The 55673-nt window shown below is 57.2% G+C and carries 56 protein-coding genes (1 of these 56 running past the window's edge); 22 read left to right on the top strand and 34 right to left on the bottom strand.

From position 1 onward, the window contains the following. The 8 genes in view from EKL30_RS09785 to rfbB are tightly spaced (at most 17 nt apart) and all read right to left on the bottom strand, a layout consistent with a single transcriptional unit that may run on beyond the window. Window positions 1-455: the 5' end (the start) of an NAD-dependent epimerase/dehydratase family protein gene (locus EKL30_RS09785; protein WP_126707048.1), read on the bottom strand. Its footprint begins 487 nt before the window's first position; 455 of the gene's 942 nt are visible here — the first part of the coding sequence; it begins with the start codon at window positions 453-455; its stop codon lies beyond the left edge, outside the window. Further along, on the bottom strand, window positions 455-4048 hold the full coding sequence (locus EKL30_RS09780; protein ID WP_126707047.1) for a rhamnan synthesis F family protein: 3594 nt from the start codon (window positions 4046-4048) through the stop codon (window positions 455-457). Before EKL30_RS09780 ends, EKL30_RS09785 begins: the two co-directional genes overlap by 1 nt. A gap of 17 nt (window positions 4049-4065) precedes the next feature. Beyond that, on the bottom strand, window positions 4066-5412 hold the full coding sequence (locus EKL30_RS09775; protein WP_126707046.1) for an ABC transporter ATP-binding protein: 1347 nt from the start codon (window positions 5410-5412) through the stop codon (window positions 4066-4068). Continuing rightward, on the bottom strand, window positions 5402-6220 hold the full coding sequence (locus EKL30_RS09770; RefSeq protein WP_126707045.1) for an ABC transporter permease: 819 nt from the start codon (window positions 6218-6220) through the stop codon (window positions 5402-5404). Before EKL30_RS09770 ends, EKL30_RS09775 begins: the two co-directional genes overlap by 11 nt. Further along, window positions 6220-6765 carry a dTDP-4-dehydrorhamnose 3,5-epimerase gene (gene rfbC / locus EKL30_RS09765; RefSeq protein WP_126707044.1) on the bottom strand — a complete coding sequence of 182 codons (546 nt, stop codon included), beginning with the start codon at window positions 6763-6765 and terminating at the stop codon, window positions 6220-6222. The genes EKL30_RS09770 and rfbC overlap by 1 nt, the downstream gene beginning before the upstream one ends. After that, entirely contained in the window at window positions 6765-7646 is an 882-nt protein-coding gene (gene rfbA, locus EKL30_RS09760) for a glucose-1-phosphate thymidylyltransferase RfbA (RefSeq protein WP_126707043.1), read from the bottom strand. Before rfbA ends, rfbC begins: the two co-directional genes overlap by 1 nt. After that, complete coding sequence (rfbD, locus tag EKL30_RS09755) at window positions 7647-8537, bottom strand: dTDP-4-dehydrorhamnose reductase (RefSeq protein WP_126707042.1); 891 nt, start codon at window positions 8535-8537, stop codon at window positions 7647-7649. After that, window positions 8534-9598: a dTDP-glucose 4,6-dehydratase gene (gene rfbB / locus EKL30_RS09750; protein ID WP_126707041.1), complete on the bottom strand. Its 1065-nt coding sequence runs from the start codon at window positions 9596-9598 to the stop codon at window positions 8534-8536. The genes rfbD and rfbB overlap by 4 nt, the downstream gene beginning before the upstream one ends. A gap of 339 nt (window positions 9599-9937) precedes the next feature. Between rfbB and EKL30_RS09745 the strand changes: the two genes are divergently transcribed. The 5 genes from EKL30_RS09745 to EKL30_RS09725 all read left to right on the top strand — a co-directional run bounded on the left by EKL30_RS09745 (window position 9938) and on the right by EKL30_RS09725 (window position 16214). Beyond that, a complete protein-coding gene (locus EKL30_RS09745) occupies window positions 9938-10771 on the top strand; it encodes a glycosyltransferase family 2 protein (RefSeq protein ID WP_126707040.1) in 834 nt (277 codons plus the stop codon). Window positions 10772-10888: 117 nt separating this feature from the next. After that, on the top strand, window positions 10889-12271 hold the full coding sequence (locus EKL30_RS09740; protein WP_126707039.1) for an undecaprenyl-phosphate glucose phosphotransferase: 1383 nt from the start codon (window positions 10889-10891) through the stop codon (window positions 12269-12271). A 23-nt stretch (window positions 12272-12294) separates the two neighbouring features. Further along, window positions 12295-13236 carry a glycosyltransferase family 2 protein gene (locus EKL30_RS09735; RefSeq protein WP_233582999.1) on the top strand — a complete coding sequence of 314 codons (942 nt, stop codon included), beginning with the start codon at window positions 12295-12297 and terminating at the stop codon, window positions 13234-13236. Next, window positions 13236-13556, top strand: a complete 321-nt coding sequence (locus EKL30_RS09730) for a thioredoxin family protein (RefSeq protein ID WP_126707309.1) — start codon at window positions 13236-13238, stop codon at window positions 13554-13556. The genes EKL30_RS09735 and EKL30_RS09730 overlap by 1 nt, the downstream gene beginning before the upstream one ends. Before the next feature lie 111 nt (window positions 13557-13667). After that, the gene (locus tag EKL30_RS09725; protein WP_126707038.1) at window positions 13668-16214 is read left to right on the top strand and encodes an autotransporter domain-containing protein; all 2547 of its coding nucleotides are present in this window, start codon (window positions 13668-13670) and stop codon (window positions 16212-16214) included. A gap of 19 nt (window positions 16215-16233) precedes the next feature. Here the strand turns inward: EKL30_RS09725 and EKL30_RS09720 are convergent, their stop codons facing one another. After that, window positions 16234-17208 (bottom strand): glycosyltransferase family 2 protein, encoded by a 975-nt coding sequence (locus EKL30_RS09720; protein WP_126707037.1) that lies wholly within the window; start codon window positions 17206-17208, stop codon window positions 16234-16236. Window positions 17209-17439: 231 nt separating this feature from the next. On the opposite strand from EKL30_RS09720, the gene EKL30_RS09715 reads away from it, so the two are divergent. Next, window positions 17440-18549 carry a glycosyltransferase gene (locus tag EKL30_RS09715; protein ID WP_126707036.1) on the top strand — a complete coding sequence of 370 codons (1110 nt, stop codon included), beginning with the start codon at window positions 17440-17442 and terminating at the stop codon, window positions 18547-18549. Window positions 18550-18560: 11 nt separating this feature from the next. Here EKL30_RS09715 and rimO read toward each other — a convergent pair whose 3' ends face one another. Then, window positions 18561-19877 carry a 30S ribosomal protein S12 methylthiotransferase RimO gene (rimO, locus tag EKL30_RS09710; RefSeq protein ID WP_126707035.1) on the bottom strand — a complete coding sequence of 439 codons (1317 nt, stop codon included), beginning with the start codon at window positions 19875-19877 and terminating at the stop codon, window positions 18561-18563. Window positions 19878-20005: 128 nt separating this feature from the next. Between rimO and rsmB the strand changes: the two genes are divergently transcribed. Genes rsmB through EKL30_RS09690 form a run of 4 tightly spaced genes read left to right on the top strand, consistent with a single transcriptional unit; the run spans window position 20006 to window position 25027 of the window. Further along, complete coding sequence (rsmB, locus tag EKL30_RS09705) at window positions 20006-21355, top strand: 16S rRNA (cytosine(967)-C(5))-methyltransferase RsmB (protein WP_370246257.1); 1350 nt, start codon at window positions 20006-20008, stop codon at window positions 21353-21355. 52 nt (window positions 21356-21407) lie between these two features. After that, a complete protein-coding gene (locus EKL30_RS09700) occupies window positions 21408-21983 on the top strand; it encodes a DUF4390 domain-containing protein (RefSeq protein ID WP_126707033.1) in 576 nt (191 codons plus the stop codon). Then, the gene (locus tag EKL30_RS09695; RefSeq protein ID WP_126707032.1) at window positions 21935-24328 is read left to right on the top strand and encodes an ATP-binding protein; all 2394 of its coding nucleotides are present in this window, start codon (window positions 21935-21937) and stop codon (window positions 24326-24328) included. Before EKL30_RS09700 ends, EKL30_RS09695 begins: the two co-directional genes overlap by 49 nt. A gap of 6 nt (window positions 24329-24334) precedes the next feature. After that, complete coding sequence (locus EKL30_RS09690; protein ID WP_126707031.1) at window positions 24335-25027, top strand: response regulator; 693 nt, start codon at window positions 24335-24337, stop codon at window positions 25025-25027. Between the two features lie 54 nt (window positions 25028-25081). On the opposite strand, the gene EKL30_RS09685 is transcribed toward EKL30_RS09690, so the two are convergent. Further along, complete coding sequence (locus EKL30_RS09685; RefSeq protein ID WP_199748531.1) at window positions 25082-26020, bottom strand: UDP-glucuronic acid decarboxylase family protein; 939 nt, start codon at window positions 26018-26020, stop codon at window positions 25082-25084. Window positions 26021-26118: 98 nt separating this feature from the next. Between EKL30_RS09685 and EKL30_RS09680 the strand changes: the two genes are divergently transcribed. Together EKL30_RS09680 and EKL30_RS09675 are read left to right on the top strand one after the other, a co-directional pair. After that, complete coding sequence (locus EKL30_RS09680; protein WP_126707029.1) at window positions 26119-26406, top strand: type II toxin-antitoxin system HigB family toxin; 288 nt, start codon at window positions 26119-26121, stop codon at window positions 26404-26406. Further along, on the top strand, window positions 26394-26816 hold the full coding sequence (locus EKL30_RS09675; RefSeq protein WP_233583036.1) for a type II toxin-antitoxin system HigA family antitoxin: 423 nt from the start codon (window positions 26394-26396) through the stop codon (window positions 26814-26816). Before EKL30_RS09680 ends, EKL30_RS09675 begins: the two co-directional genes overlap by 13 nt. A 110-nt stretch (window positions 26817-26926) precedes the next feature. Here the strand turns inward: EKL30_RS09675 and EKL30_RS09670 are convergent, their stop codons facing one another. Then, entirely contained in the window at window positions 26927-27880 is a 954-nt protein-coding gene (locus EKL30_RS09670) for a methyltransferase domain-containing protein (protein WP_126707028.1), read from the bottom strand. Window positions 27881-27915: 35 nt separating this feature from the next. Between EKL30_RS09670 and EKL30_RS09665 the strand changes: the two genes are divergently transcribed. Together EKL30_RS09665 and EKL30_RS09660 are read left to right on the top strand one after the other, a co-directional pair. Continuing rightward, window positions 27916-28773, top strand: a complete 858-nt coding sequence (locus EKL30_RS09665) for a ComF family protein (RefSeq protein ID WP_126707027.1) — start codon at window positions 27916-27918, stop codon at window positions 28771-28773. A gap of 73 nt (window positions 28774-28846) precedes the next feature. Further along, the gene (locus EKL30_RS09660; RefSeq protein ID WP_126707026.1) at window positions 28847-29317 is read left to right on the top strand and encodes a tRNA (cytidine(34)-2'-O)-methyltransferase; all 471 of its coding nucleotides are present in this window, start codon (window positions 28847-28849) and stop codon (window positions 29315-29317) included. Here the strand turns inward: EKL30_RS09660 and EKL30_RS09655 are convergent. Beyond that, entirely contained in the window at window positions 29294-30274 is a 981-nt protein-coding gene (locus tag EKL30_RS09655) for a LysR substrate-binding domain-containing protein (RefSeq protein WP_126707025.1), read from the bottom strand. The two genes, EKL30_RS09660 and EKL30_RS09655, sit on opposite strands and share 24 nt — an antisense overlap. A gap of 135 nt (window positions 30275-30409) precedes the next feature. On the opposite strand from EKL30_RS09655, the gene EKL30_RS09650 reads away from it, so the two are divergent. Together EKL30_RS09650 and EKL30_RS09645 are read left to right on the top strand one after the other, a co-directional pair. Then, window positions 30410-31411 (top strand): tripartite tricarboxylate transporter substrate binding protein, encoded by a 1002-nt coding sequence (locus EKL30_RS09650; RefSeq protein ID WP_199748529.1) that lies wholly within the window; start codon window positions 30410-30412, stop codon window positions 31409-31411. Window positions 31412-31445: 34 nt separating this feature from the next. Beyond that, on the top strand, window positions 31446-32780 hold the full coding sequence (locus EKL30_RS09645) for an amidase (protein WP_126707024.1): 1335 nt from the start codon (window positions 31446-31448) through the stop codon (window positions 32778-32780). A gap of 75 nt (window positions 32781-32855) precedes the next feature. Here the strand turns inward: EKL30_RS09645 and EKL30_RS09640 are convergent, their stop codons facing one another. The 5 genes from EKL30_RS09640 to EKL30_RS09620 all read right to left on the bottom strand — a co-directional run bounded on the left by EKL30_RS09640 (window position 32856) and on the right by EKL30_RS09620 (window position 36233). Then, window positions 32856-33857 carry a tripartite tricarboxylate transporter substrate binding protein gene (locus EKL30_RS09640; protein WP_126707023.1) on the bottom strand — a complete coding sequence of 334 codons (1002 nt, stop codon included), beginning with the start codon at window positions 33855-33857 and terminating at the stop codon, window positions 32856-32858. Window positions 33858-33891: 34 nt separating this feature from the next. After that, a complete protein-coding gene (locus EKL30_RS09635; RefSeq protein ID WP_126707022.1) occupies window positions 33892-34947 on the bottom strand; it encodes an NAD(P)H-dependent glycerol-3-phosphate dehydrogenase in 1056 nt (351 codons plus the stop codon). Between the two features lie 11 nt (window positions 34948-34958). Further along, entirely contained in the window at window positions 34959-35471 is a 513-nt protein-coding gene (secB, locus tag EKL30_RS09630) for a protein-export chaperone SecB (RefSeq protein ID WP_126707021.1), read from the bottom strand. Between the two features lie 64 nt (window positions 35472-35535). Then, window positions 35536-35793 (bottom strand): glutaredoxin 3, encoded by a 258-nt coding sequence (grxC, locus tag EKL30_RS09625; protein WP_126707020.1) that lies wholly within the window; start codon window positions 35791-35793, stop codon window positions 35536-35538. Between the two features lie 29 nt (window positions 35794-35822). Further along, the gene (locus EKL30_RS09620; RefSeq protein ID WP_126707019.1) at window positions 35823-36233 is read right to left on the bottom strand and encodes a rhodanese-like domain-containing protein; all 411 of its coding nucleotides are present in this window, start codon (window positions 36231-36233) and stop codon (window positions 35823-35825) included. A 90-nt stretch (window positions 36234-36323) separates the two neighbouring features. Between EKL30_RS09620 and gpmA the strand changes: the two genes are divergently transcribed. Genes gpmA through EKL30_RS09600 form a run of 4 tightly spaced genes read left to right on the top strand, consistent with a single transcriptional unit; the run spans window position 36324 to window position 40926 of the window. Next, window positions 36324-37076, top strand: a complete 753-nt coding sequence (gene gpmA, locus EKL30_RS09615) for a 2,3-diphosphoglycerate-dependent phosphoglycerate mutase (protein ID WP_126707018.1) — start codon at window positions 36324-36326, stop codon at window positions 37074-37076. Between the two features lies 1 nt (window position 37077). Then, the gene (locus EKL30_RS09610) at window positions 37078-38550 is read left to right on the top strand and encodes a murein hydrolase activator EnvC (RefSeq protein WP_126707017.1); all 1473 of its coding nucleotides are present in this window, start codon (window positions 37078-37080) and stop codon (window positions 38548-38550) included. Between the two features lie 49 nt (window positions 38551-38599). Beyond that, window positions 38600-40177 carry a S41 family peptidase gene (locus tag EKL30_RS09605; protein WP_126707016.1) on the top strand — a complete coding sequence of 526 codons (1578 nt, stop codon included), beginning with the start codon at window positions 38600-38602 and terminating at the stop codon, window positions 40175-40177. Further along, a complete protein-coding gene (locus EKL30_RS09600) occupies window positions 40177-40926 on the top strand; it encodes a molybdopterin-synthase adenylyltransferase MoeB (protein WP_126707015.1) in 750 nt (249 codons plus the stop codon). Before EKL30_RS09605 ends, EKL30_RS09600 begins: the two co-directional genes overlap by 1 nt. Here the strand turns inward: EKL30_RS09600 and EKL30_RS09595 are convergent. From EKL30_RS09595 to EKL30_RS09570, 6 genes are all read right to left on the bottom strand, one after another. Next, a complete protein-coding gene (locus tag EKL30_RS09595) occupies window positions 40923-41669 on the bottom strand; it encodes a pyrimidine 5'-nucleotidase (RefSeq protein ID WP_126707014.1) in 747 nt (248 codons plus the stop codon). The genes EKL30_RS09600 and EKL30_RS09595 overlap by 4 nt on opposite strands. Window positions 41670-41674: 5 nt before the next feature. Then, the gene (argB, locus tag EKL30_RS09590; protein WP_126707013.1) at window positions 41675-42574 is read right to left on the bottom strand and encodes an acetylglutamate kinase; all 900 of its coding nucleotides are present in this window, start codon (window positions 42572-42574) and stop codon (window positions 41675-41677) included. Between the two features lie 124 nt (window positions 42575-42698). Next, window positions 42699-43190, bottom strand: a complete 492-nt coding sequence (locus tag EKL30_RS09585) for a peroxiredoxin (RefSeq protein WP_126707012.1) — start codon at window positions 43188-43190, stop codon at window positions 42699-42701. 61 nt (window positions 43191-43251) lie between these two features. Further along, window positions 43252-43971 carry a BON domain-containing protein gene (locus tag EKL30_RS09580; protein WP_126707011.1) on the bottom strand — a complete coding sequence of 240 codons (720 nt, stop codon included), beginning with the start codon at window positions 43969-43971 and terminating at the stop codon, window positions 43252-43254. After that, a complete protein-coding gene (locus EKL30_RS09575; RefSeq protein WP_199748528.1) occupies window positions 43971-44564 on the bottom strand; it encodes a phosphoheptose isomerase in 594 nt (197 codons plus the stop codon). The genes EKL30_RS09580 and EKL30_RS09575 overlap by 1 nt, the downstream gene beginning before the upstream one ends. Window positions 44565-44670: 106 nt before the next feature. Further along, window positions 44671-45228, bottom strand: coding sequence for a YraN family protein (locus EKL30_RS09570; RefSeq protein ID WP_126707010.1), 558 nt, complete (start codon window positions 45226-45228; stop codon window positions 44671-44673). A gap of 38 nt (window positions 45229-45266) precedes the next feature. Here EKL30_RS09570 and rsmI point away from each other — a divergent pair, with 38 nt between their 5' ends. Continuing rightward, complete coding sequence (gene rsmI, locus EKL30_RS09565; protein WP_126707009.1) at window positions 45267-46202, top strand: 16S rRNA (cytidine(1402)-2'-O)-methyltransferase; 936 nt, start codon at window positions 45267-45269, stop codon at window positions 46200-46202. Between the two features lie 144 nt (window positions 46203-46346). Here rsmI and EKL30_RS09560 read toward each other — a convergent pair whose 3' ends face one another. The 10 genes from EKL30_RS09560 to EKL30_RS09515 all read right to left on the bottom strand — a co-directional run bounded on the left by EKL30_RS09560 (window position 46347) and on the right by EKL30_RS09515 (window position 54154). Further along, complete coding sequence (locus EKL30_RS09560; protein ID WP_126707008.1) at window positions 46347-47357, bottom strand: septal ring lytic transglycosylase RlpA family protein; 1011 nt, start codon at window positions 47355-47357, stop codon at window positions 46347-46349. Continuing rightward, window positions 47354-48229, bottom strand: a complete 876-nt coding sequence (rapZ, locus tag EKL30_RS09555; RefSeq protein WP_126707007.1) for an RNase adapter RapZ — start codon at window positions 48227-48229, stop codon at window positions 47354-47356. Before rapZ ends, EKL30_RS09560 begins: the two co-directional genes overlap by 4 nt. Window positions 48230-48316: 87 nt before the next feature. Then, window positions 48317-49246, bottom strand: coding sequence for an HPr(Ser) kinase/phosphatase (hprK, locus tag EKL30_RS09550; protein ID WP_126707006.1), 930 nt, complete (start codon window positions 49244-49246; stop codon window positions 48317-48319). Window positions 49247-49256: 10 nt separating this feature from the next. Beyond that, window positions 49257-49712, bottom strand: coding sequence for a PTS sugar transporter subunit IIA (locus EKL30_RS09545; protein WP_199748527.1), 456 nt, complete (start codon window positions 49710-49712; stop codon window positions 49257-49259). Between the two features lie 162 nt (window positions 49713-49874). Then, entirely contained in the window at window positions 49875-50204 is a 330-nt protein-coding gene (gene hpf, locus EKL30_RS09540; protein ID WP_126707004.1) for a ribosome hibernation-promoting factor, HPF/YfiA family, read from the bottom strand. A gap of 250 nt (window positions 50205-50454) precedes the next feature. After that, complete coding sequence (gene lptB, locus EKL30_RS09535) at window positions 50455-51249, bottom strand: LPS export ABC transporter ATP-binding protein (RefSeq protein WP_126707003.1); 795 nt, start codon at window positions 51247-51249, stop codon at window positions 50455-50457. A gap of 41 nt (window positions 51250-51290) precedes the next feature. Further along, window positions 51291-51893, bottom strand: coding sequence for a lipopolysaccharide transport periplasmic protein LptA (lptA, locus tag EKL30_RS09530; protein WP_126707002.1), 603 nt, complete (start codon window positions 51891-51893; stop codon window positions 51291-51293). Beyond that, a complete protein-coding gene (gene lptC, locus EKL30_RS09525) occupies window positions 51890-52513 on the bottom strand; it encodes an LPS export ABC transporter periplasmic protein LptC (RefSeq protein ID WP_126707001.1) in 624 nt (207 codons plus the stop codon). The genes lptA and lptC overlap by 4 nt, the downstream gene beginning before the upstream one ends. A 4-nt stretch (window positions 52514-52517) precedes the next feature. Further along, on the bottom strand, window positions 52518-53117 hold the full coding sequence (locus EKL30_RS09520; protein ID WP_126707000.1) for an HAD family hydrolase: 600 nt from the start codon (window positions 53115-53117) through the stop codon (window positions 52518-52520). A gap of 14 nt (window positions 53118-53131) precedes the next feature. Continuing rightward, complete coding sequence (locus tag EKL30_RS09515; protein ID WP_126706999.1) at window positions 53132-54154, bottom strand: SIS domain-containing protein; 1023 nt, start codon at window positions 54152-54154, stop codon at window positions 53132-53134. Window positions 54155-54326: 172 nt separating this feature from the next. On the opposite strand from EKL30_RS09515, the gene EKL30_RS09510 reads away from it, so the two are divergent. After that, complete coding sequence (locus EKL30_RS09510; protein WP_126706998.1) at window positions 54327-54878, top strand: adenine phosphoribosyltransferase; 552 nt, start codon at window positions 54327-54329, stop codon at window positions 54876-54878. Window positions 54879-55673 lie beyond the last annotated feature (795 nt).

Genomic DNA, 55673 nt, shown 5'->3' with positions numbered 1-55673 from the left:
TACTTTTCTATGGCCAGCTTGGTGATGCCATACGAAACCTGCGGTTCGGTCGGGTGCTTTTCGTCGATGGGAATATATTGCGGCGGGCCATACACGGTGCCACCCGACGAAATAAACACCATGCGGCGCACGCCTTTGGCGGCCATGGCGTTCAAAAGCTGTAGTGTCGCCACCAGATTGCTTTGCACATCGTAAACGGGGTCGTCGTTGGAATTCTTCGGCAGCGTAGTCGATACCAGGTGAAAGACGATATCAATGTCCTGAAGGGCACCGTTGATGTCTTGCACATTCTGCAGGTCGCCGCCTTGCCACTCGACCTGCTCGCCGCTGGTGAATACGCGGTAAGGTTTGACATCGGGGCGCTCGAACACGCGTACCGAATGGCGGTCCAGCAAAAGGCGGTCCACGACCGCGGACCCGATGAATCCGCCACCGCCCAGAACGAGACACCTCATTATCGCGTCACCCCCGGTACGTAGGTCAGCGACAGCTGCTGCGCTGATTTTTGTGCCGCAAAGGGAAATAGTCTTTCGAGCGCATGCAACATGGTGCCATCGATGGGTAGAGGCTCTTCCGGATAGTCGTCCCAAGCCAGGCCCAGATCAAGCACGGGTTTCAGAGTCGATACTTTGGCCCAGAACATGGTGCCCATCGGGAAATTGAAATGCTCCGGTAGCGACTGGACATCAAGCGAGGTGGCGAGGTTGTCGGCATACGGCCGGTTCTTGGACCAGCCCAGGGCGTTGGGGTCGTCGGGGAAGATCATTCCGGTGGCCGGGTCATTTGCCAGACGGCCAAGAATCACGTCGGCCATCCGGGTCTCTTTGTTCCCCAGCAGGTTATCCAGCAGGAAACGGTACCAGATCCGGCCGGCATGTTCGTTATGCTTGGTGCGCTTGGTATGCACGTGGCCGATCAAATCGTATTCGGCTTGTATCTTGCTGCCGAATTCGGTCAGGAAGGGTCCGATATCGCGCCCACGGTTGGGCGCAAGGCGAACGTCAACCGAGCCGCGCGTGTAGTTTTTCAGTTGCTCCTGAACGGCTGCTTTGCCGACCTCGTCGGTAACGCTGATGAGCAAATCGACGTGAGTTTCATTCTGGTTCAGGCGCTGCATGATTTCCGAAAATAAATCGCGGTAAAACACGTGTACATGCAGGGCAATGCGCAAGTTCGGCGGAACCGGTTCAATAGCGTCGGCGGGTGTGATCAGGTTGGCATTCCATGGCCCTTTCGGCTGGCCCGCGCGAATGTAGTCGGCAAAGGGGTCGGCGTGGGGGGCGGCAACGCCGTGCTGTTCCAGATAGATTCCCGGATGAAAGCCCGGCATGGGTTTGCGCAGGTCGACATCGCTGGCCCAGGTACGCACGTAAGTACGTATCGTATCTTCGATAGGGGCAGCATGCTGACCAGAATCCGGCGGTAAATAATAACCGGCGTTGAACAGGCCGGATTGCACGATGGTGTCAACGTCTGCGTGTTCTTGTTTCGAACGCTCGATTTCCTGCTGGGCCAGCTCTTCCAACTGCACGATGTATCGGGCCATATCGAAGCTGGAAGCGCTGATCTCCAGACCTTTTTTGCGGACTGTTTCACGCAGTTCTGCGGATTCAAGCAACGCCACGACTTTGTCCGAAAAATCTTTGGTGTCAAGATAGTCGGCCACGCAATAAGCGCCCAGACCTTCTTCGGTCAGGGTGTCGGCAATGCCGGTGGCCTTGTCGAAACACACTAGCGGCAAGCCTTCGGACAGCGCTTCGATCGCTACGTTAGGCAATGGATCCAGGCGCGAGGTCAACAGGAATAAGTCGGCTTCTTCATAGGCAGCGGCAAGATCGGAGACTTCGTCTACAAAGCTTACGAGCCCTTCCAGGTCGGACCTCGTAACCTGGTCGCCCAGGAACATGGAATAGCCAGAATCGGTGGTCGGCTTGTAGCCGTCGCCGATCCACACAAATCGACAGGCCAGGTCCGGCATGCGCTTGTGCACCTGAGCGGCACATTCCAGGAAAAGGTCCACCCCTTTGCGTAGATGCACCGAGCCGATGCCCACCATCACCAAGCCGTCGGCGGGGAACCCTTCAGGTCGCATGGCGGCTCGAATGCGTCGCGCATCGGCCGCTTTGGTGGCGTCGTCGCCGTCAGCCGGCAAGACGCAGCGCCCTTGGGGGATGATGGGAAATTTGCGGCTGGTAAGGTCGTGCAGTTCGTTGGCGTAGGCATTTTCCAGCGTAATGCGGCTGGAAAATACAGTTTGCCCCGACCACATGGCCGATTCACGTATGCCCCCGAGCGAATTCACGTAGATCGAAAATTCGTGAATCAGCGAAATCGTTGGGATATACAGCTTGGAAAGCGCCGACAGCACGGCGCGCGATTCCACGCTATTGCTGATGGCAAACTTCGGTGTAATCACATCGGTAATCGACTTGATCAAGGCATCGGCGGTGGTGGAATTTACCGCCAGGCGGACTTTTTCTTTTAGGGCCAGCACAGTGGCGCCGGCGTCGTGGCAGGCCTGGACCATAGGGCCTGGCCCCAGGAACAAGACCACAACGTTGTATTTGGCGACAAGCGCAAGCACCAGGTTGTACGTCAGGACGGGAGCGCCCGTGCGGGTGCCCTCATGGCCTACGATCAGCACGGTTTCGCGCGCGGTATTCAGCGGTTTAAGCCTGCCCAGTATTTCCATGTCCGGAAGCTTTCCCAGGCGGCCCTCCTTCTTCCCGTAGGTAATGAAATGAAGGTAGGGGTCGACGCCGAGGGTCGCGATGTCGCGATTATTAGCCAGGTAAAACGCCGCGTTGAAATCCGGGTCTTCGGGTTGGGCTTGCGCAGGTAAAGATTTAGCGCGGCGCGCTCCCCGCGGGGGGGCGACTAAATGCGCGCCGGTGTCCGGGCTTGGGCGTATGGTGGATATCAACAAACGAAGTGGCGCCGTTACTTTCCAGCTGCGCGACTGTTGCATGTTGGCAATATGTTGGCGGCATTCCTCAAGGTTAGCCGTCAAATCCGCGATCGTGTCGTCGCGGTCAGCCAGCTGTTCCTCGTGTAGCAAGACTTCCCTGGACAAGTCCTTGGCCAGTATTGAAACATCTTGTTCCCGGCTCTGAAGAGCGAGCTCTAGATTGGCGATGTGATGGGCAAGGTCGGCGATGTATTGTCCAAGGTCGGCAATTTTGTGGTCCCTGCCGCTGACCTCTGGCGTCAGGTTCTGGATGTGTTGCATCTGCCGCGACATTTCGTCGGTAAGATTGGCAACGTGTTGCTTGTGCTCGGCCAGATCCTTACTAATCGTATCGATCGTGATCTGCTTTTGTTCTGCGTAGTACCGTTCGTTAAGGTTGCGTCCGAGCGCGGCAAAGTACTGCTTCATCTCTTGCTTGATGTCGCTTTCCGGGGCCAGCCAGGGCAGGCATTCCCCGGTGGACTCGTCGGTAATCTGCAATACGCCCAGGCCGTGCGAGTGGTCGAATTCCATATTGCAGGGATATTTCGCCTTCAGTTCGCCCCATAAACGCCACACCCCGAAATCGCGCTCGCGGACGTTGGTGTCGTGGAACATGACCACGGCCCCGGGCGCGAGCTTGGGCAGCCAGGTGTCGAAGTCGTGCTTGACAGCATCGTAGGTGTGCAGGCCGTCGATGTGCAGCAAGTCGACCGAGCCATCGGGGAAATATTCCAGCGCCTCGTCGAACGTCATTCTCATCAGGTTCGAAAACGACGCATAACGCGGTTCGTGATGGTTTCTTAAATCAATGAAGATCTCTTCGCCGTAATGGGATGCGTGGGCGTCACCCTGCCAGGTGTCCACGGCATAACACCGTGTATCCAAACCCGACTCGGTAACGGCCTGGCACATGGCCAGATAGGAATTACCGGTATGGGTACCCAGTTCGACGAACGTCTTGGGCTTGAGCTGTGCCATCAACCACGCAGCAAAAGGGATGTGGCCAGCCCACGCATTGGGCGGCGCAAGGCGGACAGGCCAGAACAGGGCGGCGTTTATTAGTGTTTTTCTTACGTCGTCTAAGCGGGGTGAATTCATGGTGTTCTTCTTACGAATTAGTCGTGATACAGGCGTATATCTGTCATGGGAATGCCTAGTATGCCGGTGGACACGGGGGTGTGGTGCGAGCGGAACACCAGGGCGTCGTGCAGCCAGTGCAGTTGTCGGTGATCAGCCTGCGAACCTTCCGCAATGGCAGCCAGGATGACGTAGTCGCCTTTTGCCAGCCAGGGCATATAAAACTCGAATTCGGCCGTGATAATGTCGCCAGCCTTGGCGGCACACGGCTTTTCTTGATACGACAAGTAGGTATTGTCGCCAAAAAGGGTTTGGCCCAGGTGGTCCCGGATGAAAAACCCGATGATCGGACTGGCCAGGTCTTTGTTGGTTTGCACGTCGACCCGCAGGCTTACTTTTTCGCCGCCAACGATCCAGTTAAGGGCGTTGCCATTCGAGTCCAGCATAAGAACGTTGACGATGCGGGCTTCTTCGCCACCAAAGTCAGGTGAATCGTTGGGTTCGAACTTGAACACTTCGATGTCGTTACGTGCCGTGCTGGCATTGACGAAGTCGGACCGTTGGTCGCGCCATACCAGCTCGTCGCGGCCCAACCGTTTGGCACGCAAGGCGTCGCTGTCTTCGCTAAGGGCGTCGGTGCTGGCGTCCTGGGCTTCGAACAAGCTATTCAGGTAGGCGTCGCATACCTTCTTCGATGGCCCGATTTGCTTGATGAGGCCCTGGTTCAGCCAAATGGCGCGATCGCACAGGCTGATGACTGACGCCGTGTCGTGACTGACGAACAATAAGGAATGTTCCTCGCGAAATTTTCGAATGAAGCGCATGCATTTTTGGGTGAACAAGGCATCGCCAACGGCCAGGGCCTCGTCCACCACCAGGATATCGGCATCGACGTGTGCTATCAAGGCAAAGGCCAGGCGCACATACATACCGCTGGAATACACTTTTACGGGCTGGTCGATGAAGTCGCCGATGTCGGCAAACGCCGCGATATTATCGAAACGTTCGTCGACCTGCTGGCTCGATAGCCCATATAGAGATGCCGCCATATAAACGTTTTCGCGGCCGGTGAATTCGGGGTTGAAGCCGGCGCCCAGTTCCAGCAAAGCGGCGACCCGGCCGTTGACCTGGATATTTCCAACGGTGGGGTTCAAGGTGCCGCAGATAAGCTGTAGCAAGGTCGACTTGCCGCTTCCGTTGCGGCCGATAATGCCTACAGCCTCGCCGGGCTTGATTTCAAACGCCACATCGCGCAGCGCCCAGAATTCGCGGAAGAACTGCTTGCGGCCGCGGGCCAGCATTTGCAACAGGCGATCACGCGGCTTGTCGTAGATGTGGTAGCACTTGCTAAGGTTGTCTACATGTATGGCCAGATCAGACGACATCGGCAAACCCTTTGCGTGTTTTTTGAAACCACGCGAATCCTAGCCAGCCGATCAATGCCGAACCTAGCAAATAAAGCAGCAAAACGGGCCAGTTGGGAAGCTGTCCAAAGAAAAGCACCTCGCGAGCCTGCTCGATGGCAGGGGCTAGCGGGTTCATCTGGATGATGGGGCGATATTTTTCGGGTATGGCAGAGGCCGGGTAAAAAATGGGCGACAGGAACATCAGTACCGTTGTCAAAATGGAGGTGAACTGCGACACGTCACGCAGGTAAACGCCTAGCGAGGCCAAGGCCCACGTTGCCCCGACGGTAAAAAGGGCCAGGGGCACGACGACCAGCGGGAACAGCAACACCGTTGCGTGGGGTATGCCAAAGAAGATGACGTAGGCGATAAGCCATACGCACAAGCTGACCAGGGCGTGAAACAGTACGGCGCCTAGGGTCACCCAGGGCAGTATTTCCAGCGGAAAGACAACCTTCTTTACATAGTTGACGTTGGACAAAATCAAGGTGGGAGCGCGGTTCACGCATTCCGCAAAGACATTGAATACGATCAGCCCGGCGAAAAGGATAAGCGCGAATTCGGTCTTCGAGCCGCTACCGGTACCCCAGCGGGCCTGAAACACAATGCTGAACACGAAGGTGTAGACCGCCAGCATGAAGACCGGGTTGAAAAACGACCACAAGATCCCCATGAACGAGCCGCGGTAACGACCGATGACGTCGCGCTTGACCATGGCATTGATAAGGCTGCGGTTGCGCCACAGGCTCGCAACCATTTCTTTCGGCGATACGGAGAACTGTTGCATCAGGGGAAGAGTTCGGTGTGTTGGAACGTTCCGGCGTTGGCGTCTTTGCTTGAAAGTACAGGCTCGGCTTCAGTGGGCCACTGAATTGCCAGCGTAGGATCATTCCACAAGATGGATCGTTCGTGCTCGGGGGCGTAGTAGTCCGTGGTCTTGTACAGGAATTCTGCGTAGTCGGATAGTACGACGAAACCGTGCGCAAAGCCTTCAGGTACCCATAGTTGCTTTTTGTTGTCGGCCGATAGCCTTTCGCCGACCCACTTACCGAAGGTTGGCGAGCTTTTGCGAATATCAACGGCGACATCAAAGACTTCGCCCACCACGACGCGTACCAGTTTGCCCTGGGCCTGTTTGATCTGGAAGTGCAGGCCACGCAACACGTTTTTGGCCGACCGGGAATGGTTATCTTGTACGAAATTGACCTGTCGGCCGATCGCGGATTCAAATTGACCGTGATTGAAGCTTTCGAAAAAGAAGCCCCGATCATCGCCAAAAACTTTGGGTTCGAATACTACGACCTCGGGTATCGCAAGTGGCGTGGCTTTCATTAGTAGACTGTTTCCTTAAGGATTTGTAGCAAGTACTGTCCATACCCATTCTTGTTCAGAGGCTGCGCCAATTTCTCCAGCTGAGCGGCATCTATCCATTTTTGCCTGAAGGCAATTTCTTCGGGACAGGACACTTTCAGGCCCTGGCGATTTTCCAAGGTGGCAATGAACTGGCTGGCTTCAAGCAAGGATTCGTGTGTGCCGGTGTCTAGCCAGGCGTAACCGCGACCCATGATTTCAACGTTAAGCCGTCCTTGTTCCAGGTACAGACGGTTCAAGTCCGTAATTTCAAGCTCGCCACGTGGAGAAGGCTTCAGGGCCTTGGCCATGCCAATGACTTCTTTGTCGTAGAAGTATAGGCCCGTTACGGCATAGTTCGACTTGGGCTTAAGCGGCTTTTCTTCCAGCGACAGCACCTTGCCGTCTTCATTGAATTCGGCCACGCCGTAGCGTTCCGGGTCGTGCACATGGTAGGCAAATACGCTGGCGCCTTCACTGCGCTGCATAGCGCTGGCCAGGGGCTTTTGAAAGTCGTGGCCATAATAAATATTATCGCCAAGCACCAAAGCCGAAAGGTCATTGCCGATGAAGTCTTCGCCGATGATAAAGGCTTGCGCCAGGCCATCGGGGCTGGCTTGTACCGCATATTGCAGGTTCAGGCCCCACTGGCTTCCGTCGCCCAGCAATTGCTCAAACCGGGGGGTGTCTTGTGGGGTCGAGATAATAAGAATATCGCGTATGCCGGCCAGCATCAGTGTACCCAGTGGGTAATACACCATAGGCTTGTCGTAAACCGGCAAAAGTTGCTTGCTGATTGCCAGGGTAGCAGGGTGCAGGCGGGTGCCCGAACCGCCAGCCAGAATAATGCCTTTGCGCTTCATCTAGAGTTCCGTTTTTGTAAGCTGTTCGATAGTACGATCGACGTAAATCGACCAGTGGGGTATTTGCAAACCTAGCGCCTCGCTAAGTTTGCCGGTGTCCAGCCGTGAATTCTTCGGCCGTTTGGCGGGCAGCGGATAGTCTTCCGTGGCGATCGCCCGTATTTGATCCGCGCTGATTTTTAGTGGTACGCCTTTGGCGTGCAGTTTGGCCACTACGTGGGTGGCAAGGCCGTGCCAACTGGTGTCGCCCGCCGCCGTCAGGTGATACACGCCGGGAGGAATAGCGCTTCTTTTGTAGGCGGCGATGGCCAAGGCCGTAACGTCGGAAATTAGCTCAGCCGATGTCGGCGCGCCGATCTGGTCCGCCACGATGCCCAGATTGTCGCGTTCCTTAGCCAACCGTAAGATCGTCTTGATAAAGTTGCCGCCGTGCGCGGAAAAAACCCAGCTAGTACGGAATACCAATGCCTGGCAGCCGCTATCGATAATGGCGGTTTCGCCGGCACATTTTGTTCGACCGTATGCGCTCTGCGGGCAAGTGCTGTCGGATTCTACGTACGGGCCCTGCTTTTCGCCGTCATAGACGTAATCGGTCGAATAGTGAACCAATAAGGCGTTCGTTTTTTTAGCATACTCGGCCATCAACTTGACGGCTTTAGTATTGACCTGGGCGGCGGTCGCTTCGTCGCTTTCTGCTTTGTCGACGGCGGTGTAAGCCGCTGCGTTAACGATCACGTCTGGCCCATGGGTATGTAGCGCTAGTTGCAAGGCCTTGTCATCTTCAAGGTTGCCCTCGTTGCGGTCCAAGGCGATAAGCTGCCCTAAGGGCAAAAGGGTACGCTGAAGTTCATGGCCAACCTGGCCGTTTTTTCCGAGTAAGAGTATTTTCATACGGCGTACTGCTTGTTTACCCAATCTTTATAGGCGCCGCTGCTGATGTTATCGACCCAAGGCTGGTTGTCCAGATACCATTGCACGGTTTTTCGTATGCCGGTTTCGAACGTTTCAGCAGGCTTCCAGCCGAGCTCTTTCTCGAGCTTGCTGGCGTCGATGGCGTAACGGCGATCGTGGCCGGCGCGGTCTTTGACGAAGCTGATTTGTGTGCTGTACGAGTTGCCGTCAGCCCGGGGCTGCAATTCATCGAGTATCGAGCACAGGTCGTTCACGACATCCAGATTGGCTTTTTCGTTCCAGCCACCGACGTTATAGACTTCGCCCAGCCTGCCGCCTTCCAGTACGCGCCGAATGGCGCTGCAGTGGTCTTTTACATACAGCCAATCGCGAATTTGCTGGCCGTCGCCGTAAATGGGCAGGTCTTTTCCCTGCAGTGCGTTCAAGATACACAGCGGGATCAGTTTTTCGGGGAAGTGGTACGGCCCGTAATTGTTCGAACAGTTTGTGGTTAAAACAGGCAAACCGTAAGTGTGGTGATATGCGCGCACCAAATGGTCGGACGCCGCCTTGCTGGCAGAATAAGGGCTGTTCGGCTCGTAGCGATTGGTTTCACTAAAGGCAGGGTCGGTTCTGCTTAACGAGCCATATACCTCGTCGGTGGACACATGCAGGAAACGGAAGTCGTTTCTTTCCGTATCGCTTGAAAAGGCGTTCCAGTACGCTCGAACCGATTCCAACAGGTGGAAGGTGCCCACTATATTGGTTTGGATAAAATCTTCCGGCCCGTGTATGGATCGGTCGACATGGCTTTCAGCGGCAAAGTTCAGCACGGCGCGCGGCTTATGTTCGACAAGCAAGCGCGAAATAAGGGCCGCATCGCCAATGTCGCCATGCACGAATATGTGGCGTTGATCGCCCTCGAGGCTGGCCAGGTTTTCCTTGTTGCCGGCATAGGTCAACTTATCCAGATTCACGACTGGCTCGTCGCTGCCTGCCAGCCAATCCAGCACAAAGTTCGAACCGATGAAACCGGCGCCGCCGGTAACGAGAATAGTCATGCTTTTAAATCCCTGTCCATTGCAATTGAAGGCTTGTCTACAATAACGACCGAACACTATCGGAATTTTTTCTCGAATGACGTTTCGGCCCCGGACCCTATCGAAGCGATAAGCGGTACGGACGCACCCTGCGCGACGGACGTCACCTTACCTGCTTTCTTTACCCGGAAAGCCCAATATTGTAACATTGCGCGTGATTTTGCTATCGGCCAAACTGATTGGTCCACTGATCTCACGACGACGTGGAACCTATCGTTACGCGGTGTCGCGATCACCTTGTAACGTCGTATAACGCGGGAGCATAAGTTGGGATCGCTTAGGCCTGAAAGAGAATACGGAATGAACGATCCGCTCGTCGAAATATTGATGGCCACGTATAACGGCGAGGCGCATATTGCGGAACAACTTGATTCTTTGATCGCGCAGTCGTATGCCAACTGGAAGGTGTTGGTCCATGACGATGGCTCGACTGACGCTACGGTTCGCATTGTGGCCGCTTATGCAAGCCGGTATCCAGAAAGAATAATCGTGCTGGATGATGGCCACCGCTGTGGTGGGGCAAAAAGCAATTTTGCGCATTTGATGGCGATGTCATCAGCAGACTACATTTTTTTCTGTGACCAGGATGACGTCTGGTTAAGCAGCAAAGTCGCAGACAGCGTCAAAACCATTTTGGCTGCCGAAGCTGTACACCGGCGCGAAACCCCGCTGGCCGTATTCACAGACTTAACCGTGGTCGACGCAAAACTGAACGTTCTTGCCGATTCAATGTGGGAATTTCAACGAATAAAGCCTGAACTTGCTGATTCGGTGAATACGCTGGCGGTGCGCAATTGCATGACGGGCTGCACCATGTTGATGAACCGCGCCGCGGTGGGTGCTTGCCTGCCGATTCCCGCTTACGCCGTCATGCATGATTGGTGGTGCGGGCTGAAAATACTTCAAGCTCGCGGTCGCCTCATTGCGATGAAAAGCCCCTTGGTGTTGTACCGGCAGCACGGCAGCAACGTTGTGGGGGCCCGGCGCTGGGGACCGGCCCTGATTGCACGCAAGCTGCTAAATTTCGGTTCGTACTGGGGCGACTTGCGTCGCAATTTCGTTATGGCGAAGCACTTTTTACCCGAACTGACCTTTTATTCCTTTGCTCTTAAAAAGCTGCACGCCTTGCGATGAGAACTACGCTGCTGACACTTCTATGTGTAGTTGGGGCTGCTTTGGGGCCATCCCGCTTCACAGCGTCTTATTGCCCGACAGCTACAATCCAACGGTCTGTCAACAATACGGCGCTGCATGAAGCCTAGTTCCCCTTTTCCGCCCACCCTAGCTGAACGCTATCCGATAGCGCTTCTGGCTGGCGTAGTTGATTTGCTGTTGATCATTTCCGGAAGCTACATCGCGCATTTTTTGCGATTTGGCGACTGGTACATGCTTGACCACTATCTGGTGGCCACCTTGGTCATAGCGCTTATGGTGGCAATTTGCCAGGTAATGCTGGGCACGTATTTATCGTGGCGCGGCCGGCATTTTTTTCGTCAATTGGCTCGTATGTACGGGGGCTGGTTATTGGCGCTGGCTATCATGGCGGCGCTTGCGGTATTTTTGAAGGTTGCCGATAACTACTCACGAATCTGGCTGGCAACGACCCTGGCCGTCGCCGTAGGGCTGGTCACGATTTTCCGCATGGTGGTATTTTTGGCCTTGCGTCGCATGCGCAGCAGAGGGCTTAACCTTAAACGCGTGATTGTGGTGGAAGCGGGCAGTTCGGCAGCCAACTTGCGCGACCGCGAGGCAGAACTGCCCGAGCATGGCTACCGAGTCGTGAAGAATTTACAGTTGGTCCACAGCCAGGACTGGCTGAATCAGTTGGTGTCCGACGTTATCGTGCAGCGGGTCCACGAATTATGGCTTTGCCTGCCTTTGCACGAGGGCGAGGCCATCAAAATCATTATGCATGCGCTGCGTCATCAAACGGTAGACATTCGATACTTGCCGGATCTGGGCGATTTGCCGCTACTGAATCATCGCGTTAGCGATATTGCCGGCCTCTATGCGCTTGATATCAGCCGCAGCCCGATGGAAGGTCCGGCCCGTTTGATAAAGCGCAGCGAAGACTTGCTACTGGGCTCCGCGATTTCGATTGTCGTGCTGCCCATTTGCATACTGATCGCACTGGCGATTAAATGCACATCGCGCGGCCCGGTCATTTTCAAGCAGTACCGAACCGGTATCAGCGGCCGACGATTCAAGGTATACAAGTTTCGTTCCATGGAAGTTCACGAAGAGGGTTCCAACCAATTGACGCAGGCCCACTTCGGAGACCCGCGCATTACGAAACTGGGCGCATTCTTGCGTCGCAGCAGTCTTGATGAACTTCCCCAGTTCTACAATGTGCTGCAAGGCCGTATGTCGATTGTGGGGCCACGCCCCCATGCCTTGGCGCACAATGAACACTATAAAGAGATAGTCGAATCGTATATGCAGCGGCATAAGGTCAAGCCAGGCGTTACCGGCTGGGCTCAGGTTAATGGATACCGGGGCGAAACCGACACGCTCGAAAAAATGGAAAAGCGGGTCGAGCACGACTTGTGGTACATCGACAATTGGTCTCTGGGCCTGGATCTGAAAATTATCTTCCAGACGATTTACAAAGGCTTTTTTAATGGCCAACCATGACTCGCCGAGATCGGGCATGAATCATGGCTGAAACCAAGCCCTTGCTCGCCACCGTCATCATTCCCACCTATAACGGCGGGACAATCTGGAAGGCATGCGCGGCGGCGCTCGTCAACGCCCGTGCCGCCTGCAACCAGATTTCAAATGTGCTGGTGATTGATTCGTCTTCAAGCGACGACACGGTCGCGGTTGCTCATGACTGCGGCTTTTCCGTGCACGTGATCGAGTCTCGTCGCTTCGACCATGGTGGCACGCGCAACCTGGCCTGCACGCTGGGTACGGACAGTGCTGACATTGTCGTATTCCTTACTCAGGATGCTATTTTGGCGAGCGACAGTTCCCTTATCAGGCTGATCAATGTTTTTCAGGACCCACAGGTGGCCGTCGCCTATGGACGCCAGTTGCCGCATGTCGATGCCAACCCTATTGCCGCGCACGCCCGACGATTCAACTACCGCGACCGCAGCTATGTGGCAAGTCGCGAAGCGAAAGAAAGGACAGGATTGAAAACCGTCTTTACGTCTAATTCTTTTGCGGCCTACCGCTTATCGGCATTCAAGGAATTAGGCGGCTTTCCGGAAAAATCCATTGTAAGCGAAGACATGTATTTTGCGGCCAAAGCAGCGATGGGCGGTTATAAGATCGCGTATGTGGCCGATGCTACCGTTTTGCATTCACACAACTACACGCCCCTGGAAGAGTTCCGGCGCTACTTTGATATTGGAGTTTTTCACCGTACCGAGGCATGGATAGCGCAGGAATTTGGTGGAGCGGGCGGCGAAGGAACGCGGTTTTTGATGTCCGAATTCCGCTATTTGCTAAAGGTAGCGCCAAGTTGGATACCTCGTGCGTGTATCCATAATTTTTTCAAGATTGCAGGGTACAAACTGGGAAAGAACTACCACCGCCTGCCCGCCAGCTTGCGGCGCAGTTTCAGCATGCATAAGAAATACTGGAGCACATGATGAGCAATACATATATGGTCAGCGGCCCTTCACGCGCCGAAGTCGATGCGCTTACCGGCCCGGTCGTCCTGGAGTTCGGTACTGACTGGTGCGGCTATTGCAGCGCGGCGCAGCCCGCCATTGCGTCGGCCTTTTCCGCCCATCCTGATGTACAACACATTAAGGTGGAAGACGGCAGTGGCCGACCGTTAGGGCGCTCGTTCAAAATCAAATTGTGGCCCACATTAGTGTTTATGCGCGATGGCACCGAAGTCGCGCGCCTGGTCAGGCCCACCGAAGCGAAGCCCATTGCCGACGCCTTGGCGCAGATTAATCGTTAAACAACGCTGGCGCCACTCGAAGCGTTTCTTCAGTAGATATATCAAAACGCGTCAAAATGTATCATAATCCCACCGTCACAATGTTGACATATTTATCTACGGGAGAACACTATGACGATTCAGGATTTATCGCTATGGCCGCTGAAAGTATGTTGTAAAAGGCGTGTTTGCGAGAGCAGGGCGGCACATGTTGGAAGTGGCATAAAGAAGATTTTGTTGGCCGCGGTGGCTGTGGGGATGGCCGGCTTCGTACTGACTGAAGTGGCTTTGGCCAGCGCAAGTGCGGCCGTGGTGGGCAAAAGAGCCGATAACCAGTTGTCGGCAGTGCTGTGGTCACCGCCACCCACCGATACCGAATGGATAGTGAACGAGGCGCAATTGGGTTTACCCGATGCGCCTTTTGTTTTTTCTGGCGATACCTTATATACCGCTGGCACGTTTGAATCGCGCCGCGCTTTCCTGATACGCAGCCTTGCCGGCATACATGTGCAAGACGATTCGGCTCTGCACTTGAGCGGCGTCATCTCCAACCCAGTCGGAATTAGAGCGGGTCTGGAAAAATTTGGCGCGGGCACCTTGAGCTTATCGGGCCACAATTTGTACAACGGCAATACCACCCTGCACGAGGGGACGCTGCGAATCAGCGGCGAACAGGCATTGGGAAATACGGCCAATCTACTGACCGTGAACCAAGGCACCGTGGTGGATTATGCCCCAGGCGCTACCCTGTTTAACCAGATGCGCGTCAGTGGAGACAACTCGGTCGACGAGTCGCCCAACGGCCCGACACCCGAACCCGCTTCATGGGCGCTTGCCGACAGTGTTCAATGGCGTGTAAACGAGGGCACGGCCACGATAATCGGACCGGTGTTTGGAACAGTGCCTATCGTAAAACAGGGGCCGGGCATGCTGCAGTTGAACGGCGTAATCGGCTACCCATCGTTTCTTACCGTCAATGAAGGCGTGGCGACGGTCGACGGGCATATGGCGGGATCGGTGCGCGTGAACCAGGGCGCGCGTCTGGAAGGATCCGGCTTCGCGCGCACGGTAACGGTCAATGACGGCGCTGTTTTTTCACCAGGTAGCGGGGTGGGTGACCCGGCAAACTTCGTCGTATTGGAAAAACTCGAATTCAAGCCGGGCGCCATATTCGAGGTCGACGCGACGGCCGCGGGCAGGTCAGATCAGATCCAAGTGGCCGGCAAAGCGTTGCTGGACGGCACGGTCATGACCCGCGCCACTGCAGGCGATTGGCAGCCCACCACTCAATATACGTTGGTGCACGCGCTAGACGGCTTCGACGGCACGCAGTTCGCCTCGGCCAATACAGACTTGGCGTTCCTGACACCCTCGTTGAGCTACGACAATGAGTTCGTTTACTTGAATTTGAAGCGCAACAACACACCCTTGGACGATGTGGCGGATACGCCAACCGAAGACGACGTGGCTGATGTGATCGATGAAGACGTGCCATCGCCGCCGGAAGTGCCGACCCCGCCCGTAACGCCGCCGCCTCCTGAAGTGATCGAGCCCCCGCCCACGCCTGAAGGGCCGCTACCGCCGGTGACCGAGGCCCCGGTTCCCGACGCCGACGTGGTGCTGCAGGAAGAACCCCCCGTGACCGAGGTGGCGCAGGTCGAGGAAGAGGTTGCCACTCCTCCGAAAGACAACCAGGAATTGCATGACAAGATCGTGGTGATGGACAGGCCACAAGCCAAGGAAGCCCTGAATCAACTGTCCGGAAGCTGGGCTGCATCAGTTCGTTCGGCCATGCTGGAAGATAGCCGCTTCGTGCGCGAGGCCGTATTGCGCAATGCCGGGTCGGGTTCGTGGTCTGAAGCGTTTTATTCGTCTGGCGAGCGCGCTTCGCAAGGCGGCACGCCCGCCGATCAGCGCTACATTGGCGGGCTGGTGCTGGGCTTCGATAAGCCAGTGCATTCGAATGGGAAAGCGGGCGGCTTTCTTGCCACCCAACACAGCGAGATGTCGCGGCGTCATGGAATGGCCAGCGCCAACATCGACACGATATATGCTGGGCTTAATCTTGCCGCCAATCTGCGTTACGTCGATGTCGCACTGGGGTTGGCGCAGGGTTGGCACAAGGTTAAAAGCCAGCGCAAAATCGCCGTGGGCGCGATGTACGACGCCTTGACCGGCGGCTATAGCGGCCGCAGCATGCAGCTGTTTGGCGAAATCGCTGCGCCTTTGCAATGGCTGGCGTCCAACGCCCACGCTATTACCCCGTTCGCCCGCTTGGCTTGGGTAAAAGCACAGGCCGATGGCTTCGTCGAAAAAGGCGGCGCGGCGGCGACCAAGGTCCTGCCGTCAGACCAATCTGTGTTGTTTTCCTCGCTGGGGTTGCGGGCCAGTCACGTTTTCGAAACGCCAAAAGGGGAAGCGATCGTCCAAAGCCAATTGGCGTGGCATCATGCCAGCGGTGACGTGAGCGCGATAAGCCGGCAGAGCTTTCGCGAAAGTAGACGCCAAACCTTGTTCAAATCTGAAGGATTGCCCGTAGCGCGGCAGGCGTGGTCGCTGCAGTTGGGCGTGCAAGCCAGTCTGGCCAAGAACGTAAGCTTGGGTATGGCTTATGGCGGGCAATATTCCCGTGGACGGCCCGACCACGGCGCAAGGGCGAACCTGGTCTGGCGCTTCTAATCCGTTAGCGCCGGCATCATTACAATTTATTAAAGACTGCAGCGACAATCAAGCCAAGGTTGCCCAACGCAGTCTGCCGGTAAATACCGGTCCACAATAACTGCACCAGGCGAGGCAGCATCCACGTCTGCCGCGCTTGTACGAACTGATCCAGAGTTTGCTGATTTCGGGGGGTAAGTTTGTCCCGAATCTGCTGCAAGGCCGCGATATTCTTTTCACACCACTCCTTGAACTCGCCCTGGAGCAGCATGCGCACACGGATCATGCGTGCCGACATGGAAGAGTTCATGCCGATCAAATTGCCGCTGTGCTGGCGGTATCGCAATGATGGGTAGCGGTCATAACAAACCGTACCGCCGCATCCCGTGACAACGATATACACCCACCAATCGTGGATTACGATGGGCGTCGTTTTTTCTACGCACAGCAACAGTTGGCGGGCGCTGTCGTTAAATACCATGGTGTTGCCACCCGCTATGTTCTGCATCAGGGCATTGCCGAAGCTGGGCGGTCGCTTGAATAGTTGCGACAGCCCCAATTCATGGTTGTGTGCATCCACATACCGTGTGCGTGAACAATAAAGAGCTGGGGTGTCTTGGTAGTCGGGTTCCAGATTCCTGTCCAGCATGCACATTGCCCGACGTAGTTTGTCGGCTTCCCAGATGTCGTCCTGGTCGGAAAACGCGTAGTAGTCGGCCTGGATATCGGTGTTATAGACCAGCGACATAAAGTTGTCGGTTGCCCCGGTGACGGGGCCGTGCAGAATGGTCAGTTTCGCCTCGCCCCACACTTGCTGATAATTGTTAAGTATGGCCAGGGTATCGTCGGTTGACCCGGCATCGGAAGCCCACACCTTCCAGTTGGAGTGCGTCTGCAACAAAAAAGAATCCAGCTGTTCGGCAAGAAATTTGTCGCCTTGATACGTACAAAGCAATATGGCCACGCTGGGGGAGGGCGGGTCCAATGCGCATAAATACGACGTGTCGTCCGGCATGGTTGAAGACTCCTCGTGCTGCCTATGAAGCAAACGCTATGCCGCCTGGTTCTGCTAGCCGGACGCCCTATTGATGGCGTTGCGACTTGTTGTCATGCTTCATCATGTAAAACTTTGTGATGGCGTGGCCTGTTTTTTGCTGCCCAGTTAGTGGGACGAGGATGCACAGACAAAATTCTACTCGGGCATTCAGCGGAACCGAACAGAAAATAGAATAGGATAGCCTGCCTCATGGTGTACTTGCTAACCGCCTTCATGGTTTCCTTGATGCTGAATGTCATACTAGTGCGCTACAAGAATTTGCATAGCCGCTATACCGCTGACAGCGATTTGGCCGGGATTCAAAAATACCACGTCAGACCCGTGCCCCGTGTGGGCGGACTGGCACTGGTCTTGGCGATGTTGGCGGTGTATGTGCCGCTGGCACTTCGCGAGCCCGGCCTGATTAGTCAAATTGGCATGGTCTGGCTCTGTTCGCTGCCTGCCTTTCTGGGCGGTCTGGCCGAAGATATCAGTAAGCGCGCTTCAGTCAGATTACGTTTTTTACTGATCGCCATATCGGGTGTGCTGGTTTTTTATGTGCTTGACGCCCACATTACCCGCCTGAACGTAATGGGCATAGACTGGCTCTTGCAGTTTACGGTGGTGTCCTTCGTTGCCACGATTGTCGCCGTTACGGGTGCCGCCAATGCCATCAATATTATCGATGGCTACCATGGCCTGGCCGCCGTGGTGTCGGCATTGATCTTCGCCGGCTTCGCCTACGTCGCTTATTATCTGGGCGACCGGCTTCTGCTGGTGATGTCAGTCAGCATGATAGGGGCGATTTGCGGCTTTCTGATCTGGAACTACCCTGGTGGCCTGATCTTTCTGGGCGATGGCGGCGCCTATTTTATTGGCTACATGATGGGCGTGGTATCCATTATGCTATTGGCGCGACATCCCAATGTTTCAGCGTGGTTTCCTTTGCTGCTGTGCTTCTACCCAGTGTTTGAAACCTTGTTTTCCATCTATCGCAAGGCGTTTCTGCGGGGAAGTTCGCCCACCGTTCCCGACCGCGTGCACTTGCACATGTTGATCTACCGCCGCGTTGTCCGCTGGGCTCAGGTAGGCCCGGGCGAGCGGCGCAGCAAAACGCAGCGCAATGCCATGACCTCGCCGTTTCTGTGGGTGTTTTCCTCGTTGGCGGGTGTGCCAGCCATCTTGTTTTGGCAGAACGAGCCGATATTAATCGGCTTCACCGCCTTGTTTGTCGTGATTTATATGCTGCTGTATCGGGCATTGGTGCGCTTTCACGTACCCAAGTGGCTGATCGTGAAACGGCATCATGACGACGACTAGGCCGGCCGCCCCTAAATGGTTTCCGCGTACAAATCGTATTCGTCGGAATCGGTTACGCGCACACGCACCATATCGCCCGCTTTCAACGTTTGCTCGCTGCTGACAAACACGCTGCCGTCGATTTCGGGGGCGTCGGCACTAGACCTTCCGATGGCGCCATCTTCGTCGATTTCATCGATGAGGACATCGATTTCACGGCCCACTTTCTGTGCCAGGCGGGACGTTGAGATGGCTTGCTGATGGGCCATGAAGCGATCCCAGCGTTCTTGTTTGACGTCGTCGGGGACATGATCGGCTAGATCATTGGCCCGGGCGCCTTGCACCGGCGAATATTGGAAGCAGCCTACGCGGTCGAGCTGGGCGTCGGTCATCCAGTCGAGCAGGTACTGGAAATCTTCTTCGGTTTCGCCCGGGAAGCCTACGATAAAGGTTGAACGCAGGGTCAAATCGGGACAGATTTCGCGCCAACGCTTGATCCGAGCCATGGTGCGGTCTTCGAATGCCGGGCGCTTCATGGCTTTCAGGATTTTTGGACTGGCGTGCTGGAAGGGGATATCCAGGTACGGCAGGATTTTCCCATCGGCCATTAGGGGAATGACTTCGTCCACGTGCGGGTAGGGGTAGACATAATGCAGTCGCGTCCACACGCCGAATTCAGCCAGCGCTTCGCTAAGCTGCGTCATGTGGGTCTTGATGGGGCGGCCGTTCCAGAAGCCGCTGCGGAATTTCACATCGACGCCGTAGGCGCTGGTGTCTTGCGAAATGACCAGCAATTCTTTTACGCCCGCCTTGACCAGGCGCTCGGCCTCGCCCATGACGTCGCCTATGGGTCGGCTGACCAGGTCGCCACGCATCGACGGAATAATACAGAAGCTGCAGCGGTGGTTACAGCCTTCCGAGATCTTCAGGTAGGCGTAGTGGCGCGGCGTAAGCTTGATGCCTTGCGGCGGCACCAGGTCGATGTAGGGGTCGTGGTCGAGCTTGGGGGGCGCCGCTTCGTGTACGGCGCGTACGACTTGCTCGTACTGCTGCGGGCCGGTGACGGCCAGGACGGCAGGGTGCATGTCGCGGATCAGGGCTTCTTCTACGCCCATGCAACCCGTAACGATGACTTTGCCATTTTCGGCAATGGCTTCGCCAATGGCGTCCAGCGATTCGGCCTTGGCGCTGTCGATAAAGCCACAGGTATTGACGACCACCACGTCGGCGTTGTCGTAATCAGGCGTGATGATATAGCCTTCAGTACGCAATTGCGTCAGGATGCGCTCGGAATCCACCAACGCTTTAGGGCATCCCAGACTGACAAAGCCGACTTTTGGGGAACTCATGTATAACCTCGTTGAGCCTAAGGCTCGATAAAGAAAAAGAATTTTAGCGGCTACCGGGCCAGGTCGCCATTTGATGATAAAGTCGAGAACAGATCCTATCTTGGCAGGCCTTCGTTCTCGTGCCCGAAATTTCTTCTATACCCACCCGTAATACGACATCCTTGTCGGACACTATCTTGGCCAGCGCGCAAAACGTGCAGGCCGTGCTGGCTGGCGCGTCGCTGACCGACAGCCTTGCTGCCACGCCGGCGGCGCTGCGCGCTTCCACGCAGGCCGTTGCGTTTCATGTAATGCGACGCCTGGGCCTGGTGTTCGAGATAAAGCAGATGCTGGTGCAACGTGCGCCGCCCAATCCGCTGTTCGACGCCGTGCTGTTGGTGTCGCTGGCCTTGCTGGATACGGCGGTCGAATTTTCGGACGAAACCTCGTCCGACCACGTTGCGCGCCGCGACTTGCCGGTATATGCCGTACATACGGTGGTGGACCAGGCCGTAAACGCGGTGGCCGGCCAACGCAAGCTGCAGACCTATAAAGGCTTGTTAAATGCAACGCTAAGGGGCTTTATTCGGGAAAGACCTGCTATTTTAGCGCAGGCACGCCAATATCCGGAAGCAGTATTCAATCATCCCAACTGGTGGATCGCTAAAGTACGCCGCGCCTACCCCGATCAATGGCAGGCATTGCTGGTGGCGGCCAACCGTCCTGGCCCTATGGCACTGCGCGTCAATGCCCGGCGTTCCTCAGTCGAAAAGATGATGGCCGAGCTTGCGGCCGCCGGCCTGGAAGCCACTTCACCGGCCCCCGGGGCCATTGTCTTATCTACACCACGCCCAGTACAGGCTGTGCCGGGTTTTGAAGAGGGCTGGTGGTCGGTACAAGACCTTGCGGCCCAGCAAGCTGCACAGATATTGCCGCTGCAGTCCGGCATGCGCGTGCTTGACGCTTGCTCGGCGCCTGGCGGCAAGACGGCTCATTTGCTCGAGCGAGCCGATATCGACTTGCTGGCGCTTGATTCTGATCCGATACGGCTGGAACGGGTCGCCCAAAACTTGCATCGCCTGGGGCTCGACGGCGCCAATGTCGAGTTGCGCGCCGCCGATGCGATCGACCTGCCTTCCTGGTGGGATGGCCGCCATTTCGATGCGGTGCTGGCCGATGTGCCCTGCACGGCATCGGGCATTGTGCGCCGTCACCCCGACATACGTTGGCTGCGCCGCGAAACCGATATTCCGAAAACCGCCAGCGTGCAGCGCAAGATCATGGATGCGCTCTGGCAAACCGTGAAACCCGGCGGACACTTGCTGTATTCCACATGCTCGATCTTTCCGCAGGAAGGTGAACAACAGGCGGTTCAATTCGAAAAACGGCATGCCGATGCGGTCCGCCAGCCGGCGCCCGGTCAGTTGTTGCCCCTTGCGGATGAACAATCGGCATCTTGCGATGGCTTTTTCTATGCCTTGTTTGCCAAGAAGGCGTGAGTCGTCAAAAATGGTGCACGTTTTGTCTTTTTTTGGATCCCGGTGAGCGGTAATGCTACGACTCTTGTTTCCTTTATTGTTGTGTTTGTCGCTGACGGCGCATGCCCAGGTCAGCGTGCAGCACGAGGCCGAGCGTGTCACGCGGGTCGAGCCCGTTATCGAAGACGGCAAGCTGTATATCGATGCTGACATCGATTTTTCAGTCAATGGCGACCTGCGCAATGCCGCCGAAAAAGGGGTGCCTATCTACTTTACGGCCGATCTGGAAGTGGTATCCAAACGCTGGTGGTGGTTCGACAACGAGGTCGTCAAAGAACGGCGCACCTGGCGGATTGTCTACAACGCCCTGACACGGCAATGGCGTGTGGGCAGCAGCGAACTGACTCTGCCTGAATCGTCGCTGGACGATGCCTTGTCGCTGGTGCGCAATATTCGTGGTTGGGCTGTGGCCAACATTGAAGATCTTGAAGTGGACAAACTCTACGAAGGCCGGATCCGGCTGCGTCTTGATACCTCATTACTAGCGCGCCCCTTTCAGGTGGATGCCTTTAACAGCAGCGCTTGGTCCTTAGCGACTCCATGGAAAAACTTCACTTTTTCGATCTCACGCGACGCGCTCCAACCCTAGTACGCTGGGGTCTGCGTGTTGCACTTTTCGTGGCGGCAATAAGCTCGCTGGCCTTGCTGACCCTGCTGGCCTGGTCAACCGGTAATGCTTCGCGCTATGCCCAGCAGTACGATACCTTGCTGGTGCTCAATGGCATTCTTGCCGTGGCGCTGGTATTTTGGGTGGTACTGCTGGCTGCGCGTTTATTGCGCCAGATTCGCAGGCGCCAGTTCGGCGCGCGCCTGACGGCCCGCTTTGCTTTGTACTTCACCCTGATCGGGGTGGTGCCCGGCGCCTTGATTTATGTGTTGTCGGTGCAGTTCATGTCCCGCTCCATTGAATCCTGGTTCAATGTGCGCGTCGATAACGCGCTTGAAGCCGGTTTGAATCTGGGGCGTGCAGCACTTGATTCACAACTGGCCGACCTGAACGCCCGTGCCAAAGAGCTCTCTGTCCGGCTGGGCAGTGGCAGCGATGCCGACATGGCGCAGGCCATTACACGCCTGCGCGAAACCAGCGGAGCGACCGAAGCCATGGTCTTTACCGGAAACGGCCGGCTGATCGCTTTTTCATCATCGGCCTATGGGCAGTTGTTGCCCGACATGCCGCCAACAGGCGTCATGAATCAGCTTAGGGTATCGCGCGGATACTCCGCCGCCGAAACCGACGAGCGCATGGTGTCGGGCGGCACCGATGCACCAGACAGCACGGGTTTGCGCCTGCGCGTTGTGATTCCCGTAAGCACCCCCGATCGCCTGACCACCGTCTTCGGGATTGCGCCGGACACGCGCTGGCTGCAGGTCATTCAGCCAGTACCCGATCAAATCGCGCGCAATGCCAACCAGGTACAGCAGGGCTTTCGAGACTACCAGGAATTGGCCCTGTCGCGTCTGGGCTTGCGCAAGTTGTATGGCATTACGCTTACCCTGGCCCTGATCCTGGCGGTTTTCGCCGCCGTCGCGGTGGCCCTGGCGGTATCGCGTCGGCTGGTGCGGCCTTTGCTAACCCTGGCTTCGGGAACGCAGGCGGTGGGGGTGGGCGATTACCGGCCGCTGCCCGAAGCTCCTGCCAAGGATGAAATCGGTCAGCTCACACGTTCGTTCAATGCCATGACGCGCCAGCTCGATGAAGCACGCCAGATGGTCGAGAACAACCGCCAGCAATTAGAGCGATCCAATGTTTACCTGGAATCGGTGCTTAGCAATTTGTCGTCCGGTGTGTTGGTGTTCGACGAGATGTTTCGCGTAACCATGTTCAACCAGGGCGCGCAAAGTATCTTGCGAGTCGATTTACGGTCAGTAAAAGGCCGGCCGCTGGAAACCGCTGACGGCGCGTTTGCCTTGTCGCAACTGATACGCCAGGCCTTTGCCGCACATACCGCGGTGGGGTCCGAACGCCTGTATTGGCAACAGCAGTTCGAACTGGAACTGGAAGACGCGACCGATAATGAAACCAAGAAGCACATCGTGACCCTGCTGGCACGCGGTACGCATTTGAGCGTTGACAGCCGCGGCAACGGTTACTTGGTCGTGTTCGATGACATCAGCGAGGTCATTTCCGCTAACCGCACTGTGGCTTGGGGTGAAGTGGCCCGCCGGCTGGCGCACGAAATCAAGAATCCGCTGACACCCATACAATTGTCCGCCGAGCGGCTTGCCATGAAGCTGGACGGGCGCCTGAATGAAGCCGATGCCGCCATGCTGACACGATCTACGAATACAATCGTGAACCAGGTGGCGTCGTTAAAGAAGATGGTCGACGACTTTCGCGAGTACGCCCGCACGCCGCCCGCACAGATGCAAGACATAAACATCAACGGTCTAGTGGGCGAGGTGCTTAGCCTGTATGGTTGGGACCCGGTGGGGGGCCACGTACGTGACGATGGCCGTAGCGCTAGAATCGAGGTCGAATTCGACCCGGAGATTCCAAAGATTGAAGGGGATCCGACGCAGTTGCGTCAGGTAATCCATAATTTGCTGGCAAATGCCCGCGACGCGGCTAGCCAGGAACAGCCGCTTGCTCAGGCCTGTATTTGGGTGCAGACCAAGCTGACCAGGTCATCGCCCAATAACGGACCCGAGCAACTTGCGGTACGCCTGACCGTGTCTGATAATGGCCCCGGCTTTGCGCCGCAAGTATTGACGCGGGTTTTCGAGCCCTACGTCACGACCAAGGCAACGGGGACGGGCCTGGGGCTTGCTATAGTAAAAAAGATTATCGAGGAACACGGTGGCCGAATTGATGTTTCGAACCGCCGGGAAGGGGGGGCACGCATTTCCATCCTCTTGACACGCCTTGCCGTTTCTACGACTAAGATGGACGTAGATACGCAAGAGAACGATAATGCGGAAAAAATAGGTAGGTGACGCTTTATGGCCAGAATCCTGGTTGTTGACGATGAAATTGGTATTCGCGAGCTTTTGTCTGAAATTCTTTACGACGAAGGGCATACGATCGAGCTCGCAGAAAACGCCGCGCAGGCGCGCGCAGCGCGCCTGCGCGCCCGGCCGGACTTGGTCTTGCTTGATATCTGGATGCCAGACACGGATGGCGTAAGCCTGTTGAAAGAGTGGGCGTCGCAAGGTCTGCTGGATATGCCGGTGATCATGATGAGCGGCCACGCAACGGTAGATACCGCCGTCGAGGCTACCAAAATTGGCGCGATCGATTTCCTGGAAAAGCCGATTACCTTGCAAAAGCTGCTTAAAACGGTCGCAGCCGGTCTGGCTCGCCCGGTGCTCACGCCGGCCGTGGCCGCAGCGGCCCGGATGCCGCTTGAGCGCAGGGTAGATAACGTTCAGCCGCTGACCACCAGCCAGATTGCCGATGCCGTTGCACCCGTGCCTGATGCCAACCATTCGCTACTGGGCGGCATTTCCTTAGACCAGCCCCTGCGGGATGCCCGCGACGAATTCGAACGGATTTATTTCGAATATCACTTGGGTCGTGAAAATCACAGCATGACGCGCGTGTCCGAACGCACCGGTCTGGAGCGCACTCACTTGTATCGCAAGCTGAAGCAACTGGGCATCGACGCTTCGCGCAAAAAGAACGTCGCAAGCTAAAGGCGTCGAAGCGGCGACGCGCTTGCTGCGCCTTGCCCGCTTTGGGTTCTGGCCTTACTTGCTCAAGACCTTCCGGAAATACGCGATTGTCCTTTGCAGCCCATCGTCGAGTTCGACGGTCGGCGTCCATTGCAATACGGAATTCGCCTTCGAAATATCGGGTCGACGCTGCAAGGGATCGTCTTGCGGTAAGGTGAGAAAGACGATCTTGCTTTTCGAGCCGGTCAAACGCAGAACCATTTCGGCAAGTTCACGAATCGTGAATTCGGCAGGATTGCCCAAGTTGATGGGGCCGATCTCGTCGTCCTGACTCATCATGCGCAGCATGCCTTCGATAAGGTCATCGACATAGCAGAACGATCGAGTCTGCAGTCCATCCCCATACAGCGTTAGCGGTTCACCCTGCAGTGCCTGAACAATAAAATTACTGACTACCCGGCCATCGTTGGGGTGCATGCGCGGGCCATAGGTATTGAAGATTCGGATCACCCTTATATCGACCTTGTTTTGCCTGTGGTAGTCAAAGAATAAGGTTTCCGCGCAGCGCTTGCCCTCGTCATAGCAGGCTCGCGGGCCGGCCGTATTCACATGGCCCCAATAGTCTTCCGCTTGGGGGTGAACTTGCGGGTCGCCGTAGACCTCGCTGGTCGAGGCCTGCAAAATGCGCGCCTTGCGGCGCTTGGCCAGACCTAGCATATTGATCGAACCCAGCACCGATGTCTTGATGGTGGCCACCGGGTCGTTCTGATAATGAACCGGGCTGGCGGGGCATGCCAGGTTGTAGATGCGGTCGACCTCTACATGCAAGGGCAGCCAGATATTGTGCCGTAGCAGTTCAAAGTGCTTATGGTCCAGCAGATGGCGAATATTGTCTTTGCTACCGGTATAAAGATTATCGACGCACAGCACTTCATTTCCGTCGGCGATTAATCGATCACAAAGGTGCGAACCCAGAAAGCCCGCGCCGCCAGTCACCAATGTGGTCATCGTCATTGCACGGTTTCCTGTGTTTGCATTCGGCATCTAGTGCCGCATGCAATACCCGTGCCTATAGGGGCCGCATATATCTCAAATTGAGATATACTGGCTGGATGAAGATCATTAGCAACAGTGCCTTAAGGGCTTTCGCTGCGGAGCATCCCCAAGCCGACGATCCCTTACAGGGCTGGCGGCGAGTGATTGAGAAGAACCGATTTGCCAACTGGGCCGAACTCAAAGCCGCGTTCAATGCGGTGGATAAAGTCGGTGAGTTAGTGGTGTTCAACGTCGGTGGCAATAAATACCGCTTGGTTACCTACATTCGGTTTGAAAAGCAGATCGTGTACGTCAAGGCGGTGCTTACCCACCGAGATTACGATAAAGGAGCATGGAAACCATGAACGCGCCCATCGATGTGACACAGCTGCTTCCGGCTTGGGAACATTTCCGCCGCGCTACCGACATCGCCCCCATCCGTGACGAGGCTCATTACGTTTGCATGACCCAGATTCTCGAAGCCCTGCTCGATGAAATCGGTGGCAACGAAAATCATTCGGCCATGGGGCTGGTCGATATCGTCGGCGACCTGATTGAAGACTATGAGATCAAGCGCCACCCCTTGCCTGATGCCACCGGCATACAAGCTCTGAGTTTCCTGATGGAACAACACGGCCTGAGGCAAGGTGATCTGCCGGAAATCGGTAGTCAGGGCGTTGTTTCGGAGATTCTGACTGGCAAGCGCGAGCTTAATATCCGGCAAGTTCGGGCCCTTAGCGAGCGCTTTGGTGTTTCGGCGGCAACCTTTGTTTGAACAAGAAGCATCTGACTCCCAGCAGTGGATGCGCCAATTTGTGCAGTACCTACCCGAGGCCTTTCCCTGCCCATTGCTAGCCTGGGCATGGCACACACTTGGTGAACGAATCACGTATCCGTCTTGCGCGGCTTGATCGTCGGGAGTGGAGGCTTTGGGTCTTTGCTGGCGTGGCCAATCGAACCGACCGATATGCGGGTCTCGCCGAACATGTTGCGCATGCTGGCGGAACGCCATGCATGGCCGTAGGCCACTTCGAGGGTCAGATGTATGGTGCCGTCGATATGCCGCTGGCGTTCAAGGGCGTCCAGCAAGCGCTGCCGCCACTGCCTGCCGACCAAGCCCCGGCGACGATCCAGGCTGGGATTGCCACCCAGCGTGCGCATGTCTTCCAGAAGTTTTTCCGGTGTGCGATAGGTAAGGGTGATGATTTCCTGATCCATGACCGGGTCGGAAAAACCGCGCTCGATAAGCAGGTCCCCAAAATCGTGCATGTCGACATACTGTGGCGTGTTGGTCTGAAGATTGGCGTCGACAATGGCTTTGCGCAGTTCGGCCAGCGAGCCAGGGCCCAAACACGAGAACATAACCAAGGCACCAGGCTTTAGCACGCGGCGCCATTCGCTTAGTACCTGATGGGGTTCGGGGTGCCAGTGCAAGGCCATATTCGACCAGACCAGGTCCATGCTTTCAGGCGCCAGACCGGATTCGGCCATATCGGCCAGGATGAATTCGGCGGGCGGCGTGGGCTTGTTGCGCAGTTTTTGCCAGAATCCGGGTTTGGCCAGGTAGCGTTGACGCGCGGCCTCGAGCAAAGGGGCGCAGTTATCCAGGCCTTTGTAGTCCAGTTCTGCATAGCGCGCCCGCAAGGGTTCCAGCGCATGGGCCGCGCCGCAGCCCGCGTCCAGCACCGCCACTGGCGCAACGCGTATATAACTTAATCGCTGCAACATCCGCTGGGCGATTTCGCCGTACAGAAACTGCGCTGAATCCAGAGGGCTGCGCCGGGCAAATTGCAGACTGACATGGGCCGGACTGACGCGCAGTGAAGGTGGCTGTGACATTTTTGGCTAAAGGATCTGGTGTGTGGAAATAGGCTGTGTTTACATACGTTCATGGCCCCGGTCGTGGGCGCCTGCGATACGTTGTATACGCCATCGAGACTACCATTATGGCCGATATGCCCCCCATGCGCGAATATGCACGACACAGCGGCGTGGGTTTGCGCCGCCGCCTTTACCTGGCGTGCCGAGCCGGTATTGCCCTGGTTCCGACGGCTTGCGTTTTATGCCAAGGAAGCGCTAAAGGCGGCGGGCTGTGCGCCAATTGCGCCGCCGCGGTCTTGCATTCCATGCAACATAACGGCTTGCGTTGCCCGGCCTGTTGTCTGGCGCTGGGTCGCCATAATGCCTGCCCCGATTGCTGCTTGCGGCAACCCGCGTTCGATCGCGTCATTGCGGCCTTCGATTACGCCGAACCGGGCGACCTGCTGATTCACTATTTTAAAGTCGGCAGGCGCTTTACCAGCGCTGGCATGCTGGCCGGCTTGCTTGCGCGAACCGTGCGTGACGCGACACCCGCTTTGCCAGCGAATACAATCCTGGTTCCAGTCCCGGCCAGCCGAAGTTCGATTATCGAGCGGGGTTTTAATCCCGCCGCTGAAGTCGCTCGCAGTCTGGCGCGCCAGCTCGATTTGTCGTGCCGCCCGGAATTGCTGCTGCGCGTTCAGGAAGGCAGCCGCCAGACCAGGCTGAACCGCACGGACAGACTCCATAGCGTGCAGTCGTTATACGCTTGCCCCCAACGGGTGGCCGGTGCAGCGATTGCGGTCGTGGACGACGTCCTTACCACGGGCAGCACGCTGCACAGCATTGCGCAGCAGTTCAAGGCGGCGGGTGCCGCGTCGGTGCTGGGCTTGGTGCTGGCGCGCACCCCTTATATCGCTGAGGCCCTGTAGCGCGTCTGGAAAGCCGCTGTGCCTTCATGGGCTTGCTGCTTTTAGCGACCTATCGTTCTAACGGAATACATCCATGTTTCACATCGTTTTAGTGTCGCCCGAAATACCGCCCAATACGGGAAACGTCATTCGCCTGGCCGCCAATACGGGCGCCGGACTGCACCTGGTACGCCCGCTGGGCTTCGAATTGGATGACAAAAGACTGAAGCGCGCCGGCCTGGATTACCACGAATGGGCCAATATGCAGGTGCACGACAGCCTGGCTCTCGCGTTCGAAAAGATAGGCGGTGATCCCGCGCGCCGCTTCGCCTTGACGACCAAAGGCACACAGCTGATTGGCTTGACGCCTTTTGCGCCCGGCGATGTCTTCGTGTTTGGCCGCGAGACCGCTGGCCTGACAGCGGAACAAATGGCGTTTTTTCCGCCGGATCAACGCCTGCGCCTGCCCATGTTGCCCGACCAGCGTAGCCTGAACCTGTCTAACGCCGTGGCCGTCACGGTGTACGAAGCGTGGCGGCAGTCAGGGTACGCGGGCAGCGTGTGATGATGTTGCGCCACGCCGGGTCGTTCGACGCGACTCTCGGCTGGCGGCTTTCGGGGCAGCGCTGTGTTGCAAGGTCAGAATAAGTTTCTCGATGGCCGGCGTGACCGAATCCGATAGTGCGGCAGCCACGAGTTTCGCCACCGGAGTCGATTGGCCGGCTATCGGTAAGAAAACCAGTGAATCGCCGCGCGTGCGTGACAGGGAAGACGGAACAATGGCAATGCCTGCGCCGGCTTCGACCAGCGTCAGTATCGTGGGGATAACGCTTTCTTGCACGATGTTCGGAACGAGTTTGCTGCGTACGAACATGGTTTGCACGATTTCCCTGAAGTAAGGCGAGATATCTTGTTGCAGACCGATTAGCGGGTACAGAACGATATCTTGCAGTTTGACGCGGTGGTAATTGGCCAGCTTGTGGTCTTTTCTGACCACGAGCATCATGGGCTCGCTATGTATTTCGATCGTCTGAATATCGGCGGACATCACTGTAGGCCGCATTAATGCGATATCCAGGGTACGCAAGCGCAAGGCGCTTTCCATAACGGTTGAGGTCATCTCACGCAGGTCCAAATCAATCTCGGGATGTTCAACCCGGAATTGATAGAGCCCGCCGGCCAAGGTAGAGCTGGCTGCGCTTGGCGTCAGGCCGATCACCAACGATCCGGCTTCGCCGCGTGCGGCTTGCCGCACTGCACGCAGCATAGACACGGTATCGCCGGAAATCTGTTGAGCACGGTCATACAGTATCTGACCCGCAGGGGTAAGACGCACGGATCGGGTCGTTCTCAAGAAAAGCGGCGCGCCGATAAGCTCTTCAAGGCGTTTGATATGCTGACTGAGCGGTGGCTGAGTCATGAATAACCGTGCGGCAGCGCGACCGAAATGGAGCTCTTCAGCGACCACGCAGAATACCGACAGCAGCTTGCCATCCAAGAACATTAAGTTTGACACCGACATAATGAGCGTCCTATTTAGAATTGGACGAATAATAATCGACTGGCTACCATGCTGACTCTTTGCAAACTAAATCAGTGTCGTGCCCCAGGGTATTTTTTCAGGTCGCGACATAAAAAAATCAACGGGGAAGGCATTATGTCGAATGCAATGCAAAAGTTGCTGGTAAAGGGCGCGCTGATACTGTCAGCGTCAGTGGGAATGATCGCGGGCGCGAATGCAGTGCATGCGGCTGATTACCCCCAAGGAGCCATCACGTTTATCGTTCCCTATGCGGCGGGTGGCAGTTCCGATACGCGATCGCGTCAGCTGGCGCAGAAACTTTCCGAGTATCTTGGGCAAACGGTCGTAGTCGATAACCGGCCCGGGGCAAGCGGCAATATTGGCACGGCAGCGATTGCTCGTGCGAAACCGGACGGGTACACAATAGGCCTGGGCAATTTTGCTCCGTTGGCAACGAATCAGGCGCTTTACGAAAAACTGCCCTTCGATCCTCAGAAAGACGTGCAGCCTATCGCACTGCTAGAGAAAGGCCCTTTGGTATTGGCGGTGTCGGCAAAATCATCCTACACCACGATTGCTGGCTTGATAGCACACGGCAAGCAAAACCCGGACAACCTGAACTACGGATCGACGGGTGCCGGTGGAGCCTCGAATCTTGTCGCAGAGTTGTTGAAGAATACGGCCGGTTTTGAAGCCGCCCACATTCCCTACCGTGGCGGCGCGCCTGCAGTAAATGACCTGATCGCCGGAAACGTCGATTTCGTTATGGATCTTGCCAGTTTGTTCATTCCGCACGCCACCGGCGCAAACCCGCGGGTACGGATTTTGGCCGTGACATCGGCACAAAGGCTGTCGGCCTTGCCCGCTGTCCCCACCTTTACGGAACTGGGCTTGCCAGCGATGAACGCGTCGAACTGGTTTGGCGTTATTGCACCGAAAGGTGTCCCCGCAGCCGTCATTCAGCGGCTGAACGAGGGGGTGAATCGCGCCGTGCAGGATGCCGAGTACGCTCGCATCGTTGATGCGCAGGGCGCCGAAGTCGGTGGCGGCACTCCTGATGACTTTACGCAGTTTGTAAGGTCGGAAAATGCTCGCTGGACCAAATTGATTAAAGAAAAAGGCATGCGGGCTCAGTAAGAGATAGCGACGCATCGCTGGAACAAAGGTTGATATGGAATTAGAAATGGCGCAGCTGTCGGTCAAAGAGATCGCTCAGCGTGTACGGCAGGGGCTCGACGCACCCGAAAGGGCCGCCCAGCGCGCCTTGGATCAAATCCGCAAGCACGACGGCGTTCTAAGGGCCTGGGCATTTGTCATGGACGCTGGCGACGTTGGCTCGCTTGTCGGGCCAACAACGCTGAATGGGCCTCTTGCCGGCATTCCAGTGGGCGTTAAAGACGTCATCGACGTTGCAGACATGCCCACCCGCAGTGGCTCGCTGGCGTGCCGCGATTTGTCCGTGCAATTCGACGCCGCCAGCGTGGGGCTATTGCGGGCAGCTGGGGCGATACCGATAGGCAAGACCGTGACGGCTGAATTTGCCTTCAAATCGCCTGGCGCCACTCGTAATCCCGTCAATATTGACCATACCCCCGGTGGCTCTTCCAGCGGGTCGGCGGCGGCCGTCGCGGCCGGCATGGTTCCGGTGGCTCTGGGCACACAGACCGGAGGATCGATGATTCGGCCGGCGGCCTTTTGCGGCGTTATCGGGTTCAAGCCGACGTTTGGCAGCCTGCATCGCGACGGATTGAAACTCACCTGTGATTCCCTGGATACCATAGGCTGGTATGGCCGTACGGTGTCCGACGTTGCAACGGTTGGTCAGGTACTGTTGCCGCAATATTGGGCAGGAGGGGCCCAGGCCGCGAAGGCAGCGGTGCCCGCCCAGAATAATAAAGATCTGACCCTCGTCCGCGACTTGAAGATTACTCACCTGTCTGCAAGCTGGTCGGGCACTCTTCTGGAAACTGAAGCGGAAAACTCCTTGGACGTGGCCGCGATGGACTTGCGTAAGGCCGGGGCGCAGGTTGCGGCAAGCGGAGGGCCTGTGGCAGCGCTACACCAAATGATCGAAGCGCATTCGGTGATCATGCATTACGAATTTGCGCAAAGCCTTGCCCCCGTGCTGCGTGTGCAGCGCGACCAGCTTAGTACTGTGCTGGTCAACGCTGTAATCCAGGGTGGCAGAATCTGTCCACGCCAATACCTGGACATGAAAAGCATTCAGGCCGACTTTCGCGATAAATGGACCGAGCTCTTCCATGACGCTGACCTCATTCTGACGCCCAGTGCTCCAGGGCCTGCGCCCACCGGAATAGAAGGCACGGGATCGTCGATTTTCAATGTGGTGTGGAGCTTATTGGGATGGCCCTGTATTCATCTGCCCACCTCATTCGCGAAGAATGGCTTACCGCTTGGCGTTCAGCTTGTAGCAAGGCCGGGCGCCGACGCCAGTTTGTTATCGTGGGCAGAATCCATTCATCGGGTCATCGACCGGCGCGCATGAACGTCCAGTGAAGGGCGCTGGACCTGACAACTTTTCGGCTCCTCGAATCAGCAACATCAACGCGCTGGGTGTCATTCAATCCAGCGACAAATTCAGGCGATTGATCACTTCGTCCCAACGCAGCTTTTCGTCCTCGACCAGCTTGGTAAGCTCGGCGGGTGATGACGGGGCGGGCGTGAAATACAGGGCCGCCATCTTTTGCTTTATTTCGGGCAATGCAAGAATTCGGGTAATAGACGCGTTCATCTTTTCGACAATATCAGCCGGCGTTCCCGCGGGCACGAAAATCGCGTCCCAGGAAATCGATTCGAAGCCCGGATAGCCTTGCGACGCTACCGTAGGCAGGCCGGGCAGTATCTCGCTGCTTTCAAGGCTGGTAATGGCCAGGGCGCGCACCTTGCCGGCGTTGACTTGCGGCATGGCGACACCGGGCACCATGAATCCCGCCTGGATGTCGCCGGCAATAATCGAGGTAATAATTTGCGGGAAACCGGTATAGGGAATCTGCAGCAGTTTGATGCCGGCCTGGTGTTCCAGCATGGCCATGCCCAGGTGCGAAGAACTTCCCGGGCCGACGGAGCCATAATTCAATGCGCCCGGCTTTTCTTTGGCAAGGCGAACAAATTCCTGCAATGTGGTGGCGGGCGAATCAGCTGGCACCACCAGTACATTGGGGCTGGTTCCGACCAGGCTGATGGGGTCAAGGTCGTTGAGCGGATCGTAGCCCAGCGTCTTTTTGTACAGGGTAGGCGCGGTCACCATCGGCCCGTTGATCGTAAGCAGCATGGTGTAGCCGTCTGGCTTGGCACGGCTGGCGTAGCGCGTGCCTATATTGCCCCCAGCGCCCGCCTTGTTTTCCACCACGATCGCTTGGCCCAATTCTTTAGCCAGCGGCTCGGCAATGGCTCGAGCCAGGGTGTCGGGCGATGAGCCGGGCGGAAAGGGCACAACCAGTTGGATTGGGCGGTCGGGCCATTCGGCGGCCTGCGTCGCCGCGGCCATTAGCATTGATCCGGCAGCGGCCAGGCCGAGCATGGACAGATGAAGTTTGCGGCGTAGCGGTGAAAAGCCGATCATGGTGATCCTTGGTAAGTATTGGGGGGCGTCGGCGCTACACAGAGGGGGCTTCTTCCCGTGCTTCGCGCGACAACAGGCTTGATACGGCGTCTCGTGGTGCAAGGCCATCAAACAGTACATTACAAACCGCTTCGGTAATGGGCAGGTCGACGTTATGCTGAATGCCCAAAGCCAGGGCGGCGCGCGCGCAGCGCACGCCTTCGGCCGTTATGCCGCCTGCCAAAATCTGGCCGGGTGGCTGTCCCTGACCTATGGCCAGCCCTACCTGGCGATTGCGCGATAGCGCCCCGGTGGACGTTAGCACCAGGTCGCCCAGGCCCGCGAGACCGGCAAAGGTTTCTGAGCGCCCGCCCAGTGCCAGTCCCAGGCGCTGCATCTCGGCGAGGCCTCGGGTGATCAGTGCTGCGCGGGCGTTGGTGCCCAGGCCCAGGCCGTCTGAAATGCCGCAGGCAATTGCCATTATGTTTTTCAACGCACCGCCCACTTCTACGCCGATGACATCGGTGCTGGTGTAGATGCGTGCGTTTGTGCCGTGAAGTGCCGCCAGGACGGCGTCGGCAGTCGATGCCTGCGTGGTGCCCAAGGTAAGCGCCACAGGCAAGCCCTGCGCCACTTCGTGGGCAAAGGAAGGCCCTGACAACACGCCTAGCCCTATGCCGGGCCAATCGGCCAAGGCGGCTTGCGCGATCTGATGAGGCAATAGACCGGTTTCATGCTGGAAACCCTTGCACGTCCAGACGACGCTTATCTGCGAACTGCAGCCGGGTTTCACGCTGCGGGACAGTGCCGTGCACGTGTCTGCCAAGCCGGCGACGGGTACGCCCAGGATGATCAAGCTATGTTGTGCGCCTTCGGCACACACGTGATCGATGGCTTGCTGAAAACTGTCGGTGGCACGCAAAGCCGAGGGTAAGCGAATATCGGGCAAATACCGGGAATTGCGGTGTTCCTGGTCGATCTGGTGAGCGACTTTGGGGTCGCGCGCCCAGAGCAGGGTATCGGCCTGCGAACAGGCCAGTGCCGCCAGAGCGGTCCCCCAGCTTCCGGCGCCAAGAACGGCTACGCGCGTACGCTGGGTGGAAGCGCTCATAGTGCCACCGTTTACTGACGTGTCACGCCAGGAGGCAGGATCAAACCGGAGTCTTCTTTGCCTTGTTGTTCTTCGGCCAGTTGGGCGATGCGTTGCTCGTACAGGCCCTGGAAGTTGACTTCGGCTAGATGCAGCGGAGGCAGCGATGTGCGGGTAATAGCGTCGGCCACGTTGGCGCGCAGGTAGGGATAAAGCATGGTGGGGCAAACAATTCCGATAAGCGGATCGAGCTGCTCGTCGGGAATGTTGGCGGCTTCGAAGATGCCAGCCTGAGTCGCTTCGACCAGGTACAGAACCTTGTCGCCAATGCGGGTGGTGACCGTGGCGGTGACCGTCGCTTCGTACACCGTTTCGGCCAGGCGCTGACCACCGACGTTGATCGAGACTTCTACCGTAGGACCTTCCTGTTCAAGAAAGATCTGTGGGGCATTGGGCATTTCGAGCGACAAGTCTTTAACGTAAGTGCGCTGCAGGCTGAAGCTGGGGTCCTGACTATCTTGGGCGGTGGGTTGCTGATCTGCCATAGTGGTTCCTGAAAGTAGGGTTAAGCGATTAAGGGGCGAGGCCCGGTTCGGGGCATCGTTGTGATCAGGTATTAAGCAGCGGCGTCAGGCCATTGGCACGGTCGAGGGCTGCCAGGTCGTCGTAGCCCCCCACGTGGGTATCGCCAATATAAATCTGCGGTACGGTGCGACGCCCGGTACGCTGCATCATGATATCTCGCTGCTCGGGGTTGACGTCTATGCGGATTTTTTCAATCTCGGTCACGCCGCGCTGCTTAAGCAGCATTTCGGCGCGAACACAATAGGGGCACACGGCGGTGGTGTACATCGTTACGGTTGCCATGGATTTCCTCAGTGAAAAAGATTAGTTGATCAGGCCTTCTTCGAAACGGGCATGCCATCTTTGAGCCAGGCCTGAAGGCCGCCCGCCAGACTGACCGCTTCGTTGTAGCCCTGCTTGCGCAACGAGCCTGCTACCCGGGCTGAATCGCGGCCGCTATCGCATACTACGATAATAGGCTTGCTTTTGGGCAGGCTGGCCAGTTTGGACGTAAGGTCGGCTACCGGCACATTGCGCGCCTGAGGTATGCTTGCGGTCTTGAAGGATTCATGACTGCGCACGTCAAGGAAAAGGCCTTGCTTCTGGTTTACCAGTTGTACGGCTTCTTGCACGCTCACTGTCTTGCCGCCACCTTTCAGTATAGTGGGCAATAGAAGCATCACGCCCGATGCAATGGCGACGAATATGACAATGAGGTTGTTCTGATCTAGAAAAAAGTCCACGATATATCCCGAATATGCCCTTGGAAAAAGAGCAGAATCATACGATTATAAAATGGACAGCGAATTTCAACTTTTAGGCGTTTTTTTATCATGCATAAACTTGTTTTGATGCGCCACGGCGAAAGCCAGTGGAACCTTGAAAATCGTTTCACAGGGTGGACCGATGTCGATTTAACCGATACCGGGCGCGAGCAGGCAAGGCTTGCTGGTGAACTGTTAAAAGAAAAGGGCTTCGAGTTTGATCTGGCCTATTCGTCGGTGCTAAAGCGCGCCATCCGAACCTTATGGATCGCGCTCGACGCCATGGACGCCATGTACACCCCAACCGGGCTTAGCTGGCGCCTGAACGAGCGCCACTACGGCGCCCTGCAAGGTCTGAATAAATCGGAAACCGCTCAGAAGTTCGGCGAGGAACAAGTATTGATCTGGCGCCGCGCCTACGCCATTGCACCGAACCCGCTCGAAATCGACGACGCGCGCCACCCGCGATTCGATCGCCGCTACGCAAAAATCGCTGCCGACAAGCTGCCGGCAACCGAGTGCCTGGCCGATACGGTGGAACGTGTATTGCCTTTCTGGAACGAATCGATCGCACCGGCTATCCGCGCCGGACGCCGCGTTCTAGTTTCGGCACACGGCAATAGCCTGCGTGCGCTCATCAAGCATCTTGATGGCATTTCTGATGACGACATCGTGCACCTGAATATTCCCACCGGTCAGCCGCTGGTCTATGAACTCGACGAAGACCTGCGTCCGATACGCAATTACTATCTGGGCGACCCCGCTCAAATCGAAGCGGCCATGGCCGCGGTGGCTAACCAGGGCAAAGCCCAGAAGGCATAGTATGCAGCGTGCGCTCGGCTCCCTTGTGCTGGTCCTATGGACCGGCTTGGCATGGGCGGCCGAGCCATCGCTTGCACAACGGCAGGCTGATGCCAAAAAGCAGCAAGCGCAGCTTCGCGAACGCATTCAGTCCGTGCAGAAGGAAATCGATAGCCAGGAGTCCACGCGCCGCGACGCGGCCAACGACCTTAAAGACTCTGAATCGGCCATCTCGTCGATCAATCACCAGTTAGCGGATCTGTCGGCGCACCAGCGCAGGGTCGAGGTCGAGCTAAAACAGCTCGACCTCGAGATCGCCGATCAGAAAAGCCAGTTGGCCGAACGCCAGCGGGAACTCAGCGACCAGTTGCGTGCCCAGTATTCCAGCGGCCTGTCGCCCTGGACCGCACTGCTGTCGGGCGACGACCCGCAGCTGATAGGGCGTGAACTAAGTTATCTGGGTTATATTTCGAAGGCACAGGCCGAGGCGGTAAGGGCGGTGCGCCGCGCCATCGACACCCTTGCTGCGCTACAGGCGCGTTCCGAAGCCAGCCAGAAAGAACTGATCCGCCTCGCGCAAGCGACTTCCGAACAGAAAGAGTCCCTCCAAGAGCAAAAAGCCGAACGTCAGAAAGTACTTGAACGAATCGAAACGCTGCTAGCCGAGCAGCGCAGTCAGGCCGAGCGCCTGGAGCGCAACGACAAACGTTTGGGCACGTTGGTTACAGGGCTTGAAGCGGCCATTGCCAAGCAGGCCGAGGAAGCACGCCTGGCCGAAGAAAAACGCAAGGCCGAGGCCGCCCGCAAAGCCGAAGAAGCCAGGCTGGCCGCGATCGAACGCCGCCGCGCGCTGGAACGCGAACGTGAAGCGGCACGCAAGGCGGAACAGGCGGCCCGGGCAGCCCAACAACGTGCTCAACGCCAGCAAGACGCCCAAGAGGCCGAGAAGGCCAGGCTGCAGGTCGAGGCTGCCCGTGCCCAGGCCCGCGCCGCCGAAGAGGCGGCAGCTCGTCCCGCACCCAAGCCCACGCCTGCTCCCGAGGCAGAATCGATCAAGGGAACGGTTCCTGGCGCTGCACAGCCGCGGTTGGCGCCGTCCGGCGGCTTTACGGGGTTAAAGAAGGGGGCGCCATATCCCGTGCGTGGCGAGGTGCTGGGCCGTTTCGGCGCGGAACGCCCGGAGGGCGGCTTATGGCGCGGAATCGTATTGCGCTCGCCAGAGGGCGCCAAGGTCCAGACGATTGCGTCGGGCCGCGTGGTGTATTCCAACTGGCTTAGCGGTTTTGGCAATATTATTATTGTCGATCACGGGGCCAAATTCCTTAGTGTCTATGCCTACAACCAAAGCCTATTGAAACGGGTGGGCGATATCGTGGATACTGGCGATACGATCGCCACCGTAGGGGCGACCGGCGGTCAGGTGGACTCGGGTCTATACTTCGAGATCCGGCACCAGGGTACCCCGGTGAATCCTCTGCTATGGTTAAGGCAGTAAATTCGGTACTATTTGTTTGTCCAGCAGTTTATTTAATTCGGGAATGTGCATGAGCACTCGCAGGTTTAGCGGTTTAGGTTTGGTAGTTGTGGGCGCCGTCGGCGGCGTATTGGTCAGTTTGGGCATTACGGCGGCAGCGCAGCGCGGCGAGCCCTTACCCTTGAAAGAACTGCAACAGTTCGCCAATGTGTTTGCCGCGATAAAAAGCAGCTACGTCGAGCCCGTCACCGACCATAAACTGATTAACGATGCCATCAAAGGCATGTTCAGCGACCTTGATCCGCATTCCACGTATCTGGATGCCGAGGCTTTCAAGGAAATGGAAGCCATTACGCAAGGCGGTTTCGGCGGCCTGGGTATCGAAATTGGCAGCGAAGACGGCATGCCCAAGGTTATTGCGCCCATCGAAGACACGCCTGCAGCGCGTGCCGGCATCCTGGCTGGCGACATCATCACGCATATCGACGGCAAGCGCACCAAGGGCATGACCCTGAACGATGCGATCAAACTGATGCGCGGCGAACCAAAAACGCGTATCGAGCTGACCATTGTGCGTCAGGGCCGCGATAAGCCGCTGGTCATCAATATTGTCCGCGACCTGATCAAGGTCCGTAGCGTGCGCAGCAAAATGCTGGACAACCATATTGCCTATGTGCGTATTGCCCAATTCCAGGAGCGCACTGCGGCCGACCTGGTCGCGCAGTTGAATACACTGGGGGCCAAGGCGCCTCCGAAAGCGCTGGTGCTCGATTTGCGCAACGACCCGGGTGGCCTGCTAGACAGCGCCATCGGCGTGTCTTCGGCATTCCTGAAGCCCGACGTTTTAGTGGTATCGACCAAGGGCCGTGTGCCGTCGTCCAACCGTGAATATTTCGCCAAGCCCGGCGACTATATGCGCAGCTACATCGGTAGCAATGGTTCGGCCGACTACTTGTCCAAAATTGCCCCCTGGAGCAAAACGGTGCCTATGGTGGTGCTGGTCAACGTTGGGTCGGCGTCCGCATCCGAGATCGTTGCGGGGGCGTTGCAAGATCACAAGCGTGCCAAAATCATTGGTAATCGTACCTTCGGCAAGGGCTCGGTGCAAAGCGTATTGCCGCTTACCGACGACACCGGCATCAAGCTGACTACCGCTCGTTACTACACACCTTCGGGCAAGTCGATCCAGGTAACGGGTGTCGATCCCGACATCGCGGTTGACGACACGGCGCAGGGCAATTTGTTCCGCCTGCCGCGCGAAGTCGATCTGCAGCGCCACCTGGTTAACGGTGAAACTGCTGAAGAAGCCGCCGCTGCCGATACCAAAGAGGACAAGACCGAACCCAAGATGTTCGAGTTCGGCGGTGCCGACGATTACCAGTTGCTCCAGGCCGTTAACTTCCTGGAAGGCCGGCCCGTCAAGAAAATGGATCCCGCGCTAGTGGTCAAGGCTGATAAAGCCGAGCCCGCGGGTGCGAAGGGCAAACCCGCCGCCAACGCAAAGGCGGGGGAAGCGGTGGTTCCCAAAGAGGTTCAGCCCGCCGACAAGACCGCACCCGCTGCTGAAAAAAAAAGTCCAGTGACCCCGATTGAACCCATAATCGAGCGTTACAGGCTGACTCCGGGAGGCTTGATCAAGACGCCGTGATGGACGACCAGCAGCTGCTGCGGTATGCGCGGCATATTCTGTTAGACGAATTCGGGATCGAAGCGCAGGAACGTTTGTTGAAGGCCCGGGTCCTGATTGTGGGGGCCGGGGGGCTGGGTTCTCCGGCCGCGTTTTACCTGGCATCGTCTGGGGTGGGGCACATTGTGCTGGCCGACGACGACCTGGTCGAACTCGGCAACCTGCAGCGCCAAATCCTTCACACCACCGATCGTATCGGCTGGGCCAAGGCCCAGTCGGGCAAGCATATGCTGGCGCAATTGAATCCCGAGACCCACGTCGAAGCGCTGGTGCAGCGCCTGGACGACAAGGCGCTCGCCGAACAGGTGGCGCTGGCCGACGTGGTGCTTGATTGCTGTGATAATTTCGCCACTCGGCACGCGGTCAATCGCGCCTGTGTTGCCTATCGCAAGCCCCTGGTGTCGGGCGCCGCCATCCGTTTTGCCGGGCAAATCAGTGTCTTCGATATGCGGCGCGACGACGCACCGTGCTACCACTGCCTGTTCCCCGAAGCCGATGACGTCGAAGAGCTGCGCTGCGCGACCACCGGGGTGCTGGCGCCGCTGGTAGGGATTGTGGGCAGCACACAGGCGGCTGAAGCGATCAAAGTGTTGACGGGCATGGGTGAGCCCCTGGTGGGGCGCATGCTGTGCCTGGACGCCCTGAGCATGCAATGGAACACGGTGCGCTTTAAGCGCGATCCCGATTGCCCGGTGTGTCGCACGCGTTAGCGCGGGCCACCCAGGCCGTGGCGGCCTACCAACAGCTTTCCTACCGAATTCACACGCACATCGACGTAATGGCATCGGCCATTGTTCAGCGATGAAAAAGGCGTGCCCGGGTGAAACACATGCACGGTTCGCATACCGACCTGCCGCGCGCTTTTGAGATTGCGCAGTGTATCTTCGACCAGGACCACTTGGCTTGCCGGCACCCGCAGGCGTGCCAGTACCTGCTTCATCAGTGCGGCAGACGGTTTGGGGCGAATCTGCCCCTGTAGCCGCATATGATCGATGGCCCACAGGCATTCGAACTGCTGCAGAATACCGAGGGTTTTTAGGACGTCGCGCGCGTATTTGAAGGGGGCGTTGGTCAAAAGAATTTTGCGCCCCTTCAATTGCTGCAGCTTGTGTGCCAACCCGTTTTCGCAGTGCACCATCGACGCGACGTCAAAGCTGTGGCTCAGTTCCAGGAAGGTATGGGGGTCGACGCCATGATGGCGCACCATGCCGATTACTGTGGCGCCGTAGCGCTTCCAGTAAAGCTTGCGCAACACGTTGGCCTCGTCCATGCCAATGTTCAGGCTGGTGGCCACGGCATTGGCCATGCCGCTATCGATGGCCTGGAAGATGGCTTTGGAGCAATCGTGCAGGGTGTTGTCCAGGTCGAACAGCCACACGGTTTCGCGTTCGCCCGCGGGCCCCGAAGAGCGGCGCGGACGATGGGATGCGACGATACTGCGCAAGGCCCGCATGATGATCAGCGCGAGCTGATCATGGTGCCCACGCCACGGTCAGTCAGTATTTCCAGCAACAGGCAATGCGGCACGCGGCCGTCCACCACATGTACCGAGGTGACACCATTGCGTGCGGCTTCCAGGGCCGAAGAAATCTTGGGCAGCATGCCGCCGGAAATCGTGCCGTCTTCGAACAGTTCGTCGATGGTCTGGGCGGAGAGCTGGCGCAGCAGTTCGCCGGACTTATCCAGTACGCCGGGGGTGTTGGTCATCATGACCAGTTTTTCAGCGCCGAGCACTTCGGCCATCTTGCCCGCAACCACGTCGGCATTGATGTTGTAGGCAGTGCCGTCTTCGCCGTAGCCGATAGACGAAATGACTGGGATGAACTGGTCGTCTTGCAGGGCCTTGACGACTGCTGGTTCGATATGGGTGATTTCACCCACGTAGCCGATGTCCAGCCACTGGCCGGGATGGTCTTTGTCTTCCAGCAGTTTCTTTCTGGCCTGGATCAGGCAGCCGTCCTTGCCGGTAAGGCCCACGGCTTTACCGCCAGCTTCGTTGATCATCATGACGATGTCTTGCTGTACCTGACCGCCCAATACCCATTCCACCACTTCCATGGTGTCGGCATCCGTAACACGCATACCCTGTATGAAGGTGCCTTCCTTGCCTATGCGCTTGAGCGCGGCATTGATTTGCGGGCCGCCGCCATGCACCACGATAGGATTAAGGCCGACCAACTTGAGCAGAACCACATCGTGCGCAAAACTGCGTTGCAATGCCTCCTCGGTCATGGCGTTGCCGCCGTATTTGATGACTACCGTCTTGCCGTGGAAACGTCGGATATACGGCAAGGCTTCCGACAATACGTCTGCCTTGACAGTAGAAGAATGGCTAGAAGAGTCGCTGGATAGGGTCATGTCCGCTTTTAAAGGTTTAGGCTTTTCGGCCGTTTCAGATGTAAAAAACCCGGGATCAGCACGACATTCCCGGGCGGTGAAACATTCTTGTTGATGCTTTGCCATGGCACTACTGCCATGGGTTCTAGCCTAGCGCCTTGTTGACGGTGGCCAGGAAGGCGGCCTTGTCATAATTGCCCAGGTAGCGCTTGATGATGTGACCTTCTTTGTCGATAAGGAAGGTGGTGGGCGTAAGCTTGACGTCGCCAAACGCTTTGGCAATGTCGCCCATGGAATCAATGGCGACCGGAAACGGCAGCTGGCGCGTTTCGGCGTAGTTCTTTACGTAATTAGCGGGGTCGTACTGCATGGCCACCGCGATGGTCTCAAATCCCTTGGGCGAGAGATCTTTATAATTTTGGATGGTGTCGGGCATTTGCGCGATACAGGTTACGCAACTGGTGGCCCAAAACTTGACCAGCACCACTTTGCCGCGCAGATCTTGGGTGGTGATCTTGTCGCCGGTCAGGGTGGTAAACGTGACGTCGGGCGCTGTTTTGGCCGACCCGGCAAATTGCCAAATGCCAGCCCCCGCAAGGGCCAGCACAACAACAATTCCGATGAAAAGCTTTTTCATTATGATCCGTTTCCGCTGCCCGGGGTCGCAGGACGGTGGCGCCGCCGGTTACAGACATTTCTCATTTAACAGGTATGGTTTCTGCACCGCCGCTAGAGTCAACAGGTGTCGTGCCAGTCGAGCCGGAATCCTGGATGGGAGCGGGCGCGGTTTTGGCGGGCGCGGTCAAGGGCGCCATAACCGTTTCCGCCGCGACGATTTCGAATGATTTTACTACTTTGTTGATGCCAGTAACACTGGATGCTGCTGTGCCGGCCATCTGGCTTTCCTGGGCGGTGACCTTGCCCAGCAAGTACACAACGCCGCGCTCGGTGGTGACCACAATGGTGCGAGACGGTACATTCTTGGTATTGATAAGGGTGGATTTAACTTTGGAGGTGAGCCAGGTGTCGTTGCTGCGTACGCTGACCGGCGTAATGTCGCCCACCCGCAGTTCGTTGATGACTTTTTTGACTTTCTCGACCTTCCTGGCGGACTCGGCAGCGCGTTGTTTGCCTTGTTCATTCGGTACGTCGCCGGTAAGCAGGACGATGCCGGCGTACGAGGTGGCATTGACGCGGGCGACGTCCTCGCTGAAAAGCTTGCGCATTTCGGCACCGACTTTCATTTCAATGGTCTGGTCTTCGACTTGTTCACCAGCGGTGCGGCGGTCGCTTGCGACCGTGGCGGTGGTGGCGGCAGCACCGCCCACCACCAATAGCCCGCATCCCGAAAGGGCCATCAGGCTGCTTAAAGCAAGGCCTGCGAGCAAAAAGCGTCGAGCGCGTCGGTGTGTAGCCATTACAGCGTGTCTCCCAGTAAGAGTGCATCGATACCGTCGCACAAGGCGTGCAGCAGCACGATATGCACTTCTTGAATCCGCATGGTGCGGTCGTGTGGCACGCACAAATGTATGTCGGTTTCGTACAGTATTTCGTTGATTTTGCCGCCGCCTTTGCCGGTGAAGGCGATGACCGGCATTTCGCGGTCGTGGGCGGCTTCGATAGCGCGGATGATATTCGTGGAATTGCCGCTGGTGGAAATGGCCACCAGCACATCGCCCGGCTGGCCTAAGGCGGCCACTTGCCGTTCGAAGATCGCATCGAACCCGTAGTCGTTGCCGACTGCCGTAAGGATGGATGTGTCGGTATTAAGCGCCACGCCGCCTAAAGGTAGGCGGTCGCGCTCGAACCGGCCGACGAGTTCAGCGATGAAATGCTGTGCGTCGGCAGCCGAACCACCATTGCCGCAGGCGAGGATCTTTCCGTTGTTGGCAAGAGACCCGAAAACGAGGTCTACCGCCACCGACAGGGGCTCGGACAGTTCGCGCGAACTGGCTTTTAAGGCATCGATTGCATCGTTGAAATGCGATGTCATGTGAGATGTCATGTCCATAGCGGTGATTATCTCATGTTCGAATGAAAATAATGTCAACGGACGTAACCTTTCCGGCCATTCGGCGTAGCGCGGCGCCGGTTGCGGTCATGGCGCTTGCGGATTTTTATTCTTCGAATGCATTTTTTATCCAGCTCAGCCCATCAGCTTGGTCGGTGATCACGTCGAACCGGCAGGCTGGGGTGGTGCCCAGGAAATAACGCCGGCTTAGCCGCGGCAGGAAAAATTGCGCCGTCCTGACGAGCCGTGCTTGCTTGTTGCGGTTTACACTGGCGGCGGCTCCGCCGTATTGATGTGAGCCACGACGATGGCGAACTTCAATGAAGACCAGCGTGTCGCGATCGATGGCGACCAGATCGATTTCACCGGTTTTGCTGCGCAGATTCTGAACGATTATGATCAAACCGCTAGCTTGCAATAGCTGGCGTGCCCGATCTTCTGCCCGATCGCCCGCTTGTTGTGTTGGGGAACGCGTGCCTTGTTCGGGGGCCGATTCCATCGGGCAGGCTTCAGCGTCGTCGGTCAGGCGGCCGCCCCCTGGCAGGCATGTGGCGGCTTGATGCGCTCGTTTTCTGGCCTGGGCATTTGCCCTGCGCCGCAGCGTTTTTGCGGCTTTCTGTTGTGCCAGCCGGGCCAGTTCGTATAGTCGTTGGTCGTCGGCCATGATTCTTACCCTTTTTATTTAAGGCATTGCTTCGTAGTATGAGTGAAACGCCCGATTTTCCCGATACCCCAACGACATGGAAACGTCTCACCGAGCGTGTGGATGCCCAGCACTGGCCGACATCGACCTTGTATGTGGTGGCGACCCCTATCGGCAATTTGGGGGATTTGAGCTTGCGCGCCTGGCAAACATTGGCGCGCTGCGATGTGATTGCCGCTGAAGACACACGTGCCAGCCGCCCTTTGCTCGACGCATGGGGAGTCAGCACGCCGCTGATCGCCGCCCACAGGCATAACGAGGCCGAGGCGGCTCAGGCCATAGTCGAGCGCCTTTCGCGCGGCGAACGGGTCGCCCTGGTGTCCGATGCCGGCGCGCCGGCTGTCAGCGACCCGGGAGCGCGAATCGTCCGCGCGGCGCGTGAGGCAGGTTATGGCGTTGTTGCCATCCCGGGCGCAAGCGCCGTGATCGCCGCATTAATGGCCTGCGGCGTTACGACGGATGAGAATCCGGCCTTCGTATTTGCTGGGTTTGCGCCGCCCAAGGCGGCTGCGCGACAAAAGTGGCTGCAGCGCTGGTGCGCGGTGCCGGCACCTATCGTGATGTTCGAGTCGCCCCACCGGCTGGCGGCGTCGATGCGCGACATGCTCGCGGTTTGCGGGCCGCTGCGCAAGTTGACGGTCGCCCGCGAACTGACCAAACGCTTCGAACAGGTTGTGACCATGCCGCTTGCCGAGGCCGCCGGCTGGCTGGACCAGGACGCGCATCGCAGTCAAGGTGAGTTCGTCTTGATTGTGCACCAAGCCGATGAAGCGCAGAACGATGATGCGCTGGATCCGTCCAGCTCGGTGTTGCTGGACGCCTTGCTGGAAACGCTGTCGGTGCGCGATGCGGCCAGGGTCGCGGCCAAGGTGACGGGATTGCCGCGCGATACCTTGTATGCCTTGGCACTGGCACGCCAGAAGACCGACGAGTAATTCCCTCCCCAGATCCATCGTGCACGGTGTCGGCATCGCCTGCCTTACCTTAGTAATGTCTGCGCTTCGCCTTCACGTTTGGTCTGAAACGGAATGAGCCATTGACGACGCCGCAGCGTGGCACGGACCAGCGGTGTATCGGGCTTAGTGTAGTGCGATGGTGGGCTGCATGCCGGTGGCTTGGCGGATATTCACCGCGGCATTGACCGCTGCGGTACGCGACGGATAGGGGCCTATCTGTACGCGATACAGATTGTTGGCGTTGTCTACCAATGCGACCCGGCTTTCCACCAGGTTGATCTGCCGATTAAGTTTTGATGCCAGGCTTTCCGCCGTTTCGGCCATGCTGAAAGCGCCAAACTGCAGATAAACGTGTGCCGCATTGCCGACCATGAGTTGCTTGGCCGGCAGTTTTGGTTCCGGGTTTAATTCGCTGTCTTGCAGAACTTGCAATGCATCGGGCGTCACCTGCGGTGCGCGGGACGCGAGCTGCAATGCATTGGGCTTTACCGGTAAGGCTTGCACAACTTGTGGCGCCGGATTTCTTGGCGGCGCGGCGGGAGCGATTGGTGTGGCGTTAGGCGCGACATGCCGATTGTTGCGGATGTCGTCATTGGTGATGGCTTCGACGATCACTTGGCCGCTACCGGGGCCCACGATTCCCAGCTTGGCGGCGGCGACGTACGACAAGTCGATGATGCGCGCGCTGTGAAAAGGGCCGCGATCATTGATTCGAACAACCACCGACTTGCCGCTGCTTGCGCGGGTGACGCGGGCGTAACTGGGAATCGGCAATGTGGGATGGGCCGCCGACATGGCATACATGTCGTAGGTTTCACCGTTGGCGGTTTTATTGCCGTGAAACTTGCGGCCATACCACGAGGCGGTCCCTTCCTGGCGAAAGGGCTTCTGGTCGCTGACCGGAAAATACCGTTTGCCAAAAACCGTGTATGGCCTGAAATTGGCTTTGGCATGGACTTCGATGCGAGGCTGGGCGTCGGGAATGGCCTCGATATTCGCCGGTATGTTGGAACCCGGGCCATCATCAAGATAGTATCCGCCGCCCCGACTACTGCTGGACTTTTTTGTGCCGGAGCAGCCCGCCAAAATGGCCAGGCTTAAAAAAGAGATAATCAGTAATCGGTATCGGCTCATGGGATATCGGGTGGCGGGGGCTGGTTGCGGTGCCTTATCAGTAGTGGTGAGTGGTCGGCAAAGCGCTGCGCAAGCTGCTCGGTGACATACACCGAACGGTGCTTGCCGCCCGTGCAACCAACGGCGACCGTCAGATAAGCACGGGTATCTTGCATATAAAGCGGCAGCCAGCGCCGGATGAACCCGGCAATGTCTTCGATCATGGTTTCAACGCTGCCAAATTGCGCCAGCCATTTTGCTACTGGCTCGTCGCGGCCAGTAAGCGGACGCAGGTTCCGGTCGTAATGCGGGTTTGGCAAACACCGCACATCGAAGACCAGATCGGCATCGCCCGGAACGCCACGTTTGTAGGCAAAGGACTCGAATGTCAGCACGACAGGTGCCCGGTCGGCCTGCACCAGATCGCGGACCCACGCGCGTAACTGGCCCGGCGTCAGGTCGGAGGTATCGATTACGTGTTCTTGTTCGCGCAGGGGCGCCAGAAGTTCGCGCTCGGTGTCGATGCATTCTTGCAACGACGGCGATTTGCCGCCCTGTTGCAATCGGTCGGTAAGGGGATGGCGGCGGCGCGACTCGGAATACCGCTGCTGCAAGGTGTGATCGTTGGAATCAAGAAATATGACTCGAAACGCCGTTCCTATGGCACGCAGGCTGGTGATGACACCGGGCAGGTCAGCCAGTTCGCCCGGCGAGCGCACATCGATCGCGACAGCCACGCGTTCAAGACCGCTTTCGCGTGTGCTGGCAATGAAGTCGTGCAGGAAACGCACCGGCAGATTATCGACGCAGGTGTATCCCGCATCTTCCAGTAGGCGCAAAGCCACCGACTTGCCTGAGCCGGAGATGCCCGTGATAAGAACAATATTCAACATGAGGGTGGGGGTTCCATGTTTCGAAGAGGCAAACGCATTCTTGCCTCCTGATTCTATAGGATGCCTGGATTTGCTGCAGCGGCGGCATTATTCGCGCCGGCTGCTTTCCATAATGGCCAGCGCTTGACGTTCGATGAATTCGCCCATGGTGTCGATGCCGCGCAAGGCGAGAATGGTGTTGCGCACGGCGGCTTCGACCAGTACGGCCAGGTTGCGTCCCGCTGCGACCTGCAGCATGACGCGGCGTATCGGCAAGCCGAGAATGTCTTCGGTTTGATCCTGTACCGGCAGGCGTTCGAAGGCGTCGGGTGTAGAGCGGATGAGGTGCACCAGCAGCTTTAGCTTCATTTTGCGCCGCACCGAGGTCTCACCGAATATAGTACGAATATCAAGCAATCCGAGGCCGCGCACTTCGAGCAAATTTTGCAACAAGGCAGGGCAGTGGCCTTCTATCATGTTGGGCGCGGTACGCGACAGTTCGACGGCGTCATCAGCCACCAGGCCGTGGCCACGCGAAATCAGTTCCAGCGCGAGCTCGCTTTTTCCCAGTCCGGACTCGCCGGTAATCAGTACGCCCACACCCAGTACGTCCATAAAGACGCCATGCACAATCGTTTTGGGCGCCAGCCGCCGGCCAAGGTAGATGCGCAGCAAATCAATCAGCTGAGCGGCGTCGATCGGGGTGCAAATCAATGGGATTTTTTGCTGATCGCAGAATTCGCGGAGATCGTCGGGGGCTTGCATGCCTTCGGCCACGAGTATGGCGGGCACGCCGCCCGCGACCAGGTCTTCAAGGTGATGAATCCGGCGCTTGGCGTCGAAGCGGGTGAAGTAAGAAAGCTCTGCAGCGCCGAACACCTGTATGCGCGATGGGTGGATGAGGTTCAGGTGCCCGACCAGATCGGCGCCCGACATGCCTACATCGGGAATAATGCGGTTGGCCGAGTCGGTGCCAGCAATCCAGGTGAAGGGAATCTGCTCGGCGTTGTCGTCGACGAGTTCGTGAATGGTAAGCATGGCATTCGCCTTATGCTGGTTCGCTGGTCAGGAGTCGGTGTACGGCAGTGGGGTCCGTTTCGGTGGATAGCGCCTGTCGCAGTCCGGAGTCGGACATCAGCTTTGCGATTTCGGCCAGCAAGTCCAGATGGATCTGGGTTGCGGTTTCGGGTACCAACAAGATAAACAGCAGGCTGGCCATGCGGCCATCGGTTGCGTCAAAGCGAACAGGGTCGGCCAGGCGGATAAAAGCCGCGCAGGGCTCCTTCAGGTCTTTGATACGACCGTGCGGAACGGCGACTTGATGCCCGAGCGCCGTGGAACCGAGCCGTTCGCGCGCAATAAGACTTTGAAAGACGGCCGTGCGGGCGATCCCGTGATGGTTCTCGAAAAGCAGGCCGGCTTGTTCGAAGGCCCGCTTCTTGCTAGTGACAGCCAGATCAAGCACCACATTCGATAGCGGCAAGATACGCGACATTAAGTTCATGGTGTTCATTATATGGGGTTTGGGCCCTGCCTTACAAAGCAACATAACTAAGGCCCCAATCACTAAGGGCGATTGAGGCCAGTTTGCCAGATTTTGCGCTACGCTTTTATCGTGAACGAGCCCTGTTGGCGTCGTTGGCGCGGCAAAAGCTGGGGGCGAGTGTTACTCGATAGCAGGAACTTCCTGCCGTTTAACAGGCTCGTGGGCGTGGTCTTGGATTTTCGATTTGTATTTGAGTACCTGCCTGTCGATCTTGTCAGCCAGCAAGTCAATTGCCGCATACAGGTTTTCGTCAGCGGCTTCGCAGTGGATGTCTTTGCCGCGCAAGCGCATGGTGATGTCGGCAGTGTGTTTTAGCGGCTCGATCGAGAGTATGACCTGGGTGTCGATGACATTATCGAAATGTCGCGCGACTCGCGCCAGTTTCTCGGTTACGTATTGGCGTATAGCGGGAGTGATATCTAAATGACGACCAGTAATGCTCAGGTTCATAAGGGCTCTCCTTGTAAAGAATGGGGTGCGCAGTATTGCGCTGTAAGGGTGGCGGCGGTCTCCTTGTAATGGTCAGTCAATGATTTCAGTGTATAGATTATGTACAGTAAATCAAGTGTGTCAGGTCAAACATTCTGGGGTTTGCCTGCCTCGTACTGAAGGAGTAAGCTTGAAAATTGTTGTGCATAAAAAAACGCCCGAATAGGCGTTTGTTTTTTGCGTTGAGGCGGCGTAACGACTGCTAGGGGCTTTACATCTTGAAGTTCTTGCCCAAGTAAACTTTGCGGACGGCTTCGTTGTCGATGATGTCGTTCGGGTGGCCGTTAGTAAGGACTTTGCCTTCACTGATGATGTAGGCGCGATCGCAAATGCCTAGCGTTTCACGCACGTTGTGGTCGGTGATCAGCACGCCGATATTGCGGCCCTTCAAAAAATGCACAATGCGCTGAATTTCAATAACGGCGATGGGATCCACACCGGCAAACGGTTCATCCAGCAATATAAAGCGCGGATGGGTCGCCAAAGCACGCGCGATTTCCACGCGCCGGCGCTCGCCGCCTGACAGCGAGATGGCGGTATTGCGGCGAATATGCCCGATCTGGAGTTCGTCAATCAACGATTCCAGGTACTCGCCCATTTTGGCCGATGACAAGGGCTGACCATCGTCATCCAGTTGCAATTCCAGAACCGCGCGTATGTTCTCTTCGACCGTAAGGCGGCGGAAAACCGATGCGTCCTGTGGTAAATACGACAAGCCCATGCGTGCCCGCTTATGCATCGGCATGCTGGTAATGGGGGTTCCGTCGATTTCGATGCGGCCTGCGTCGGTGGGGACGATGCCGACAATCATGTAGAAGCTGGTTGTCTTGCCAGCGCCATTGGGCCCCAGCAAACCCACCACTTCACCGCTGTCGACCGACAGGGATACGTCGTGTACGACCGTGCGTTTGCCATAGGTTTTGCGCAAGCCGGTGGCGCTGAGGCTGCCGTGAGTAGCACTTGGCGAGCGGGTGCTACCGGATTTCGGCTTGTCGGAAGAAAACATAAATAGTCGCTACTTTTGTAAAACAGGTGATGCGATGGGCATTACTTTCGCGGAGCCGATTTGGCCTTGCACTCGGCAATGGCGGCATCCGCCCTGGCTTGTGGGCGAGCCAAAGAGCGGACGCGTCCGCCGGGAGCGGCCGAATCAGGCCCGCCGTAAGCTTCGTAGGTGGCGGTCTTCTGGTGATAGATGACGCGCTGGCCCTTGACGTTGTCGAAGGGTTTGCCGCAAATGAAGCGGGTGACGATGGCCTTGCCTATCATGTCGATTTTTTCAGCTTTGCCGTCGTATTCTGCCCGAACGCCGCGGGCCTCAAGGACTTCAAACTTTTCCGGGTTTTCCTGCCGGATGAAAACCAGCTTGCCCGGCTCGACCGTTGCGGTGCCATACTGGAACCCCTGCGCGTCCTCGCGCATGGTCAGTGTGTCGGAGTTCAACGTCATGGCGCCGCGCGTCATGATGACGTTGCCGGTGAAAATACTTTCTTTTTTCAGGTCGTCGTAGTTAAGGGTATCGGACAGAATCAGGGTGTCGGGCTCTTCGGCGGCGGGGGCGGCATTCTGGGCATGGGCGGATCCGGCAACACAGACCAGTGCCGAAGCCGTCAGCCACGCTGCAAAAGAGGTAAGTCGCGGTAGATTCATGGTTTATTTTTTTGTTGTGTCGGTTTAGCGGATTTGCCTGGCTTGGAGTCCTGGCCGGAAATTTTCACATCGGTCGCCGAGAAGACTTGTAATTGGCGGGTATTGTTGTCGTAACGCATGCCTTTACCGTCCATGGTGGATTTGCCATTGACCACATGTGCCGGTTTATCGGTAAACAGCACATTCTCGTCAGGCATGATGGTAAGTTCATGGCTGGTCACATCGAGCGGCGGGCGATCTTCTTCGGCCTGACGGTGGACATGGGCATTACCCGTCATTACGACCCGTTCGCCATCCTGATCCATCACTGCCGTGTCCGACGTGCCTATCGTAATCGGTGAGCCCGGCTGCTGACCTATGGCTTTTGCCTTAGTGATTTCGTAGGAATCGTTGTCAGGAAAGTGCTTCATGTACGCGCCTTCGAGCCGATTGATGGCAACCCCGGCGGCGTCGGTGCGCAACATAACGAAGTCGCTGGCCCATGAGTCGGGCTCGTGGGTAATGCGCCGTGGCGGGTCGATAGGAATGGCGCGTTGCGCATAGCCCGCCGCCCACCACGTCCCGAGCACTAATGACAGCAGCAAGAAGATGGCAATAAGAGCGGGGGCACGTTCTTTCATGGGCTTATTGAATGACGCCGCTCATTAACTTGGCGCTTTGGGTAAAGAAAACACTAAGCCGCCCCTGCGCCGCCAGGATCACATCGCAGCATTCGCGCACGGCGCCGGATCCCCCCGGCTTGGATGAGGTCCAGTGCGCCACTTGGGAAATGTACGCCGGTGCATTGGGTACGCTGGCGGCGAACCCGACGCGTTGCAGCGCGGAAAGGTCGATGATGTCGTCGCCCATATAACCGACTTCGCTTAACGAGCACCCATGTTCCTGCGCGAGGGCGCTAATGGCCTGAGACTTGTCGCGTATGCCTTGGTGCACGATCGCGATACCTAATTCAGCGGCGCGGCGCGCCAGAATTGGACCTTCGCGCCCCGTGATCAATGCCACCGTAATGCCGCTTTCGCTCATCAGGCGCAGCCCGTGGCCATCCAGTGAATTGAAGCATTTCATCAGTTCGCCGTTTTCGCCATACCAAAGCTTTCCGTCGGTCAGCACGCCATCGACGTCAAACGCCATGATGCGCACCTGGCGTGCGCGTTCGATGACGGAAGGCGAAAGTTTGGCCAATATGAGGGCTTCGACGGGGTGAGCAATAGTCGGCAGATTCATTTTGTTATAGGATTTCAGATCACTTTGGCGGCAAGCAGATCGTGCATATGTAAAGCCCCTAATAATAGCCCGGTATCGTCCACCACGAGCATTTGGTTCAAACGACCGGCATCCATCAGCGTAGCAGCTTCGACCGCCAGCGCGCCCGGGGCGACGGTCTTGGGGTGGCGGCTCATGCCGTCGGCCACGGTCAGCTGACGAATGTCACCATGCCTGGCAATCAGCCGGCGCAGGTCGCCGTCGGTAAAGATGCCGATGGGAAGGCGTTTGTCGTCTACTACGATTGTCATGCCCATACCTTTGGCGGACATTTCTACCAGCGCCTGGGGGATTTTCGTGTCGATCGTCACAATAGGAAGGGCATCGCCCTTGCGCATGACGTCGCGCACAAACGTCAGCAGACGCCGTCCCAGCGCCCCACCCGGATGGGACCGGGCGAAATCTTCACGGCTGAATCCGCGCGCTTCCAGGCAGGCGACTGCCAAGGCATCGCCCAAGACCAAGGCCGCTGTGGTGCTGGCGGTCGGGGCAAGGTTCAATGGGCAGGCTTCCTGATCGACATGCGCATTCAAGTGCAGGTCGGCATTTCGGGCGAGCTCTGAAAGGGGATTGCCGGTCATGGAAATAAGGCGAGCACCCATACGTTTTGCGACCGACAATACGGTTAATAGTTCATGCGCCGCACCAGAGTACGAGATGGCCAGTACGATATCTTGCCGCGTCAACATGCCCAGGTCGCCATGTATGGCTTCCCCGCCATGCATGAAGAATGCCGGTGTGCCGGTAGAGGCCAGGGTGGCGGCGATTTTTCGGGCAATATGGCCCGATTTGCCGATGCCCGTTACGACGACCCGGCCTTCGCAGGCGAGCAGCATCGAAACGGCTTCTTCGAAGCTGCGGTCGAGGCTGGCTGCCACGGTCTTCAAGCCGGCTATTTCGGTCTGGAAGGTGCGGTGGGCGGACGCCAACATTTCTTCCGCGATCAGGGTAGGTGACGGTGGCGTTTCGGCAGGCACGGCGTTCAGTATTTTTTCCATCTGGTGATTTTAAACGCACATTGTCGATGTGGTTTATTTGTAACTGAAGCGATTGTGTAAGCCGGGGTAAGGACTGGCCGCGTATAGTTATGCCTAGGCCGATCAAGCGCAATAGGTATGATGGTTGGCTTGTTCGGATCTTTTTTTTGCTTTTTGAGTTTTGGCGATTTACATGCATATTGATCCTGCCGACTACGTTCGCAAGGCGATTCGTAGTGTTCCCGATTGGCCCAGGCCCGGTGTTACGTTCCGAGATATTACCCCGGTGTTGCAAGACCCCCGGTCGTTCCGAGTGCTGGTGGATATGTTTGTGTACCGGTATATGCGGCAGCGTTTGGATTTGGTTGCTGGTGTGGATGCGCGTGGTTTTATTCTGGGCTCTGTTTTGGCTTATGAGCTAAATTTGGGTTTTGTTCCGGTGCGCAAGAAGGGGAAGTTGCCGTTTCAGACGGTGGCCGAGGAGTATTCGCTGGAGTATGGGAATGCTACGGTGGAGATGCATACGGATTCGGTGCGGCCGGGTCAGCGGGTGTTGTTGATTGATGATTTGATCGCGACGGGTGGGACGATGCTGGCGGCGGCGAAGTTGTTGCAGCGGTTGGGTGCGAATGTGGTGGAGGCGGCGGCGATTATTGATTTGCCCGAACTAGGTGGGTCGGAGGCGCTGAAAGAAACAGGGCTGGATATTTATACGGTATGTAGCTTTAATAATGATTCGCCTTGATGGGGCTTTGTTTTTGACCCGGATTTTGGTGTTGAATCGGGTGTGGCGTTAAGTTCGTTGTTGCTTTTTTGCTGAATGCTTTAAATCGTTTCGATTTGAGTCACGTCACTTAACGTCGATTTTCTGGCATCGGCGCCTGCTTCCGTATCGATTTTTGTTCTTGCGTTCGTTTTTCTTTTCTGGCGCTGGTTTTTGTTCTTGCGCTCGTTTTTCTTTTCTGAAGCTGGTTTTTGTTCTTGCGCCGGTTCAGAGGGTTCGCGGGGACTGGGCTCAAGATCGCTGCGGCCCGCGCTTCGCCGGGCTTCCCGGCCGCGCCGTTGTCCTCGGGGCGGGCGAAGAACTCGTGGGGTCAACAGTCCACGGACTGTTGACCCCACTCAGACAGCTTCGCCCTTTTTTCCCCGACGCCAACGGCGCGGCCGGCTTGCTCAACCTTTCGCCCAGCCCCCGCGAACCCTCTGCACCTGGGGGCAATGATCATCGGACGGACTCGGTCATCGGCGTGAGGACCGGGGATCCCGTGGCAGGGTTGGGAGGGCTCGCGGGCGTCTGCGCTTGCCCTAGCCAGTGTGGTTTGGCACGCGTCTTAATCTGGTGGCTATGATCATGGTCCCGTTCTGGCGCCGGTTCAGAGGGTTCGCGGGGGCTGGGCTCAAGTTCGCTGCGGCCCGTGCTTCGGGAGTGTCAGAATTTTTGTGTTTGGGCGGTTTTGATAAATCATTGATCCGCCTGTTTTCCGTACAACTGAGAGTCTAGCTGGCCATAGCCTTGCGTGAATCGATCCTCGTATAGGAT

The organism is Candidimonas sp. SYP-B2681 (assembly GCF_003971065.1).
Lineage (GTDB): Bacteria > Pseudomonadota > Gammaproteobacteria > Burkholderiales > Burkholderiaceae_B > Pollutimonas.
This window is presented reverse-complemented; position numbering and strand designations above follow the sequence as displayed.

Excerpts from the sequence above, each read along its gene's own strand:
- EKL30_RS09640 (WP_126707023.1), bottom strand. The coding sequence starts at position 33,857 with ATGATCGGCTTTTCACCGCTACGCCGCAAACTTCATCTGTCCATGCTC.
- EKL30_RS09510 (WP_126706998.1), top strand. The coding sequence starts at position 54,327 with ATGCATATTGATCCTGCCGACTACGTTCGCAAGGCGATTCGTAGTGTT.
- EKL30_RS09635 (WP_126707022.1), bottom strand. The coding sequence starts at position 34,947 with ATGAGCGCTTCCACCCAGCGTACGCGCGTAGCCGTTCTTGGCGCCGGA.
- EKL30_RS09685 (WP_199748531.1), bottom strand. The coding sequence starts at position 26,020 with ATGACGATGACCACATTGGTGACTGGCGGCGCGGGCTTTCTGGGTTCG.
- EKL30_RS09670 (WP_126707028.1), bottom strand. The coding sequence starts at position 27,880 with ATGTCACAGCCACCTTCACTGCGCGTCAGTCCGGCCCATGTCAGTCTG.
- EKL30_RS09575 (WP_199748528.1), bottom strand. The coding sequence starts at position 44,564 with ATGGACATGACATCTCACATGACATCGCATTTCAACGATGCAATCGAT.
- EKL30_RS09650 (WP_199748529.1), top strand. The coding sequence starts at position 30,410 with ATGTCGAATGCAATGCAAAAGTTGCTGGTAAAGGGCGCGCTGATACTG.
- EKL30_RS09545 (WP_199748527.1), bottom strand. The coding sequence starts at position 49,712 with ATGAACTTAATGTCGCGTATCTTGCCGCTATCGAATGTGGTGCTTGAT.
- hpf (WP_126707004.1), bottom strand. The coding sequence starts at position 50,204 with ATGAACCTGAGCATTACTGGTCGTCATTTAGATATCACTCCCGCTATA.
- EKL30_RS09595 (WP_126707014.1), bottom strand. The coding sequence starts at position 41,669 with ATGCGGGCCTTGCGCAGTATCGTCGCATCCCATCGTCCGCGCCGCTCT.
- EKL30_RS09725 (WP_126707038.1), top strand. The coding sequence starts at position 13,668 with ATGACGATTCAGGATTTATCGCTATGGCCGCTGAAAGTATGTTGTAAA.
- rimO (WP_126707035.1), bottom strand. The coding sequence starts at position 19,877 with ATGAGTTCCCCAAAAGTCGGCTTTGTCAGTCTGGGATGCCCTAAAGCG.
- lptC (WP_126707001.1), bottom strand. The coding sequence starts at position 52,513 with ATGAAAGAACGTGCCCCCGCTCTTATTGCCATCTTCTTGCTGCTGTCA.
- EKL30_RS09690 (WP_126707031.1), top strand. The coding sequence starts at position 24,335 with ATGGCCAGAATCCTGGTTGTTGACGATGAAATTGGTATTCGCGAGCTT.
- EKL30_RS09645 (WP_126707024.1), top strand. The coding sequence starts at position 31,446 with ATGGAATTAGAAATGGCGCAGCTGTCGGTCAAAGAGATCGCTCAGCGT.
- rapZ (WP_126707007.1), bottom strand. The coding sequence starts at position 48,229 with ATGTTGAATATTGTTCTTATCACGGGCATCTCCGGCTCAGGCAAGTCG.
- secB (WP_126707021.1), bottom strand. The coding sequence starts at position 35,471 with ATGGCAGATCAGCAACCCACCGCCCAAGATAGTCAGGACCCCAGCTTC.
- hprK (WP_126707006.1), bottom strand. The coding sequence starts at position 49,246 with ATGCTTACCATTCACGAACTCGTCGACGACAACGCCGAGCAGATTCCC.
- EKL30_RS09740 (WP_126707039.1), top strand. The coding sequence starts at position 10,889 with ATGAAGCCTAGTTCCCCTTTTCCGCCCACCCTAGCTGAACGCTATCCG.
- EKL30_RS09660 (WP_126707026.1), top strand. The coding sequence starts at position 28,847 with ATGTTTCACATCGTTTTAGTGTCGCCCGAAATACCGCCCAATACGGGA.
- rfbB (WP_126707041.1), bottom strand. The coding sequence starts at position 9,598 with ATGACTATTCTCGTTACCGGCGGCGCCGGTTTCATCGGTTCGAACTTT.
- grxC (WP_126707020.1), bottom strand. The coding sequence starts at position 35,793 with ATGGCAACCGTAACGATGTACACCACCGCCGTGTGCCCCTATTGTGTT.
- EKL30_RS09580 (WP_126707011.1), bottom strand. The coding sequence starts at position 43,971 with ATGGCTACACACCGACGCGCTCGACGCTTTTTGCTCGCAGGCCTTGCT.
- EKL30_RS09610 (WP_126707017.1), top strand. The coding sequence starts at position 37,078 with ATGCAGCGTGCGCTCGGCTCCCTTGTGCTGGTCCTATGGACCGGCTTG.
- lptA (WP_126707002.1), bottom strand. The coding sequence starts at position 51,893 with ATGAATCTACCGCGACTTACCTCTTTTGCAGCGTGGCTGACGGCTTCG.
- EKL30_RS09675 (WP_233583036.1), top strand. The coding sequence starts at position 26,394 with ATGGAAACCATGAACGCGCCCATCGATGTGACACAGCTGCTTCCGGCT.
- EKL30_RS09520 (WP_126707000.1), bottom strand. The coding sequence starts at position 53,117 with ATGAATCTGCCGACTATTGCTCACCCCGTCGAAGCCCTCATATTGGCC.
- rsmI (WP_126707009.1), top strand. The coding sequence starts at position 45,267 with ATGAGTGAAACGCCCGATTTTCCCGATACCCCAACGACATGGAAACGT.
- EKL30_RS09605 (WP_126707016.1), top strand. The coding sequence starts at position 38,600 with ATGAGCACTCGCAGGTTTAGCGGTTTAGGTTTGGTAGTTGTGGGCGCC.
- EKL30_RS09715 (WP_126707036.1), top strand. The coding sequence starts at position 17,440 with ATGGTGTACTTGCTAACCGCCTTCATGGTTTCCTTGATGCTGAATGTC.
- EKL30_RS09695 (WP_126707032.1), top strand. The coding sequence starts at position 21,935 with ATGGAAAAACTTCACTTTTTCGATCTCACGCGACGCGCTCCAACCCTA.
- gpmA (WP_126707018.1), top strand. The coding sequence starts at position 36,324 with ATGCATAAACTTGTTTTGATGCGCCACGGCGAAAGCCAGTGGAACCTT.
- argB (WP_126707013.1), bottom strand. The coding sequence starts at position 42,574 with ATGACCCTATCCAGCGACTCTTCTAGCCATTCTTCTACTGTCAAGGCA.
- lptB (WP_126707003.1), bottom strand. The coding sequence starts at position 51,249 with ATGTTTTCTTCCGACAAGCCGAAATCCGGTAGCACCCGCTCGCCAAGT.
- rfbA (WP_126707043.1), bottom strand. The coding sequence starts at position 7,646 with ATGAAGCGCAAAGGCATTATTCTGGCTGGCGGTTCGGGCACCCGCCTG.
- EKL30_RS09775 (WP_126707046.1), bottom strand. The coding sequence starts at position 5,412 with ATGTCGTCTGATCTGGCCATACATGTAGACAACCTTAGCAAGTGCTAC.
- EKL30_RS09700 (WP_126707033.1), top strand. The coding sequence starts at position 21,408 with ATGCTACGACTCTTGTTTCCTTTATTGTTGTGTTTGTCGCTGACGGCG.
- EKL30_RS09730 (WP_126707309.1), top strand. The coding sequence starts at position 13,236 with ATGAGCAATACATATATGGTCAGCGGCCCTTCACGCGCCGAAGTCGAT.
- EKL30_RS09745 (WP_126707040.1), top strand. The coding sequence starts at position 9,938 with ATGAACGATCCGCTCGTCGAAATATTGATGGCCACGTATAACGGCGAG.
- EKL30_RS09770 (WP_126707045.1), bottom strand. The coding sequence starts at position 6,220 with ATGCAACAGTTCTCCGTATCGCCGAAAGAAATGGTTGCGAGCCTGTGG.
- EKL30_RS09735 (WP_233582999.1), top strand. The coding sequence starts at position 12,295 with ATGGCTGAAACCAAGCCCTTGCTCGCCACCGTCATCATTCCCACCTAT.
- EKL30_RS09560 (WP_126707008.1), bottom strand. The coding sequence starts at position 47,357 with ATGAGCCGATACCGATTACTGATTATCTCTTTTTTAAGCCTGGCCATT.
- EKL30_RS09515 (WP_126706999.1), bottom strand. The coding sequence starts at position 54,154 with ATGGAAAAAATACTGAACGCCGTGCCTGCCGAAACGCCACCGTCACCT.
- EKL30_RS09680 (WP_126707029.1), top strand. The coding sequence starts at position 26,119 with ATGAAGATCATTAGCAACAGTGCCTTAAGGGCTTTCGCTGCGGAGCAT.
- rfbD (WP_126707042.1), bottom strand. The coding sequence starts at position 8,537 with ATGAAAATACTCTTACTCGGAAAAAACGGCCAGGTTGGCCATGAACTT.
- EKL30_RS09585 (WP_126707012.1), bottom strand. The coding sequence starts at position 43,190 with ATGAAAAAGCTTTTCATCGGAATTGTTGTTGTGCTGGCCCTTGCGGGG.
- EKL30_RS09570 (WP_126707010.1), bottom strand. The coding sequence starts at position 45,228 with ATGGCCGACGACCAACGACTATACGAACTGGCCCGGCTGGCACAACAG.
- EKL30_RS09780 (WP_126707047.1), bottom strand. The coding sequence starts at position 4,048 with ATGAATTCACCCCGCTTAGACGACGTAAGAAAAACACTAATAAACGCC.
- EKL30_RS09720 (WP_126707037.1), bottom strand. The coding sequence starts at position 17,208 with ATGCCGGACGACACGTCGTATTTATGCGCATTGGACCCGCCCTCCCCC.
- rfbC (WP_126707044.1), bottom strand. The coding sequence starts at position 6,765 with ATGAAAGCCACGCCACTTGCGATACCCGAGGTCGTAGTATTCGAACCC.
- EKL30_RS09655 (WP_126707025.1), bottom strand. The coding sequence starts at position 30,274 with ATGTCGGTGTCAAACTTAATGTTCTTGGATGGCAAGCTGCTGTCGGTA.
- EKL30_RS09600 (WP_126707015.1), top strand. The coding sequence starts at position 40,177 with ATGGACGACCAGCAGCTGCTGCGGTATGCGCGGCATATTCTGTTAGAC.